This is a genomic window from Peptoniphilaceae bacterium AMB_02, assembly GCA_036321625.1.
GTDB classification, from domain to species: Bacteria; Bacillota; Clostridia; order Tissierellales; family Peptoniphilaceae; genus Microaceticoccus; species Microaceticoccus formicicus.
In genome coordinates, this window is the sequence record CP143259.1 from 519,044 (window position 1) to 576,714 (window position 57,671).

At 34.2% G+C, this 57,671-nt stretch carries 45 protein-coding genes (1 of these 45 cut by a window edge); 36 read left to right on the top strand and 9 right to left on the bottom strand.

Annotation, left to right across the window (positions count from 1 at the left end; translation table 11 throughout):
- The 21 genes from VZL98_02480 to VZL98_02580 all read left to right on the top strand — a co-directional run.
- A protein-coding gene (locus VZL98_02480; protein ID WVH63839.1) for a nucleotide sugar dehydrogenase crosses the window boundary here: on the top strand, nt 1-182 show its 3' portion. Its footprint begins 463 nt before the window's first position; the window shows 182 of its 645 coding nt (coding positions 464-645); its start codon lies off the left edge, out of view; it ends in the stop codon at nt 180-182.
- Nucleotides 183-192: 10 nt separating this feature from the next.
- Nucleotides 193-861 (top strand): nucleotide sugar dehydrogenase, encoded by a 669-nt coding sequence (locus VZL98_02485; protein ID WVH64533.1) that lies wholly within the window; start codon nt 193-195, stop codon nt 859-861.
- A gap of 141 nt (nt 862-1,002) precedes the next feature.
- A complete protein-coding gene (locus VZL98_02490; protein WVH63840.1) occupies nt 1,003-2,025 on the top strand; it encodes a Gfo/Idh/MocA family oxidoreductase in 1,023 nt (340 codons plus the stop codon).
- On the top strand, nt 2,025-2,906 hold the full coding sequence (galU, locus tag VZL98_02495) for a UTP--glucose-1-phosphate uridylyltransferase GalU (protein ID WVH63841.1): 882 nt from the start codon (nt 2,025-2,027) through the stop codon (nt 2,904-2,906). The genes VZL98_02490 and galU overlap by 1 nt, the downstream gene beginning before the upstream one ends.
- Nucleotides 2,907-2,916: 10 nt before the next feature.
- The gene (locus VZL98_02500) at nt 2,917-4,743 is read left to right on the top strand and encodes a nucleoside-diphosphate sugar epimerase/dehydratase (protein ID WVH63842.1); all 1,827 of its coding nucleotides are present in this window, start codon (nt 2,917-2,919) and stop codon (nt 4,741-4,743) included.
- 1,053 nt (nt 4,744-5,796) lie between these two features.
- On the top strand, nt 5,797-6,852 hold the full coding sequence (locus tag VZL98_02505; protein ID WVH63843.1) for a M15 family metallopeptidase: 1,056 nt from the start codon (nt 5,797-5,799) through the stop codon (nt 6,850-6,852).
- 266 nt (nt 6,853-7,118) lie between these two features.
- On the top strand, nt 7,119-9,479 hold the full coding sequence (locus tag VZL98_02510) for an ATP-dependent DNA helicase (GenBank protein WVH63844.1): 2,361 nt from the start codon (nt 7,119-7,121) through the stop codon (nt 9,477-9,479).
- A gap of 255 nt (nt 9,480-9,734) precedes the next feature.
- The gene (locus VZL98_02515; protein ID WVH63845.1) at nt 9,735-11,480 is read left to right on the top strand and encodes an ABC transporter ATP-binding protein; all 1,746 of its coding nucleotides are present in this window, start codon (nt 9,735-9,737) and stop codon (nt 11,478-11,480) included.
- Nucleotides 11,470-13,230 carry an ABC transporter ATP-binding protein gene (locus VZL98_02520; GenBank protein ID WVH63846.1) on the top strand — a complete coding sequence of 587 codons (1,761 nt, stop codon included), beginning with the start codon at nt 11,470-11,472 and terminating at the stop codon, nt 13,228-13,230. The genes VZL98_02515 and VZL98_02520 overlap by 11 nt, the downstream gene beginning before the upstream one ends.
- Nucleotides 13,231-14,329: 1,099 nt before the next feature.
- The gene (locus VZL98_02525) at nt 14,330-15,481 is read left to right on the top strand and encodes a class I SAM-dependent RNA methyltransferase (protein ID WVH63847.1); all 1,152 of its coding nucleotides are present in this window, start codon (nt 14,330-14,332) and stop codon (nt 15,479-15,481) included.
- Between the two features lie 53 nt (nt 15,482-15,534).
- Nucleotides 15,535-16,665, top strand: coding sequence for a SpoIIE family protein phosphatase (locus VZL98_02530; GenBank protein WVH63848.1), 1,131 nt, complete (start codon nt 15,535-15,537; stop codon nt 16,663-16,665).
- 11 nt (nt 16,666-16,676) lie between these two features.
- Nucleotides 16,677-17,963, top strand: a complete 1,287-nt coding sequence (locus VZL98_02535) for a glucose-6-phosphate isomerase (GenBank protein ID WVH63849.1) — start codon at nt 16,677-16,679, stop codon at nt 17,961-17,963.
- Between the two features lie 2 nt (nt 17,964-17,965).
- Nucleotides 17,966-18,559, top strand: a complete 594-nt coding sequence (locus tag VZL98_02540; GenBank protein ID WVH63850.1) for a nucleoside triphosphate pyrophosphatase — start codon at nt 17,966-17,968, stop codon at nt 18,557-18,559.
- Nucleotides 18,560-18,647: 88 nt separating this feature from the next.
- The gene (trkA, locus tag VZL98_02545; GenBank protein ID WVH63851.1) at nt 18,648-20,003 is read left to right on the top strand and encodes a Trk system potassium transporter TrkA; all 1,356 of its coding nucleotides are present in this window, start codon (nt 18,648-18,650) and stop codon (nt 20,001-20,003) included.
- A gap of 8 nt (nt 20,004-20,011) precedes the next feature.
- A complete protein-coding gene (locus VZL98_02550; protein ID WVH63852.1) occupies nt 20,012-21,460 on the top strand; it encodes a TrkH family potassium uptake protein in 1,449 nt (482 codons plus the stop codon).
- A gap of 28 nt (nt 21,461-21,488) precedes the next feature.
- Nucleotides 21,489-22,838, top strand: coding sequence for a 23S rRNA (uracil(1939)-C(5))-methyltransferase RlmD (gene rlmD, locus VZL98_02555; protein WVH63853.1), 1,350 nt, complete (start codon nt 21,489-21,491; stop codon nt 22,836-22,838).
- 301 nt (nt 22,839-23,139) lie between these two features.
- On the top strand, nt 23,140-23,502 hold the full coding sequence (locus VZL98_02560; protein ID WVH63854.1) for a hypothetical protein: 363 nt from the start codon (nt 23,140-23,142) through the stop codon (nt 23,500-23,502).
- Between the two features lie 485 nt (nt 23,503-23,987).
- Complete coding sequence (locus VZL98_02565) at nt 23,988-24,329, top strand: hypothetical protein (GenBank protein WVH63855.1); 342 nt, start codon at nt 23,988-23,990, stop codon at nt 24,327-24,329.
- Between the two features lie 635 nt (nt 24,330-24,964).
- Nucleotides 24,965-25,945 carry a hypothetical protein gene (locus VZL98_02570; protein WVH63856.1) on the top strand — a complete coding sequence of 327 codons (981 nt, stop codon included), beginning with the start codon at nt 24,965-24,967 and terminating at the stop codon, nt 25,943-25,945.
- Nucleotides 25,946-26,461: 516 nt separating this feature from the next.
- Nucleotides 26,462-27,685 carry a sodium/glutamate symporter gene (gltS, locus tag VZL98_02575; GenBank protein WVH63857.1) on the top strand — a complete coding sequence of 408 codons (1,224 nt, stop codon included), beginning with the start codon at nt 26,462-26,464 and terminating at the stop codon, nt 27,683-27,685.
- 206 nt (nt 27,686-27,891) lie between these two features.
- Entirely contained in the window at nt 27,892-29,112 is a 1,221-nt protein-coding gene (locus tag VZL98_02580; GenBank protein WVH63858.1) for an O-antigen ligase family protein, read from the top strand.
- Between the two features lie 32 nt (nt 29,113-29,144).
- On the opposite strand, the gene VZL98_02585 is transcribed toward VZL98_02580, so the two are convergent.
- From VZL98_02585 to VZL98_02595, 3 genes are all read right to left on the bottom strand, one after another.
- Nucleotides 29,145-30,095 (bottom strand): aromatic acid exporter family protein, encoded by a 951-nt coding sequence (locus VZL98_02585; GenBank protein WVH63859.1) that lies wholly within the window; start codon nt 30,093-30,095, stop codon nt 29,145-29,147.
- 75 nt (nt 30,096-30,170) lie between these two features.
- Complete coding sequence (locus VZL98_02590; protein ID WVH63860.1) at nt 30,171-31,211, bottom strand: ribonucleotide-diphosphate reductase subunit beta; 1,041 nt, start codon at nt 31,209-31,211, stop codon at nt 30,171-30,173.
- A 9-nt stretch (nt 31,212-31,220) separates the two neighbouring features.
- The gene (locus VZL98_02595) at nt 31,221-33,749 is read right to left on the bottom strand and encodes a ribonucleoside-diphosphate reductase subunit alpha (protein WVH63861.1); all 2,529 of its coding nucleotides are present in this window, start codon (nt 33,747-33,749) and stop codon (nt 31,221-31,223) included.
- 162 nt (nt 33,750-33,911) lie between these two features.
- On the opposite strand from VZL98_02595, the gene VZL98_02600 reads away from it, so the two are divergent.
- On the top strand, nt 33,912-34,112 hold the full coding sequence (locus tag VZL98_02600; GenBank protein ID WVH63862.1) for a CsbD family protein: 201 nt from the start codon (nt 33,912-33,914) through the stop codon (nt 34,110-34,112).
- A 137-nt stretch (nt 34,113-34,249) separates the two neighbouring features.
- Nucleotides 34,250-35,653, top strand: a complete 1,404-nt coding sequence (locus tag VZL98_02605; GenBank protein ID WVH63863.1) for a cell wall-binding repeat-containing protein — start codon at nt 34,250-34,252, stop codon at nt 35,651-35,653.
- Between the two features lie 59 nt (nt 35,654-35,712).
- Here the strand turns inward: VZL98_02605 and VZL98_02610 are convergent, their stop codons facing one another.
- From VZL98_02610 to VZL98_02620, 3 genes are all read right to left on the bottom strand, one after another.
- Complete coding sequence (locus VZL98_02610) at nt 35,713-36,453, bottom strand: HAD-IB family hydrolase (protein ID WVH63864.1); 741 nt, start codon at nt 36,451-36,453, stop codon at nt 35,713-35,715.
- Nucleotides 36,443-36,811: a hypothetical protein gene (locus tag VZL98_02615; GenBank protein WVH63865.1), complete on the bottom strand. Its 369-nt coding sequence runs from the start codon at nt 36,809-36,811 to the stop codon at nt 36,443-36,445. Before VZL98_02615 ends, VZL98_02610 begins: the two co-directional genes overlap by 11 nt.
- A gap of 427 nt (nt 36,812-37,238) precedes the next feature.
- A complete protein-coding gene (locus VZL98_02620) occupies nt 37,239-38,948 on the bottom strand; it encodes an IS1634 family transposase (protein ID WVH63866.1) in 1,710 nt (569 codons plus the stop codon).
- 435 nt (nt 38,949-39,383) lie between these two features.
- Between VZL98_02620 and thrS the strand changes: the two genes are divergently transcribed.
- On the top strand, nt 39,384-41,291 hold the full coding sequence (gene thrS, locus VZL98_02625) for a threonine--tRNA ligase (GenBank protein WVH63867.1): 1,908 nt from the start codon (nt 39,384-39,386) through the stop codon (nt 41,289-41,291).
- 48 nt (nt 41,292-41,339) lie between these two features.
- Here the strand turns inward: thrS and VZL98_02630 are convergent, their stop codons facing one another.
- Nucleotides 41,340-41,843, bottom strand: a complete 504-nt coding sequence (locus tag VZL98_02630; protein WVH63868.1) for a type 1 glutamine amidotransferase domain-containing protein — start codon at nt 41,841-41,843, stop codon at nt 41,340-41,342.
- 627 nt (nt 41,844-42,470) lie between these two features.
- Between VZL98_02630 and VZL98_02635 the strand changes: the two genes are divergently transcribed.
- From VZL98_02635 to VZL98_02655, 5 genes are all read left to right on the top strand, one after another.
- A complete protein-coding gene (locus tag VZL98_02635) occupies nt 42,471-42,764 on the top strand; it encodes a LysO family transporter (GenBank protein ID WVH63869.1) in 294 nt (97 codons plus the stop codon).
- Complete coding sequence (locus tag VZL98_02640) at nt 42,757-43,341, top strand: lysine exporter LysO family protein (GenBank protein ID WVH63870.1); 585 nt, start codon at nt 42,757-42,759, stop codon at nt 43,339-43,341. The genes VZL98_02635 and VZL98_02640 overlap by 8 nt, the downstream gene beginning before the upstream one ends.
- Nucleotides 43,342-43,498: 157 nt before the next feature.
- Nucleotides 43,499-44,278 (top strand): ABC transporter ATP-binding protein, encoded by a 780-nt coding sequence (locus VZL98_02645; GenBank protein ID WVH63871.1) that lies wholly within the window; start codon nt 43,499-43,501, stop codon nt 44,276-44,278.
- A gap of 73 nt (nt 44,279-44,351) precedes the next feature.
- Nucleotides 44,352-45,887 carry a hypothetical protein gene (locus VZL98_02650; GenBank protein ID WVH63872.1) on the top strand — a complete coding sequence of 512 codons (1,536 nt, stop codon included), beginning with the start codon at nt 44,352-44,354 and terminating at the stop codon, nt 45,885-45,887.
- Nucleotides 45,888-46,036: 149 nt separating this feature from the next.
- Nucleotides 46,037-47,479, top strand: coding sequence for an FAD/NAD(P)-binding protein (locus VZL98_02655; protein ID WVH63873.1), 1,443 nt, complete (start codon nt 46,037-46,039; stop codon nt 47,477-47,479).
- Between the two features lie 164 nt (nt 47,480-47,643).
- On the opposite strand, the gene asnA is transcribed toward VZL98_02655, so the two are convergent.
- Nucleotides 47,644-48,654, bottom strand: a complete 1,011-nt coding sequence (gene asnA, locus VZL98_02660; protein WVH63874.1) for an aspartate--ammonia ligase — start codon at nt 48,652-48,654, stop codon at nt 47,644-47,646.
- A gap of 269 nt (nt 48,655-48,923) precedes the next feature.
- Between asnA and VZL98_02665 the strand changes: the two genes are divergently transcribed.
- Complete coding sequence (locus VZL98_02665) at nt 48,924-49,397, top strand: methylated-DNA--[protein]-cysteine S-methyltransferase (GenBank protein ID WVH63875.1); 474 nt, start codon at nt 48,924-48,926, stop codon at nt 49,395-49,397.
- Entirely contained in the window at nt 49,397-50,149 is a 753-nt protein-coding gene (locus VZL98_02670; GenBank protein WVH63876.1) for a TSUP family transporter, read from the top strand. The genes VZL98_02665 and VZL98_02670 overlap by 1 nt, the downstream gene beginning before the upstream one ends.
- A 2-nt stretch (nt 50,150-50,151) precedes the next feature.
- Here the strand turns inward: VZL98_02670 and VZL98_02675 are convergent, their stop codons facing one another.
- On the bottom strand, nt 50,152-51,588 hold the full coding sequence (locus VZL98_02675; protein ID WVH63877.1) for a hypothetical protein: 1,437 nt from the start codon (nt 51,586-51,588) through the stop codon (nt 50,152-50,154).
- A gap of 535 nt (nt 51,589-52,123) precedes the next feature.
- On the opposite strand from VZL98_02675, the gene VZL98_02680 reads away from it, so the two are divergent.
- The 5 genes from VZL98_02680 to VZL98_02700 all read left to right on the top strand — a co-directional run bounded on the left by VZL98_02680 (nt 52,124) and on the right by VZL98_02700 (nt 57,567).
- Nucleotides 52,124-52,531 (top strand): ATP cone domain-containing protein, encoded by a 408-nt coding sequence (locus tag VZL98_02680; GenBank protein ID WVH63878.1) that lies wholly within the window; start codon nt 52,124-52,126, stop codon nt 52,529-52,531.
- 11 nt (nt 52,532-52,542) lie between these two features.
- Nucleotides 52,543-53,493, top strand: a complete 951-nt coding sequence (locus VZL98_02685) for an NAD(P)-dependent oxidoreductase (GenBank protein ID WVH63879.1) — start codon at nt 52,543-52,545, stop codon at nt 53,491-53,493.
- A 132-nt stretch (nt 53,494-53,625) separates the two neighbouring features.
- Nucleotides 53,626-54,738 carry an alanine dehydrogenase gene (gene ald / locus VZL98_02690; protein WVH63880.1) on the top strand — a complete coding sequence of 371 codons (1,113 nt, stop codon included), beginning with the start codon at nt 53,626-53,628 and terminating at the stop codon, nt 54,736-54,738.
- A 159-nt stretch (nt 54,739-54,897) separates the two neighbouring features.
- On the top strand, nt 54,898-56,298 hold the full coding sequence (locus tag VZL98_02695; GenBank protein WVH63881.1) for an IS1182 family transposase: 1,401 nt from the start codon (nt 54,898-54,900) through the stop codon (nt 56,296-56,298).
- Nucleotides 56,299-56,349: 51 nt separating this feature from the next.
- Entirely contained in the window at nt 56,350-57,567 is a 1,218-nt protein-coding gene (locus VZL98_02700) for an IS256 family transposase (GenBank protein ID WVH63882.1), read from the top strand.
- Nucleotides 57,568-57,671: the final 104 nt, after the last annotated feature.

Sequence of the window (57,671 nt, forward strand, 5' to 3'; positions counted from 1 at the left end):
AATGCGGTGAAGATTTCTTCCTTGCATTCTCACCTGAAAGAGTGGATCCGGGTAATAAAAAGTTTAAAACCAAGAATACACCAAAAGTAGTTGGTGGTGTTGGCCAAGATGCAACAGATGTAGCTGCAGCTCTTTATGAAAATGTTCTTGATGCAGATATATTTAAAGCTTCCAAGCCCTAAAGTGGCTGAAATGGAAAAAATCCTTGAAAACACATATAGAAATGTAAATATAGGTCTTGTCAATGAGTTTGCAATACTTGCTCACAAAATGGGAATTGATATTTGGGAAGTTGTAGACGCTGCTAAGACTAAACCTTATGGTTTCCAAGCTTTCTATCCGGGACCTGGTGTTGGCGGTCACTGTATACCCCTTGATCCTTTCTATTTAACATGGAAAGCCAGAGAGTTCGATATGCATATGCCAATGATAGAAGCATCCGGTACTATCAACGATAGAATGCCTAGCTATGTGGTTGACAGAAGTATGAGAATACTTTCAAGAAAATTCCAAAAAGCATTAAATGGTGCTAAGGTCCTTATACTGGGCATAGCGTATAAAAATGACATCGACGATCTTAGAGACAGTCCAGCATTGGTAGTTATTGAGGAGTTCTTAAGTGAGGGTGCAGAAGTAGATTATTATGATGCTTTAAATCCTAAGTACAAAGACGATAATGGCGAATTTGTTGAATCGTTAAAGGAAATCAATCCTGAAATAATAAGCAAATATGACTTAGTCGTTATTACAACAAACCATAGCAATGTAGATTATAGAATGGTTGTAGATAATGCAAAATATGTATTTGACACAAGATATGCTACTAAAGGTATTAAAGAAGATAATCTAGAATTATTATAAAATGTAGCCCGAGCATTTAATTGCCCGGGCTTTTTTTATAAAGATATGGTAATTATCTGGTATAATCTATATAATAGAGGATGGGCAATAATTAATTTTAGATATATGATTAAATACATAAATCATAAGGAGTGAATGAAAATGAGCAAATTGAAGTTTGCGATACTTGGATGTGGAAGAATTTCTTATAAACATATTGAAGCAATGATAAATAATGAGGCTGATTGTGTGCCTGTTGCATTATGCGATCTTAAAGAAGAAAGGGCAGAGGATAGAAAAAAGCAGTACTTAGAGTCTTTCCCTAATACTATAATAAATGTCTACACTGATTATAAAAAGATGCTTGAAGAGGAAGATATAGATGTTGTAGTTATTGCCACTGAAAGTGGGTATCATGGAAAGCACGCAATTGATGTATTAAATTCCGGTGCTCATGTAATGATTGAAAAGCCAATGGCCTTAAATTTAGATGAAATAGATGAAATCAACAAACTTGCAGATGAGAAAAATTTAAAGGTTTGCGTATCTCATCAAAACAGATTTAACAGACCAATTCAAAAGCTGAAAAGAGCTTTGGAAGAAGGTAGATTTGGAAAGTTAATCAACGGAACTGCAAGAATATTATGGACCAGAGATCAACATTACTATGAGCTTGCGCCATGGAGAGGCACTAAGGCACTTGATGGCGGTACTCTTATGAATCAATGTATCCACAATATAGATTTGCTTCAGTGGATGATGAATTCGAAAGTCGTAAGTGTAAAATCAGAACTTGGAACTTTCTTAAGGGATATTGAAATGGAAGACTTCGGTGCGATTTTACTAAGATTTGAAAATGGAGCTGTAGGCTTAATAGAAGGTTCTGCTTGTGTATATCCTAAAAATCTCGAAGAAACTTTGAGTATTTTCGGTGAAACCGGTACTGCGGTTATTGGTGGACTGGCAGTTAATGAGATTAAAACCTGGGATTTTGCAGATAAAAAATACTATGACAATCCAGAGACAAAAGATGATATCGACAATGTCTATGGAAATGGGCATACACCGCTTTATCATGATTTTATAGAGGCTATCAATAACGACGGTAAGCCGTTAATAGATGGATATGAAGGCAAGAAAGCCGTTGAGATAATACTTAGAGCATATGAGGAGAGTGGATTTTAATGACTGTAAAAAAAGTAAGAAAAGCTGTTATCCCTGCTGCCGGTATGGGGACGAGATTTCTTCCGGCAACTAAAGCTATACCAAAAGAGATGCTGCCAATTTTGGACATACCCACACTTCAATATATCGTTGAAGAAGCCTATAAATCAGGAATTACAGATATACTTATCATTATAGGTAGAGATAAGGAGAGCATAGTAGATCATTTTGATTATTCAATAGAACTTGAAAACCACCTTGAAAAGCAAGGAAAACTCGAAGAACTTGCAGAAATGAGAGCAATAGCTGAAAAAGTTAATATATTCTATGTAAGACAAAAAGAGGCAAAAGGTCTTGGTCATGCCGTGCTTTGTGCTGAATCATTCGTTGGAGATGAACCATTTGTAGTCTTATTGGGCGACGATGTAATTGAGGCAGAAAAGCCTGCAACAAAGCAGCTGATTGAAAAGTATTATGAATATGAAAATACTGTAGTTGCACTGATAAATGTTGACGATACCGATGTTTCAAAATACGGTATAATTACAGGCGATGAAGTAGAAAAGGGTGTTTTCAAGATAAACGATATGGTTGAAAAACCAAGCTTGGAAGAAGCTCCTTCCAGACAAGCTGTGATAGGAAGATATGTTATAAGTCCTAAGATTTTTGAAGTACTTAAAAACACACCACCGGGAAAAGGAAATGAAATACAATTAACAGATGCTCTTCTTGGGCTGACTAAAGAAGAATCTGTCTATGGTTATGAGTTTTCAGGGGATAGATACGATATTGGAAATAAAATGGGTTTTGTCCATGCTAATATTGAGTTTGGACTTAGAGATCCTGAAATAAAAAATGAATTGAAAGAATATCTAAAGGGACTTGATTTAGATAAGTTTTAGAGAGGTCTTTATGAGAGATAAAAAACTTTGGCTATTGTTACTTCTGGATGCCTTCATAATTAATGCGAATTATATTATAGCATTATTGCTTAGATTTGAGATGCAATTGCCGCAATTCTATGTTGAAGTGTATACGAAGGAAGTTTTGATAATAACGGCAATCAAGATAATAGCTTTTATTTTGTTTAAGTTATACAGTGCTATATGGAGATATGCCTCCGTTAACGAACTCCTAAATATATTGGGAGCAGTTTTGTTGTCCAATTTATTATCAACACTTTATCTATTAGGAACTGCATCCACACTTCCAAGAAGTATATATCCTATAGTTTTAATCCTTGATACGATACTCATAGGTGGTATAAGATTGGTGCCCAAGATTATAAGAGCTAAAGAGGTAGGCTCCAAACTCGATGCCAATCTTAAGAGAACTCTTATAGTCGGTGCAGGAGAATCCGGACTAATGGTTCTTAGGGAGTTAAAAAAACATCCTGAACTTGGAAATGTGACAATTGCCTTTGTAGATGATGATCCTGCTAAGTATAAGAGAACTATTGACGGAGTTCAGGTTGCAGGAAACAGAAATGATATTCCTGAACTTACTAAAAAACTAAAGATAGATGAAATAATAGTAGCAATGCCATCGGCGAAAAACGAAGATCAAAAAAAGATATTGGACATATGCTCTAGGACTTCCACAAAGGTCAGGATTGTTCCGGGAGTCTATGAGATGATTGACGATAAGATAGAGCTTAAAGATATTAGAGATATAGAGATAGACGACCTTTTAGGCAGAGATGAAATCAAGCTTAATACCTCGGAACTCAGTGAATTCATAAATGGCAAGGTAGTTCTGGTCACGGGTGGAGGAGGCTCAATCGGTTCTGAGTTATGCCGTCAGGTAGTAAAGTATAATCCTAAACAGTTATTAATCCTGGACATTTACGAAAATACGACTTATGATATCCAAAACGAAATACGCAGAGAGTATCCGGAACTGGATATGAGGGTATTTATTGAGTCTGTAAGGGACAGGCAGAGACTGGATGCAATATTTAGTGAGTATAGGCCACAAATAATCTTTCATGCCGCGGCTCACAAGCATGTCCCTCTAATGGAAGGCAGTCCTGAATCGGCTGTAAAGAATAATGTATTTGGTACTTTGAATGTCGTTTTGGAAGCGGACCATTATGATGTCGAGAAGTTTGTATTGATATCGACTGATAAGGCTGTAAATCCAACGAATATTATGGGAGCAACAAAGAGAATCTGTGAGATGATAATCCAGTCATTCAACAGGATTTCCAAAACCGATTATGTTGCTGTTAGATTTGGCAATGTTCTTGGTTCTCATGGATCGGTTATACCGCTGTTTTTAAATCAAATAAATAAGGGCGGTCCTGTAACTGTAACTGATGAGAGAATTATAAGGTATTTCATGTCTATTCCTGAAGCGACTCAGCTTGTTCTTCAAGCCGGGGCAATCGCAAAGGGTGGAGAGATTTTTGTCCTGGACATGGGAGAACCTGTCAAGATTATTGATTTAGCCGAAAAGCTTATTAGACTTCACGGTCATGAACCTTACAAAGAGATAGATATTGAGATTATTGGGCTTAGACCGGGGGAGAAGCTATTCGAAGAGCTGCTTCTAAATATGGATCTAGTAGACAAGACTGAATACGAAAGGATTTTTGTTGAGAAACCGACTATTATTGATTTCCATGAGTTGGAGGCGAAGCTAGTTCCTCTAATGGATTCAACTAAGACGAATGATAGGGATAAGATCGTTGAGGAACTGAGGAAGATAGTTCCGACATTTGATAATTATGTACCATAGATGCTCAAAGTTTTAAATTTTTCTTCCGTTCCTGGTTTTAAGAAAAAGCCGTTTATAGTTCTTCCGGAGATTACAATACCGCTTCGCTTAAAAGACTGTAATCTAAACCCTACAGAACAATAAACGGATTTTTCTACTAAAACCTTCCAAAGTCAGACAATTTCAAGAACATTTCGTTGGGGGTACTGGAGGTAGCGACGAAGAGATGTCGCTTTTTTTCTTTTAGAACCCTTCAACTCCTACAACGATTTTTCTTAGCCAAATCCTTCCAAGTCGAATAAATTTAAAATCTTTTCTTTGGATTTACTGAAGGTAGCGACGAAGAGATGTCGCTTTTTCCGGCTCCATCTTTTGGCAGTCGAATTCACGCCAATCACTACGTTCTTGGGAATTCTTTGCATGAAACCTACCTAAATTTCGAAGAGCATCTCAATTGGTTAGGTTGGTAAGGGAGCTGTCAACTCGGTTGACTGAGGGAGAGATATACAATAAAAAATTCGAAGAATTCTACTGCTATATTTTGAACTCACAACTGAACCCACACGACCATCCAACTCACCCACACGACCATCCAACTCACCCCACACGACTATCTGTAAATGATACAATTAAAATGTACATTAATGATTAAATAAAAATGTACAATTTAAACAAAGTTAGTAAATTGGAAAAAGAGAAGAAAAATATATGACATATACACAAATTTTTTAGAGCTAAGATTTTACAAACAGTTAATAATTGTTATGATAAGATTTAACATGAATAATCCAATTCATGATACTTTATAAACAATATTATGACGTATTACTATTAAAGTACAATATAATAAAATAAGTGGTGAATGTTAAAATTATAAGGTTTATTACATTATTGTGAAATATTTAAAACTCATATAAAATTTCAACAATTATCGAAAAAACTGTAACCTTTTTGTAAATAATTCGGTTTATGGTATTCAAATATACTGTTCTTTGTGGTAGAATATAGGTAGTCAACAAACATAACATTTAAAATTTACTTAATTATTACTTAATTATATAGAGGAGTTGTAAGATGAGCAGGAGAAGGGTTGTTAATAGGAGAAGACGTGCGGCTATTAGACGAAGAAACAGAAATAGGATAGTCGTATTTTCTTTGGTCATGGTTTTATCGGTTGTTGGGGTTTTTTCAATGGTCAAGAAGCTTCCATTTTTCAAGAAGGATGTAGCTGTTCTTGAACAGAGAAAAGATGTTGGTGGAGACGCAACTGTCAAGACGGAGAATCAAGAGACAGTCGAGAAAGTTTCTGAAGAAGATAAAACGGATATTACTAAAAAACTTAATAATAATAACTCTGAAGATTTAAAGCAAGTCGTTAAGATGACTGAGTCAACAAAGGATAGATTTACTGATAAGCTTCAAAAGATTTACAAGACAGTAGGGGCTACAGTTGTTTACAGCTCAACTAATGAAAGTAGTACTGTGGTTACCGAAATCCCGATGGGAGATTACTTAGAGTCTTATGGTAGTGAAAATGGTTGGGTAAAGGTAAATTATCAAAATCAAGACGGTTATGTAAAGCTTGAAAATGTAACAAAAATTGAAGATGAAAAGATGTTTAAAGTAGTAGACGGTGTTCTTATAGTTAATAGAGAATACAGAGTTCCAGAAGATTTTAATCCTGGTCTTAAGTTAGAGGCTAAGCAGTCTTATGAACTAATGAGAGATGAGATGAGAAGAGACGGTCTGGATATTAAGATTATCTCCGATTATAGAAGCTATGACGAGCAAAGAAGAGTCTATGATTCAAGCGTTGAAGGTTATGGAAAAGAGGCCGCTGATGAGATGACTTCTCTACCGGGACACAGTGAACATCAAACCGGTTATGCATTTGATTTTTGGACAAATGATGATACAGTTACTATAGATGATTCTTTTGACGATACTGCGGAGGCTGAATGGCTAGCTAAAAATGCTTACAAATATGGTTTCATTTTAAGATATCCAAGAGGTAAGGAAGCTATTACAGGATATAAGTATGAATCATGGCATTATAGATTTGTTGGACCTGAGCTTGCTAAAAAAGTTTTTGAGTCAGGTTTAACATTAGAAGAATATTTTGGTCTATAAGAATACAAAATCGTTGTGAAGTAATTCGCAGCGATTTTTTTTATTTAAGTCTCTTTTTTCATTTCCTAGATTTCTTTTTTAGTTCACAATCTCTTATTCAAGACAATAGAGTTAATTCTTTTGAATTAATTTAATAGATTAAGGATTTTTCTAATAAGGTCTCTAAAACTAAAGTCAAATTTTCAGATATGTGCAAAAGAATGAATACATGTGATATTACTTTTTTTATTTATGATATAATGGTATAGATTTTAAAAGGAGTTTTTATGGAGAATATTATTAGGATTTCCGTCAGAAACCTAATTGAGTTCGTAATGAGAAGTGGAGATATTGATACTTCATATGTTTCTCAAGATAGAGCTGTCCAAGGGATTATGGCGCATAAAAAGTTGCAAAGTGAATATGAAGGAAATTACGATAGTGAGTTCTTTTTAAGAAATGAGACAGAGATTGAGGGGATGAAGTTTATCGTCGAAGGTAGGGCTGATGGAGTAATAACAGAGGACGATTTTATAATTTTAGACGAGATAAAGAGTACTACCAGAGATCTTGAGACTTTGACAGAGGATTTCAGTCAGCTTCATTGGGCTCAGGTTATGTGCTACGCCTATTTTTATACAAAAGCTTATAATGTGGACATGCTTGGTGTTCAGTTGTCTTATTACAATATTGAAGATGAGGAAACTAAAAGGTTTAGAAAGACTTTCACTTCTATTGAGCTTTGGGATTTTTACAGTAGATTACTGCTCGAGTACTTGGATTTCAGTAAGAAGCTATTGGAATGGAGAAATGCAAGAAATGATTCGATAACTGATTTAGGGTTTCCCTTCGGTTCATATAGAAAAGGTCAAAGAGAGATGGCTGTTGCAGTTTATAAGACGATTATCGACTCCGAAAAACTCTTTATAGAAGCTCCTACGGGTATCGGCAAGACTATGTCTGCGGTGTTTCCATCAGTTAAAGCCATTGGAGAATCACTGGTGGATAAATTGTTTTATCTGACAGCGAGATCTACTACCAAGGCTGCTTGTAATAATGCACTCGATTTACTGATAGATGCCGGTTTGAAAATTAAAGCGGTAACTTTTACGGCTAAAGAAAAGTCCTGTATAAATGATGTGGTTAAGTGTAATCCTAAGGATTGTCCATATGCAAAGGGTCACTTTGATAGAGTTAATGATGCAATTATTGATATATTGGATAATGAACAGCTTATCGATTTTGAAATTATTAGAAAATATAGTTTAAAGCATGAAGTTTGCCCGTTTGAGACTCAGCTCGATTTGGGAATATACTCCGATGTGGTGGTTTGTGACTACAATTATGCTTTTGATCCAAGGGTCTATTTAAGGAGGTTTTTCGACAGTCCGACTGATAGAGTTCTATTTTTAGTAGATGAAGCGCATAATCTGATAGACAGAGGAAGAGAGATGTTTTCTCAGGAGTTACAATCTGCGAAACTGCTTGAGATAATTGAATCTTTTACAGGTGAGTACTTGCCAATAAGGAAAGCTATATCCAGATTATTAAATAAAATTGAGAGTTATAGGCCTTATTTGGATGATTTGGGAAATTATTGCAAGACGGAAGAGCCTGAGGATATCTATTTTAGTATAAAAACTTTAACTTCCAGAATGGATGCATTTTTAGCGGAGGAGAAGGATGCGGAGCATTATGAAACCATCCTAAATCTTTATTTTGAATTGCAGTCCTATCTTAGAATTTCGGAGTTATATGATGAGTCCTTCAGAGCGGTGTTCACATTGGATGATACTGAGATGATGGTTGTAAAATTACTATGCATCGATACTTCATCTCTTTTTAAGGAGATTTTAAAAAGGGCAAGGTCATCTGTTTTCTTTTCTGCTACACTTACTCCCATGGATTTTTATGCTGAGCTATTAGGTGGAGATGAAAATTCCTATAAGTATCATTTGGACTCTCCATTTGCTAAAGAAAATCTTTTTATTGGGGCCATGGCTACTATTTCGACCAAGTATAAAGACAGACAAAGATCAGTTGAACAGATCTCAGAAACTATTAGAAGATTTATAAGCAAAAAGAAAGGAAATTATTTAATCTTCTTTCCTTCTTATATCTATATGGATATGGTATATACTGATTTCGCAGGCAAGAATGAGGATTTGGATATTATAGCTCAAAACAGAAGCATGACTGAGGATGATCGAGATGAATTTATTGCAAGTTTCGACGATGCCGAAAATAGAATCGGGTTCGCAGTACTTGGCGGAGTTTTTACGGAGGGAATAGATTTAGCAGGTGACAGGTTAATAGGTTCAATTATAGTATCAGTAGGACTTCCCGGAATTGGATTTGAAAGGGATGTAATTAAAGAATATTTCAATGAGATAAAGGGTATGGGTTTTGAGTACGCGTACCAGTATCCGGGGATGAATAAAGTTCTACAGGCTGCCGGTAGGGTTATCAGGACGGAAGATGATAGAGGGGCTGTTCTACTGATAGATGACAGGTTTACCAAAAAGTATTATAGAAAATTAATGCCAAAACATTGGTCGCATATTATTAATTACTATGATTTGGATTCTGTCGATGAAAATTTAAGTGAGTTTTGGATCAAGAATTCAAAAATAAGTAAAGAAGTTTGAATTAGGGTGAATGAATGTTAGTTTTTTATACAGGTATGCTATTACTCTAATTGATAAATTGACAATTTAACTATAAACTGATATTATTATTTTAAAATTATAGAAAGGGGGTATAAAAATGATAGTACTAAATAAATATGAATCAATAAAATACCTCCTCAATTCAAATATATAATAGAGTTGAGGGAATCTATCCCTTTGTCAGCAACACACCCTGCATTGGGTGTGTTTTTTGGTGTGTAAAAGTGAGGTTATATGTTAAGTATATTTAAAAAAATAAAATGGTTTATTGAAACCTATAAGAAGGAGTACGCTATTGGGATGATACTCATTCTTATAAATTATGTCTTGATAATAATTCCCCCTTGGTTATTGGGAAGGGCTGCAGATTCTATAAGACAAGAGGCAATAGGCTTGACGGAACTATACAGGTATGTGCTTTTAATGGTTCTGGTAATCGCGTTACTATATGCAACTGCCTATGGTTGGGGTTATTTGCTGTTTAAAGGTTCAGATAGGATTGGTAGAGCTGCTAGGAGGAATGTTGTCAATAAACTTCTAGGTCAGACACCGGTTTTTTATGAGATAAACAGTACCGGATCTTTAATGGGCAAGGCTACAAATGATGTAAGATCACTACAAGATTTTGCCGGATTTGGAATGATGGCACTTTTAGATGCTACTATATACCCGATTGCACTGGTGATAATTATGAGCATAACTGTTTCTTGGAAGCTCACTGCATTAGCTGTTTTGCCACTTCCGCTGGTAGTGGTAACGAGTAAATTTATAGGGAATAAGCTCTATAAAGTCTATAATAAAGTGCAGAAGGCATTTGACGGGATGAACGAAGCTGTACTTGAAAATGTCTTGGGTGTCAGAGTTATCAGGGCTTTTGTTAGGGAACCAAGTGAGGAAAACAGGTTTTCGGAAAAAGCTAAAACTCTATATAAAAGCAATATGGAGCAAGTCAAATGGGTGGCATTTTTCCCGTTTATTAGTAGAATATTTCCCGGGATAAGCTATGTAATAACATTTCTTTATGGTGCTTATCTTATAAAAACCGGAGCAATAACGATAGGTGGTTTAATATCATTTACGGTATATCTAAATATGATTACTTGGCCGATGTTTGCTTTAGGTGATTTTATTAATGTATCGGAGCAAGCATCCGCATCCATGGATAGAATTCAGGAATTGCTGGATTATAAAGAGGACATGGTCGATGCCGCAGAAGCTGTGCCATACTCGGGGAATGGGGATATAGTATTTAAGAATTTTAATTTCAAATATCCCGGATCCACGGATTTGAATCTTTCTGATATTAATCTGGTTATCAAAAATGGAAAAACTCTGGGAGTGGTTGGGAAAATTGGAAGTGGTAAAACCACACTTTTAAAACAGATACTCAGATTTTATCCAATCGAAAAGGAAACTCTTTTTATCGATGATATCCCTGTAGAAAATTTAAAAACAGAGTCGATTAGAGAAAAAGTCGGATATGTTCCGCAGCAACATATATTATTCTCGAAATCTGTTAAAGAAAATATTGAACTCGGTAGGGATGACGATTCCGATAATGATGTGTTGACTGCAGTGGAAAGTGCAGACTTTAAAAAGGATTTGGAAATTCTTCCAAATGGTTTGGATACCATGGTCGGTGAAAAAGGTGTTGCTCTTTCGGGAGGTCAAAAACAGAGACTTTCAATCGCAAGAGCTCTTATCAGAGATCCGGAAATCTTGATAATGGATGACTCATTGTCTGCTGTAGATGCAAATACAGAGGAAAAAATAATCGAGAATATTAAAAGAGATAGAGTTGGGAGAACAACTATAATTGCTGCCCATAGGCTTTCAGGAATTATGCATGCTGATGAAATAATAGTTCTTGAAGAAGGCAAGATAGTAGAAAGAGGTACTCATGAAGAGTTAATTGCTCAAAATGGTTGGTACCATGAACAATTTACAATTCAGCAGCTGGAGGATCATAATGGAAAGTAGTACGTATCAAAAGAAATTCAGAACAGCTAAGCTGATGGAATACAGTAAAAAGACGTGGACGACATTGGCATTCGGTTTATTATTGTCTATGTTAGCGGTACTAACGGATCTTGCAGGTCCTTATATTATCTCTAAACTTCTGGACGGCGAATTAGTGGAAGGAATAGGTCCAAAGAATCCAAGTTTTTATTTTCTATTACTCGGAGTATTTCTTGTGACTATAATATTAGCTTCAATATTTAGATATCTAAATGTATATTATTTTAACAAGACCGCTAATAAGGTAGCAATGTTTATGCAGGAAGATGTATTTAGACATGTTCAGAAGATGCCTATTCCATTCTTTGACAAATTACCTGCAGGGAAAGTGGTCTCAAGGATTACAAATGACACAAAGGATGTTAGGGTACTATTCCAAGTCGTTTTATCACAGCTAATTACCGCTTTTGTCTATGCAACAGGAATTTTCATAAGCTTGGCATTGATAGATTATAAATTGGCGCTTATGGCTCTCGTACCAATGCCATTTGTAGCTATAATTTTCGTAGACTTTAAGAACAAATCAAAGAAATATAATTATGCCTATAGAAGGTATTTGAGTGACTTGAATGCCAATTTAAACGAAAATATACAAGGTATAGAAATCATTCATGCCTTTAATAGAGAAGACAGGATATACGAAGAGTTTGATGAGGTTAATAATAATGTCTATAAAGAGGGGCTAAACTTCACTAAACTATTTGCATATTCAGGTTTTAATGCAATGGGAACTCTTCAGTTTCTAAGCTTGGCAGGTGCATTGCTGTTTTTCGGATATGGTTCTATTATAAAAGCGTATCCGGTAACAGTTGGTATGCTCTACATTTTTATAGACTATATGACAAAGATATTTGACCATCTGACTAATGTGGTCTTAAGAGTTGGAGAGCTTGAAAAGGCAAGAGGGGCCGCAGATCACGTGTTTGAGCTCCTTCATATGGAAGCAATAGAATACGGTGGAGAGAAGTGCGATGAAATCAATGGTGTTGTAGATTATAATGATGTCAGTTTTGCATACAATGACGAAGATTATGTTCTCTCAAATGTCAGCTTTAAAGTAAATGAAGGTGAATCTGCTGCTTTTGTAGGGCATACCGGATCGGGCAAAAGTACGATAATGAATCTTTTATTAGGTTACTATAAACCTCAGTCGGGCAGCATCACAATTGATGGGGTGGATTTAAATAAAGTAGATTTAAGGGAACTGAGAAAGCATATGTCTATTGTTCTTCAGGATCCTTATCTATTCACAGGGGATTTAAAATCAAATATTACACTTTTTGATGACAGCATTTCAGATGAGGATGCCGAAAAAGCTCTAAGAGAGGTCGGAGGAGCCGGGCTTTTAAACAAACATTCTGATGGGATAAAGACAGAAGTTAAGGAAAAGGGCAGTACCTTCTCTGCCGGTGAAAGACAGCTTATCTCGTTTGCCAGAGCTCTTGTGAGGGATCCGAAGATTTTAGTTCTGGACGAGGCGACTTCTAATATAGATTCCGAGACAGAGGAGTTTATCCAGACCGGGATTGAGAGGCTGAAAAGAGGACGTACTACTTTTATAATTGCTCACAGATTGTCTACAATTAAGAATGTCGACACGATCTACGTTCTAGATAAGGGAAGGATTGTAGAGTCGGGAAGTCATGATGAGTTGATAGAAAAAGGCGGGATATATAGGAGGATGTATCTAGCACAGAGCTCAAAGTTTTAAATTTGTTTTCCGTTCGCAACTTGAATAAAATGCAGCTTTAGTTTTTCCGGAGATTTCAATACCGCTTCGCTTGAAAGAATGAAATCTAAGCCCTCCAAAACTAAAGCTGAATTTTATGGTCAAGAGCTCAAAGTCAAATAAATTTAAAATCTTTTCGCCTGGTGTACTAAAGGTAGCGACGTGAAGATGTCGCTTTTTTTAGTTTTTTTAGGCTCCATCTTTTGGCAGTCGAATTCACGCCAATCACTTCGTTCTTGGGAATTCTTTGCATGAAACCTACCTAAATTTCGAAGAGCATCTCAATTGGTTAGGTTGGTAAGGGAGCTGTCAACTGTGTTGACTGAGGGAGAGATATACAAAAGAGGAATTCGGAGAATTCTACTGCTATATTTAGAATTTCAACTAATCTCACATGATAATTTAACACATCTGATGAACTTTCAATTACGCTGAATGAGAGAATAACTTAAAGTTATTGAAATTCTCTTCTGTTCCAGGTTTTAAGAAAAACCGTTTATTATTCTTCCGGAGATTACAATACCGCTTTGCTTAAAGGGCGAAAAGTTTTAAATTTCTTCTCCGTTCATGATTTGGAGAAAAATTCGTTTCGGAGTTTCCGGTGATTCCAATACCGCTTCGCTTGAAAGAATAGAATCTAAACCCTACAGAACCATAAACGGATTTTTCTACTAAAACCTTCCAAAGTCAGATAATTTCAAGAACATTTCGTTGGGGTACTGGATGTAGCGACGAGGAGATGTCGCTTTTTTCTTTCTAAACCCTACAGAACATTAAACGGATTTTTCTACTAAAACCTTCCAAAGTCAGATAATTTCAAAAACATTTCGTTGGGTGTACTAGAGGTAGCGACGAAGAGATGTCGCTTTTTTAGTTAGAGCCTTACAGAACAATAAACGTGTTTTTCTAATAAAACTTCTAAAACAAGATAATTTCATAATCTTTTTGCCGTTGTAATGCAGGTAGAGAATAAGAGATATTGCATTTTTATTGTTTTTTCTTCTAGTATTTTTCCAGCCATTTTTATAAAATAATGATTGGGGACCTCACATTTTTTACAATTAAGTGTTATAATCAATATATGACAAAAAAATTTGATAATAATAATGTATACAATTTAATAGCTACTGTGAATTTTGGCCTTGAGGCTGTTGTTAAGAGGGAGCTTATTAAGCTTGGGTTTGAGGATTTGAAGGTTTCTGATCGGAAGATTGAGTTTTCAGGGACTGCGGAGGATATTGCGAGATGCAATATTTGGCTTAGGTCTGCTGAGAGGGTTTATATTAAGCTTGCTGAGTTTGAAGCGCTTACTTTTGAGGAGCTCTTTGATAAGACGAAGGCTTTGCCTTGGGCGGATTTACTGCCTGTAGATGCTGAGTTTCCGGTGCAGGGAAGGACGCATAAGTCAAAACTCTTTAGTATTTCGGATTCCCAGTCTATTGTGAAAAAGGCGATAGTGGAGAAACTTAAGGAGAGTTATGATGTCGAGTGGTTTTCTGAAAAGGGACCGAGGTACAAGCTTGAAATCCAGATGCTTAACGATATGGCGATAATTACCTTGGATACATCGGGAGATGGGCTTCACAAACGGGGATATAGGAATAGGGCAGGAGATGCTCCACTAAAGGAGACTATTGCTGCTGCTATGATTCAATTGTCGTACTGGAACCCGGACAGGATTTTGTATGATCCTTTCTGCGGCTCAGGGACTATTCCGATAGAGGCTGCGATGATTGGTAGAAATATTGCGCCGGGGCTTGATAGGGATTTTGATTCTGCGCATTGGAGTATTGTCGGCGAAGAAGTGTACAAGTCGGTCAAGCAGGATGCGATGTCCGTTATCGATAATGATATAAGGCTTGAAATCCTTGGCTCTGATATTGACAAGAGATCTATTCTCAGGGCGCGTGATAATGCGGCAAATATAGGATTGTCTGACGATATCCAGTTTTTTATGAAGGATATGAGGGATGTCGATCTGACCAATGATTATGGAGTTGTTATAACCAATCCGCCTTATGGAGAGAGAATGGGCGAGATTGAAGAGATAAAGAAATTATACAGGGATTTAGGTGCTAAGTTTAAGGAACTCGATACTTGGTCAATATATGTAATAACTGCTTTCGATCAGTTTGAGAAGTACTATGGCAAGAGAGCCGATAGAAAGAGGAAATTATATAATGCTAAGCTGAAGGTGGATTATTACCAGTTTTATGGACCTAGACCGGAGTAGATGAGTGTTGGATTTACGGATAATTATTTAATTATTAGCCAAAGGAGTACGAGATGAATATGGGGAAAACACCTGAAGAATTACTTACAATTGAATTATGTGAATTGAATGTTCAGGTTTTAGAATCTATGGACGACTGGGTTAGGGTTATAGACAGGAATGGTAGAATTCTATTCATTAACAAGTCGATGAAAACCAGTTGTAAGACGCATGATCCTAATATTGCATGCTCTTTTGAAGAGGATATTATCATGGGTGATTCGGTGGTGCCTAGATCTGTTTCACTCATTACTCTACTTACCAGGAAGACTTATAATAAAGAGATAATTTTTATGGGTAAGGAGTATTCTGTGAAGAGTTCTCCCGTCATCGGTGAAGATGGGGAGGTAGTCGCTGCCGTTGAAGTTTTTAGAGATATAAGCTCTGAAATACATATACGAAGAGAACTTTTCAATGCAAATAAGATGATGTCGGATGATATTAAATTCGCAAGGAGTATTCAGGCTCAATTATTGCCTGAAAAGGGAAGGGTTGGAGACTTGGATGTGGACTATTATTATCAGCCTTCAAAGCAATTATCCGGAGATTTATTTGATATAATAAAGATTGATGACGATAAAGTTGGAATCTATATTTGTGATGTAGTCGGACATGGGGTTGGAGCTTCTATGCTCACTATGTTTATAAAACAGACTACAAGAGCTATTGTTACTGAACTGGGCGGTGCCAGTCCGTCGACTACTCTTTACGAGCTAAGAGCGAGGTTTGGTGAGATGAATTTGGCAGAGAATCTCTACTTTACTATGTTCTATGGGGTTTATTCCAGAAAAGAAAGATCTTTCAGTTATTCGAATGCCGGACATAATTGTTGTCCGATTGTAAAACTTGATGACAGATACAAGGTTTTGGAAATAACCGGTGTGCCAATATGTGATTTATTTAGGGAAATGACCTATAAAGAGGATAAAATAAGGCTTGAAAAAGGTGATAAACTCATCTTTTATACCGATGGATTTACGGAATCCAAAAATTATGACAGAGAAGAGTTTGGGCATGAAAGGTTTACAGAGGCAATAATGAAACCCGGAGATATAATTGAGAATGTGGTAGGAGAGGTAACTAAGTTTAGTTGGGGCGAAGTTTTTGACGATATGGCTATTATGGTTGCTACTCTAATCGATTAAGGAGGATTACTATGGGCGAACTAAAATTGGATTTGAAATACTCAGGCGTTTTGGAGAATTTAACGGGTGTAGAAACTAAGGCTCTTGCAGCATTGAAATCTCTACAAACCGGTGATAGACCTGGAAATGATTTTCTTGGTTGGGTTGAGTTACCTACCAAGTATGACAAAGAAGAATTTGACAGAATAAAAAGAGTTACAGCTAAAATTAGAAATGACAGTGAAGTTCTTGTAGTAATAGGCATAGGTGGTTCTTATCTGGGAGCAAGGGCTGTTATTGAGGCATTATCTAAAAGATACAGAAAAGAAAAGGAATTAGAGGTATTGTTTGCAGGAAATCATTTAAGCTCAACAGAATTACTGGAATTATTGGAATATATACAAGATAAGCAGGTCAGTTTAAATGTTATCTCTAAATCAGGAACTACTACAGAACCTGCAATTGCTTTTAGATTCTTAAAGAAGTTCATGGAAGACAAGTATGGTAAGATTGAGGCTGCCGATAGAATCTACGTAACCACTGACAAGTCTAAAGGTGCTTTAAAACAGCTCGCCGAAGATGAAGGTTATGAGAGTTTTGTCGTGCCTGATGATGTTGGAGGAAGATACTCAGTGCTTACCGCAGTTGGACTTCTACCGATAGCTGCTGCGGGCATCGATATAGATGAACTTATGAAAGGTGCAAAAGTTGCTCAAACTGAGTACCTGGTTGAAGATCCTGATAATAATGCAGTTAGATATGCAATTGCAAGAAAGCTATTATATGATGGAGGCAAAGATATAGAGATACTGGTTAATTATGAACCGGGACTTCATTATATTGCAGAGTGGTGGAAACAGTTGTTTGGGGAATCAGAGGGTAAGGATGGGAAGGGAATTTACCCTGCGTCTGCCGGATTTACAACTGATTTACACTCTCTAGGTCAGCTGATTCAAGATGGTAAACGTAATTTGTTTGAAACAGTTATCAATATAGAAAAACCAAGATTTGATTTAAAGATTTTGGAAGATTCTGAAAATTTAGATGGTCTTAATTATCTTGCCGGAAAAACTGTTGATTATGTAAACAAAAAAGCCATTGAAGGAACTCTTATGGCTCATGTGGACGGTGGCGTGCCAAATTTAAGGATTACAATACCTGAACTCAATGAGTATAATCTAGGAAAATTACTATACTTCTTTATGGTTAGTTGCGGTATCTCAGGATACCTAAATGAAGTAAATCCTTTCGATCAACCGGGAGTTGAAGCATATAAGAAGAATATGTTTAAACTTTTAGGTAAACCGGGAGTTAATTAATAGTGAAGAGATTAATATTAGCAAGTAAATCACCCCGCAGAAAAGAGCTGTTAGCTCTCTGCGGGTTTGATTTTAGTACTGTACCGGCAGACATAGATGAAGAAAAAATAACCGATAGCATCTTAAGAGATATTAATAATGAAAACAGGTTTAGTGAACTGGTGATGGAGCTTTCGTATCAAAAAGCTAAACATGTGTTTAAAGAAAATGGGGATGCTATAGTCATAGGTTCGGATACTGTCGTCGTTTGCGATGGAAAGGTATTTGGTAAACCAAAATCGAAAGATGATGCTAAAAAGATGCTCACCGACTTATCGGGAGCTGAACATATTGTATACACAGGCGTTGCAATTCTATCGAATGGATTAAAGGATGTATTTTATGATGCGACTGTGGTTAAGTTTCATGAATATAATGATTACATGAAAAACTTAATAGACGAGTATATTGCTTCAGGCGACCCGTTCGACAAAGCCGGTTCATATGGAATACAAGGGGCTGGATCACTTTTAATCGAATCTATAAAGGGTGATTTTTATTCAGTCATGGGTCTACCTGTCAGTCGTGTCAGTAGAGCATTAGATGCATTTAAATAATTAATTTACCCTAAATAATCGGATACTCAATTGCTAAATTAGAGTATTTATTATAAAATTTAGGCATGAGCGTTAATACGGAGGTCTTATGAAAGTAGTAGTTGTAGGTGCAGGAAAAGTTGGGGAAACTATATGTCAGGAATTGTATGAAAATACCGATATAGTTTTAATAGATACAAATCCAAGAGTAATAGATAATATTTTTTCAATGTATGATATCCAAGCTGTCGTTGGCAATGGTGCAAATGTTAATGTTCAGAATGAGGCGATGGTTGGAGAGTCCGATATATTTTTAGCTGTGACAAATTCTGATGAGCTAAATATAGTTTCCTGTATCATTGCAAAAAAACTAGGAGCTAAATATACGATAGCCAGGGTTAGAAATCCTGAGTATCATGAGAGTGTCGATTTTATTATGAGTTCTCTCGGAATCACCGGACTTATCAATCCCGAAGAGGAGTCAGCTGCGGTACTTTCCGAGATACTAAAGTACCCTAATGCTTTAAGTATAGAGTCTTTTGCAAATGGGAAAGTTAATATGGTTGAGGTTGCGATAGATGAGGATAATTATCTAGTAGATATGACTCTAAAGGACTTCAGCTCTTCTTTTGATGGTAAGCTGCTAGTTTGTATAATAGAGCGTCATGACGAGGTTATAATTCCGACCGGAGATACCGTAATAAATTCAGGAGATAATATTCATGTAACCGGAAGCATGGAGGACTTGCACAAGTTTTACAATAGTTTGGGGAAAATAGATTCCCAAATTAAGTCAACTATGATTATCGGTGGAGGAAAACTGACTTATTATTTAATAACCAAGTTGTTAAAAAGAGGTATGGATATTAAATTGATTGAAGTTAATATGGATAGAGCTTTAGAGTTTGCTAATGATTTTCCTGAAATCATCGTTATAAATGCCGATGGTACCGATCAAGAGGTGCTTGAAGAAGAGGGGATATCTGAGTATGATTCCTGTATTGCACTAACGGGTATAGATGAAGAAAATATAATGATTTCATTATTTGCTAAGTACATGAATGTTAAAAAATGCGTTGCCAAGGTCAATAGGACGTCAATATTAAAACTGCTTCCTCAAGTCGGACTGGATACCATTATAACTCCAAAGAGGATAATAGCTGATAAGATTGTAAGATTTGCAAGAAGTAGATTGGCAGCAGGTGAATCTGAAATGGAAAGATTGTACAAACTTGCAGATAGAAAAGTAGAGGCAATGGAGTTTACTGCTAAAGAAAATTCGGAAGTAATTGGAATTCCTCTGATGGATTTAAATATTAAAGAGAATACACTGGTAACTATAATTCATAGAAATGGTGATTTGATATTTCCCGGAGGTCGCGATTCAGTTAATGTAGGAGATAGAGTTGCAATCGTCACTACACAGGAAAATATAGTTACACTGGATGACATTATAAAAAAGTAGGTATATAGATGAACATTCGATTGGTTAAAGTTACGCTTGGAAGAATATTAATGCTTGAGGCATTTTTTATGGTTCTTCCGCTAGCTGTAGCGATTTATTTTGGTGAGGATTTTCAGAATATCATGTCCTTTCTCTTGGTAATTGCGACTCTTTTGATACTGGGGAGCATTGCTAAAAGAGAAAATATTGAAGGACTTAGCTTCGGAGTTAAGGACGGTTTTGGCATAGTTGCACTGTCGTGGATTCTTATGTCTTTTTTTGGGAGCTTACCATTCATAATAAGTGGACAAATACCAAGCCTTATTAATGCAGTCTTTGAAACTGCATCGGGTTTTACGACAACAGGAGCAAGCATTCTGGTCGATGTAGAAGCATTGTCGCCTTCGATGCTATTTTGGAGGAGTTTTACGCACTTTATCGGTGGTATGGGGATACTGGTTTTTGCTTTGGCTGTACTGCCCAAGTCCTCGAAAGGTTCAGTGCATATTATGAGAGCTGAAGTTCCCGGACCTTCGTTTGGTAAACTCGTTTCTAAAATAGATATAACTGCAAAGATACTCTATAAGATTTATGTCGTAATGACGGCTGTACTCATAATTATATTGATAATAGCCGGAATGAAACCATTTGATGCAATGATTCATGCATTTGGAGCTGCAGGAACCGGCGGGTTCAGTAATAAAGCTGCCAGTGTAGGTCATTATAATAGTGCTGCAATAGATTATATCCTCGGAATAGCGATGTTATTGTTCGGTGTAAACTTCAATCTGTATTATTTAATACTCATAGGAAGATTAAAGGATGTATTTAGAAGTGAAGAGTTAAAAGTGTATTTAGCAATTTATTTTGGAGCAGTCATCGCCATATGTGTCAATATAAGCGGGTCTTATACTTCCTTAACTAAAATGTTCAGAGATGTATTCTTTACAGCATCTTCAATTATGTCAACCACAGGATACGCAACCGCAGACTTTGCCAAATGGCCATTATTTTCACACTATATACTCCTAATGCTAATGTTTATCGGATCATGCGCAGGGTCAACGGCAGGAGGATTAAAAATTTCCAGGGTTATAATACTCTTTAAATCCGGATTAAATGAGCTAAAAAGGGCACTGAACCCAAATAGGGTTATTGCAGTAGTAGAAGATGGAAGATCACTCCCTAATAGTATTGTTAAAGGTGCACATATGTATCTTATACTATATATTGGAATATTTGTAAGCATATTATTTATAATATCGATTAAAGAACATGACTTTGCAACTGCATTTAGTGCCGTTGCAGCCACACTTAATAATATAGGACCTGGACTTGCATCAGTCGGACCAACTGAAAGTTATGCTTATTTCGGTAAGTTTTCAAAAGTAGTGCTTACTTTTGCAATGATAATCGGAAGACTTGAGATATTCCCGGTACTGGTTTTATTTAGCCCAAATACTTGGAGTAAAAAGTAATAGATTTAAATAATAAATCGGAGAAATCATGAGAAAAAAGAAAGATATTGTTTTAAAAGTTGAAAAGTTAATATTTCCCAATCTAGCAGAGGGGATTTATAATGATAAAAAAGTCCGGGTAAAAAATGCAATACCCGGACAAACTTTGAGAGTGGTTCTAGGCAAGAATAGAAAGTCATATAGAGATGCTAAGCAGATTGAAATCATCGAAAGGTCGATTCTTGAAACCAATGAACCATGCAAGGCATATGAAAAGTGTGGAGGTTGTAATTATCAAACTCTACCACTGGATGTAGAATTAGAGATGAAGAAACAAGCCATCAGTGAATTATTCTATGACAATGCTGGAAATTATGAAATCAAAGTACATGAAAATCCTAAACCTATAGGTTATAGAAATAAAATGGAATACACCTTTGGTGATGAAGTGAAAGATGGCCCGCTAATCCTTGGATTGCACAGAAAAGGAAGATACTACGAGATTGTAGATACGAGCGGATGTAATATCGTCCATTCGGATTTTGAAATCATCAGAGCGGCTGTGATGGATTACTTCAGCAGAATAGGGAAAAAACACTATAGAAAAATGTCGGCACAAGGATTTTTAAGACATTTAGTAATCAGATGCGGTTTTAACACCAAGGAATTAATGGTAAACCTGGTGACAACGACTCAAGATTCATTAGACTATGAAGAGTTTAATGAAGTACTATTAAATTTAGAGCTGGAAAATGAGATAGTCAGTATTCTCCACACTAAAAATGACGATCCGGCAGATGCAGTAAAATCTGATGAAACTATAGTTTTACATGGAAGAGATTATATATATGAAGAGATACTTGGACTAAGATTTAAAATATCAGCTTTTTCTTTTTTTCAACCAAATGTATTCGGAATCGAAAAACTGTACTCCAGAGTTCTTGAAATGGCAGGAAACTTAGAAGAAATCACAGCTTATGATTTATATTCCGGTACCGGAACAATAAGCCAAATTCTAGCCAAAAAAGCAAAGAAGGTAATCGGAGTAGAAATAGTTGAAGAGGCTGTAGAAGCTGCAAAGAATAATGCAGAACTAAATGGCATCACAAATGTCGAATTCAGAGCAAATGATGTCCTAAAAGAACTTGAAAACCTAAAAGGTGCGCCTCAGTTAATAGTTCTAGATCCGCCAAGATCCGGGATTAATCCTAAGGCATTAGAAAAAATACTCGACTTTAATCCCTTAAAATTTATATACATTTCATGTAATCCAAAGACTCTGGCGGCAGATTTTAACAGCTTTATAGATAGAGGCTACAAGCTCGTAAATCTGGAATTATATGACCAGTTTACCAGAACTTATCATGTGGAGATGGTGGGGGTTTTTGAGAAAATTTGAGATTAAGGATTTTAAAATTTATGAGGAAGAGATAGATTTTTAAATTTCAAGTAAAGATTAAAAAACGTATACCATGTAGTCATGTAGCGATTGCATTTCTACTCTCATAGGATATTATTAATAGAATTAAAGAGTTCTAATCCATACATTTAAAATATAAGATGTATGGATTTTTATATTAAAGATTTCTGTTTTGTAATAAAACAAACACATTTCATACAAAAGTTCTCGGTAAAATGTAGTTGTAATAAGGAAACAGTATTACAATACAAACAAAACCAAAAGAGAGAAGGAAAATAGAATGTTAAAGAAAAAAATATTACCAATCGGAGCAGCAGCTCTAGTACTTATAGGAATGACAGCTTGTGGTCAAAAAACAGACAAGAAAAAAGCGGCAGCTACAGATGTAAACAAAAAGCCTGCCATCGTTCAAAATAAAAATCAAAAATCAGCTCCAAAGGCTGAAATTAAGAAAGCAGCTCCTGAAACTAAAAAAGTAGCTCCTGTTAAAAAAGCAGCACCAAAAGCTAAAAAAGCAGTTCCTGTAAAAAAGGCTGCACCGGCTAAAAAAGCACCGGAAGTAAAAAAAGATGAAAAGAAATCAGATCCTAAAGCCGGAGTAAAAACACCAGCTCCAAAAACTAAAAATAAGAAAAATAATTAATAATACTCAGAGATAATTAATTAAATAAGTAAATTAGTTTACGTATACACCGCACGTAAGTGAGGGCAGAGGTCTTCCTCTCGCGGGCGGACAATTAAAAGAATTAAACTTACATATAAGCAATCATACTTAAATTCATACTCCCTAAAAATTGCTCACCATTAGGGGCTTTTTTATTTGTGTGAATACTCTTAATAATATCTAAAATTAAAAACTACTACTAATATATTGGTCACGAAAGTTTAGGATATAGTGAATTATTTTGGGTGAAATAGATTTAGGATTTTCAACAGATGTAAAATAGCCTTCATAATATGAAATTCGAATTTGGTTACTATTAAGCAAAGATCAACTATAAATATTATAAGCTTACGACTTTGTAATAAAACAAACACATTTCATACAAAAGTTCTCGGTAAAATGTAGTTGTAATAAGGAAACAGTATTACAATACAAACAAAACCAAAAGAGAGAAGGAAAATAGAATGTTAAAGAAAAAAATATTACCAATCGGAGCAGCAGCTCTAGTACTTATAGGAATGACAGCTTGTGGTCAAAAAACAGACAAGAAAAAAGCGGCAGCTACAGATGTAAACAAAAAGCCTGCCATCGTTCAAAATAAAAATCAAAAATCAGCTCCAAAGGCTGAAATTAAGAAAGCAGCTCCTGAAACTAAAAAAGTAGCTTCTGCAAAAAAAGCGGCACCTACGAAAAAAGCTGCCCCTGCTAAAAAAGCACCGGAAGTAAAAAAAGAGGAAAAGAAAGCAGCTCCTAAAGCCGGAGTAAAAACACCAGCTCCAAAAACTGAAAACAAGAAAAACAACTAATACATACTTGTATTTTGGTATGTTTAAATAAACTTTAATAAATTCACCGCACGTAAGTAGGGAGAGCAGAAGCTTTCCCTTCGCGGGCGGACAATTAGCAAATGAGATAATAGCAATCATCACAATATAAATCATACTCTCCTTTAAAGGCATATGTAAACCATATGTCTTTTTGCTTTATAAGAGTATGGATTTATAGATAATTACAAAGATTTTGGTTTATATTGTAAGCTTTCGGGATTATTAATAGATTTTGCAGAGCATAAAAAATGAGGTTAAGAAATCGGAATCAAATCAAAGACTATTAACTTGCTGTCCAGGTTAAGTAATTGATAAGAATGGAGACATTTTGAAAAGCAAATAATGATTAAAGTGTAGGTGAACTCCTAGCAGTTTAATGTCGTGAATCTAATGATTTGTTATTTATTCAATCGCAGGAACGATACCGGATTTTATCTTACTAAACTGTAACTTGTATAATGAGGGCTTTTATAATACCATATACTTAAGATAAAGTATAAACAATGAATAGGTAAACTCGTAATTACGTAATGAATCTTACCATGATAGTCAAAAAAATAACGAAAAATCACACTTAGACTATCTATAAGTGTTGGTATCAAAAGGAGGAAGACATGAAAAAAATTATATTGTTAGTAGCTGCTGTTTTTATTTTAGTAGCTTGTAAGGGACCTATGAGCATGGTAAATCTGGGTAAGCGTACAGAATCTGTTGGATTAAATCCAGATGTACGTGCAAAAGAGCATGTTATGAAGCTCAAGGAATTTAAAATTGAAGATATCACTAAGAATTTAGAAGTTGGTGTACCGCATCATAAGGATGATATTCTTGAATACGGTATGAGATACGTATTTGATAATGGCGCAGAAGCAACCATTGGGGATGGGATGCTATATTATTATAATGCTAGTGCAAAATATCACGTTGATTACTTGAACTCACTAATAGACTATACTTCAGTAGTGGATGAGGAAGGTCTTAGAATTTGTAATGGCTTTTTTACTAAAATTGGAGTTTCAAATTTGAAACTCGTAGGTACTCACTTTGCAGATGTTGACACCATAATAGATAAGATCAATGGTGGTGAAGATATCATGATCGGTAAAGATGGTAGTGGAGTGAATATTAGAGAAAAACTTATGGATATAAAAATCTTTAAGTTCGCGAAATCTCTTGGAGGTTTAAACATTGCAGGAGATGGTGTGAATTTAGATAATGACAAAAGACTTTTAGAATCGGAAGTATATATTATCATAAATGGTGATTCTATAATCTTTGCTCGTATGGAGTTCTTACCTGAGGAAATAATAAAAAGTAGAGATGCCAATATTATCACTGAAGAAGTTGCCAGGGAAATATTGACGAAAGAATATGCAAAAACCGATGGAAATAATGACTTAAAGATAGAAAATACAGAACTTACATTAATAACTAAACCGGAAAAAATAATGAATCACTTAAAAAAATCAAATATAGAATATTCTCCGGCATATAAATTTGTAATAGATGATAGCTATGAAAAGGGCGGAGAAGTCTATAAATACTCTAAAACCATCTATATAGATGCTTTAAAAGGAAAAGTGCTAGGTCTTTAATTATGGAATAACTTGATTTAAGATAGCAGTATTTCTTGTATTTACTAAAAAATAAATAATAAGCAAATGAAACATATATAAAGAGCCGAGTTGGAAACCAATTAGGCTCTTTTATAGTGGAGTAATACTAAACAGAGTTTATGACGAATGAGTCAGGATAAAATTAAAACTGAAGGAATAATGTGAATCAAAATCAAATTTTTGTTAAGAAATTTTAATAATATCTTTTTAATTAAATTTTATATAGATTTTTAATTGAGTTTATATGCGTATATTTATTTGAGTTTTAATACATATGAAAAAGACTAGATTATACGTAATCCGTCGTTGTTAAAAAGTTAAATAAAAATCATTATATTACAAAAATTTGCGACATTTGATATAAATCTAACTGATAATATTTATCAAATGTGATAAAATGCGTATTTATAGAATAATTCAGTTCGTAAGTTGCATGAAATGATGGTATAATATATATCAAATAATGTTCTTTTTTAGAGCTGAGGAGGGAGATTTATGGAAATGGGTATTAGCTTAAATATTTACCAAACCACAGGATTTGCCATTATCATTCTGTTAATTGGTAGGTTTTTAAGAAAAAAAGTAAGCTTTTTTCAGAAGTTTGCAATTCCCGCTCCGGTTATTGGTGGTTTAATATTTGCTATTATTAATACAACTTTGAGAATGACCGGAACCTTGAATATTGAGTTTGACTCAACACTTCAAGAATTTTTTATGGTTCTCTTTTTTACCAGTATAGGATTTAATGCGAGTATAATGGTATTAAAGAAAGGTGGGAAGAAGGTAGTTATCTTTCTAGGAGTAGCAGTGCTGCTTTGTATTTTACAAAATGCTGTTGCAGTAGGTTTATCAGGTGTGGTTGGAATGGATCCAAAACTGGCTCTTATGACGGGTTCAACACCTATGACCGGTGGACATGGAACAGCTGCTGCAATGGCTAAAGAAGTCGAGGGTGCAGGAATACAAGGTGCTGAGGCTATGGCTATAGCTGCAGCCACTTTTGGACTAATTGCAGGTTCACTTATGGGAGGACCTGTTGGGAACTGGTTAATCACAAAAAATAATCTGTTGACCGAAAAGCTTAAAGAACAAAGGGGAGATCCGGATGTTGACGAATCCCTTATAAAGGAAGAAAAATTACCACTTGACGGTGGTAGGATTGCTATGGCGCTATTTATGTTACTTATAGCAATTGGTGTAGGTACTTATTTAACTAATTTATTAAATTATTTACTTAAATTGGTTATGCCATTAGGTAAATTCCCAATCTATATTGGACCGATAATCGTAGGTATAATACTTAGAAATGTCTCAGAAGGCAAGAAAAATTTTGTACCTATTGAAGAAGTCCAGGTAATAGGAGATGCAGCTCTTAATGTGTTCCTAGCTATGGCTCTAATGTCTGTTAGACTTTGGGAACTTGCTGCAGTTGCGGGACCTATGGTTGTTTTATTACTGGGACAAGCGCTTTTAATGGTATTATTTGCAATGCTTATAACTTACAATCTGATGGGAAGAAATTACGATGCGGCAGTTATGGCTGCAGGTCACTGTGGATTCGGTCTTGGAGCGACACCAAATGGAGTTGCGAATATGGACTCTGTATGTGATAAGTTCGTATATTCTAAATTGGCATTCTTTGTAATACCGATAGTTGGAGGAATGTTCATAGACTTATTTAATGTATTTATCATTACATTCTTTTTAAATATCGTATAATTAAAAGAATAAAGGCAGCCTCGAGGTTGTCTTTATTCTTTTGTTTTTTTAAATATTAAATAAAACATAAAAAGTTTCCATACAGTTTATTTTATGGTATAATTCTCTAATGTTATTTGTTTAATTATGGCTTATTATCAAGTCTTACAAATCTGTAAGACTATTTCAAGCCATATGGGATATAATAACTGATGGGAGTTGGTTATGTGTTAGATATTAAAAAGCTTAGCTTTGAAGAAAAACTTGTATTTATTACTTCAATTAGTTTAATGCTGCCTTATTATGTTGGAGCAACTGTATTAATACTAAACTTTATATATATTGTAAAATCTCAAAAACTGGATTCTTTAATTGTAAACAGTGAAGAAAATAAGTGGCTAATGGGGTTTATACTCTACAGTTTTGTCGTAAGTATTATTTTTCAGAATTACTTAGGCCTTTTGGCTACTTTTGGAATTTTGGTATTTTTTGTGTTTTTCATCTATAATACCAGATACCTCAGTCAAAAATTGGTAGAGTCAATATTGACGACCATGATACTGATTAGTTCAGTATGGTTTTTAAATACTATTTTCAAAGCTGCATTTGTGTTTTTCCTTTCAGGCGAAGGGATTGACGGATTTTTGAAATTCATATCTTTTAATAGAGCGGATTCAGTATTTTTTAATCCAAATTACTATGGTATGGTTGGGGATTTTATGTTCTTGATAGGACTTAAAAGGTATATAGACAATCATGAAAAGAGAATCAAATTCCTATATGGGACATATTTAGTAATAGCAGCTATGGCGGTCTACCTTTCAGGATCGAGAGGAGCACAAATCGCGTTGATTTTTGGTGCATTGGCTCTTTCTATTAATCTTAAGGATTACAAGACTACGAATCTTCTAATTCTTGGAATTACCGTCGGTTTAGGACTGGTGATTATAACAGGAAATATGGCAAATACAAGACTTGCAACAGTTACTCAGGATTATGGTTTGAGAAGAAGTATCTGGGGATCTTCTATTAGATTTATTAATAAGCATATGCTGATAGGGGCAGGTCCATTAGGCATACAGGCCGTGTATGATTTAATCAGGTCCAGAGAAGTAATACACTCTCACAATATTTTACTGGATTTTTTAGTAAATTATGGATTGACAGGAATGGTCTTGATTTATCCATTTGCTCAAGCTATTATAGACAGGATAAACAAGATAAAAAATAGTGAGCAGTTTGGATTGATATTTGCTTTAACAGTGACAATATTGATTCATGGGATTGTAGATGTAACAATTTTTTGGCATCAAACGGCTTTTATCTATTTCCTTCTCGTTTTTTCTGCAGCAGGAAGTCCGGTGGCTGAGTTCAGCACAATTAAGGTATCGGAACTAAAGCCTGTAGTTAGGGCAAGTGCATCGGGAAATTTTAGAAATATAGGATAAAAAAAGCGAACCTGCTTGGGTTCGCTTATTCTTTACATTAGGGTTTGTTCAAAATCATATACATATTCTCTTAAGACGAACATCATTTTGATTAAATCATTTAAGTAGTAGTTAAAAGCCGATTCAAAATCGGGATTCGTGATATCAACCAATACTTCAATCGGTTCTTGAAAATATTTTTCCAGCTCAATCATATTCTCATTATCTATCTTAGGAACATGTCCATTTTCTCTAAGTTGGGTTATTAGTCCAAAAGCGGAGAAAAACTGTGTGTTAATTCTCGAAATGTGAGAGATTTTGTATTTCTGATCTGCTCCCATCTTTAGATCATTTTTTATGGATTTTAATTCGGTGTTGATTTCATTTATGTCATCAATTAATTTCCCTATTTCAACTTCCTTTTCTGTTGTCAATACTGACTTAAAAGCATCTTCAAATTCTCTTAGAGTCTTCTTGTATGTTTTAAGCAGAAACATCGATCTATTAGGCGGAAATACAAGATAATTAACAGTAAATCCAACAAATAATCCTACAAAAGTATCCAGGGTTCTGTTTATACCATATTTCCAGTAAGGTACTTGATTAGGTATATTCTTGTCGTATAACATAATTATTATAAATACAACACAGGCAAGGGTTATTGATTTTTTCCATTTGAAGTAATTACAAATATTTATAACAAGAACAACGCCTATTCCTATAGGGATATAGCCTGTGAAACCAATAAACTGGAAAAATGACGCTATAAGCGCACCTAAGACGGTAGATAGTAATCTGTTTAAGCTTACTGTGTATGAATCAAATACAGATGAGGTCATAGACACTATTGCAGATATACCTGCCATTAAAGGTGTTTTTAAATTAAAGAGCTCAGCTATTGCAATTGCTAAGCTCGTTGCAATTGCTGTTTTTAAAATTCTCAAACCAAAGATTCTACGAAAGTATCTCTTATAGTTTAAACTATTATGTTTCGGATTATTCATATTTTGCTCCATTTCAATTTAAATGTAGTTAGATGAATAATGGGATGGAAGATGAAAAAAATCATCTTCCACTTTTTATAAGTCGTCTTCTATAACGGTTGACTTGGCATATGCCGAAACTTTTGCTTCGAAAAAGTCTGTCTTTATTGCATTGGGATCCGAATATTCAGCAACCCATGCCATTGACTCAGGTTCCTTTTCAAAACCCGGGAATATTATATCCAGACCTAAACCTTTAGATCTTAGATTACCCAAGTATTTAAGATAAGCATCGACATTGGTCTTGGATAATCCGGAAATCCTGTCGCCTAAGACATAATCAGCCCATTTTATTTCTTCTTCTACACCTTGAATAATCATGTTTCTGTAAAATTGAATATTTTCTTCATTAAATAATTCAGGTTCTTCTTTTTTTAGATCCAATAAAATCGATCTAAATAACCAAAGGTGAGTATTTTCGTCTCTATTAATATATCTTATTTCCTGTACTGTTCCAGGCATCTTACCATTTCTACCCAGTGCATAGAAGAACATAAAGCCTGAATAAAAATAAATACCCTCCAAGATATAGTTAGCTATAAGTGTTTTTGCAAGGTTTAACTTAGTTCTTTCATAATAAAAGTCGTTGTATTTATCGCCAATGAACTTGTTTCTAGCCAAAAGGAAAGGATCGTCTTTCCACTGATATAGTATTTCAGATCTTTCTTCAGGAGAACATATGGTATCCAGTATATAGCCGTAACTTTGTGAGTGGATGGCTTCCTGATACGCTTGTATCGTCAAACAGAGATTGACTTCATTTGCAGTTATAAATTCGCTTAAGTTGGGTAGATTTGCCATTTGCAAACTATCTAAAAATATAAGAAATGAAAGTATTTTGTCATAAGCAGTCTTTTCATCTTCAGATAGATTTCTATAATCTTTTATATCCTGATTTAAGTTTATTTCTTCAGGAATCCAGAAGTTATTCATGGCTTGTCTGTACCAGTCACTAACCCAAGTGTATTTTAAATTGTTAAAATCGTTAAGATTGGTTGTATTACCATTCATCAACTTTCTCTTATTAAGTTCAATATCGCCATGTTCATTAAACAGTGCTTTTCTTTCTAATTTCATTTTTCCTCCTTATGCGGAACAACTGTCACATTCTTCTATTTCCAAGGCTTGACTTCTAACATAGTAAATGGTTTTAACCTCTTCCTCCCATGCTTTTATATAAAGTCCAAGGATTCTACTCATGGTATAGTCTGTGGTTACATAAAGATTTAGGGACTGTCCTTGATCTATATGTCTTTGTCTTATGCCTGCAGCTTTGATTACCCAGTTTTGGTCTATTTCATGAGCATTTTCATATAACCAGAATGTCCTAGGTGTTAGGGAAGGAGCAACTCTCGGAACTATAGATCCTTTCTTTTCTTCCAAGTAGTATCTCTTCATAACAGGGTCTATGGCTGCTGTAGTTCCGGCAATTATTGAGGTTGAACCGGTTGGTGCAACTGCCATCAAATATCCGTTTCTTATACCATTGTTTTGTACTTCGTTTTTTAAGTCAATCCATCTACTACTATTATATGCTCTTTTCTCAAAATAGTCACCATTTTGCCAGTCGGAACCTTCAAAGAAGTGGTAAGATCCTTTTTCTTTTGCAATCTCCATACTTGCTTTTATGGCATAGTAGTTGATATCTTCATATAGTTTGTCGGCAAAATCCAAGTGTTCATCGCTTTGGAAGTTTAAATCATTTTTTACAAGGACATGATGGTATCCGCTTGTACCAAGTCCGATAGATCTATATTTTTTATTTGTGATTTTTGCGTAGGGGATAGGATAATAGTTTAATTCGATAACATTATCAAGTGCCCTAACGACTGTTGTAACCACTCTTTTCAGTTCTTCACTATCATTAACTTCGATATTTCCCAAGACCAGGGAAGCCAGGTTGCAAACTACAAAATCACCAGCTTTGGTTTTAGTTGTTACAATATCACCATCATCATTTGACTCCACATCGATAGATACAGATTCTATACCGCTCATGTTTTGAGCAATTTCAGTACATAAGTTAGATGAATAAATCATCCCCTTATGGTTATTTGGATTGTATTTATTAACTATATCTCTATTGAAAACAAAAGGCGTTCCAGTTTCTACTGCAGACTTTAAGAATAGTCTTACTATATCCTTTATAGACATGGCTCTTTTATCAAGTTTTGGATTGTTTACGCACTCCTCGTATCTTTTTTTCCATTCATCGCCATAGTAATCTTCCAGACTGTATCCCATTGTGGTCTTTATTTCGTGAGGGCACATCAAGTACCAATTATTATCGAGGCTTTCTTTTGCCAATTCCCAGAAATAGTTTGGGAAGCATATCCCAGGAAAGACATCATGTGCCTTCATTCTATCATCACCACTATTGGTTTTCAGTTGTAAAAATTCAGGCAGATCTTTATGCCATGCATCCAGATATACTGCTACAGCGCCTTGTCTAACTCCGAGCTGATCTACGGCAACGGCAGTGTCATTTGCCAGTTTTATCCATCTGTTTACCCCACCGGCTACGCCTTTAAATCCTCTTATATCAGAACCCATGGCTCTTACCTTACCGAAGTATAATCCCATACCCCCACCATGCTTTGATACTTGTGCAAAATTATCAATACTCCTATAGATTCCATCCAGTGAGTCCGGTACTGTATCGATAAAGCATGACGATAATTGATGGAACGGCTTTCTGGCATTTGACATCGTAGGTGTTGCCATGGTTACTTTTAAAGTACTTAAAATATCGTAGATTTTTTTAGCCCATTCGACTTTTTTATCAGCTTCCGGGATGGCAAGGTGCATAGAGATACCCATAAACATCTCTTGGGGACTTTCAAGGATTCTTCCGTTAGGGTCCTTAATGAGATATCTCTTATATACCAGGTCAAGCCCACTAAAATTGAAAAGATGATCTCTGGAATTATCAATGTAAGCTTCGAGTTCGTCTATATCTTCTCTTGAATAATTGTCTAAAATATACTTGCCGTATAGTGAATTGTCTGTTAAGAATACAATCTTACTATAAAAATCACTTATATCATATTTTACGATTTCATTTCTAATCAGTCTTGTTATATTGAGAGATAAGAATCTAGCAGCAATAAATTCCCAATTTGGAGCTTCTTTAGATGTCAGTTCAGAGGCGGATCTGGTTAATAGTTCCAGAAGCTGATCTTCATTCATATTTTCGGTCACGAAAGAAGAGAATTTAGTTCTTAGGAAACTTAAATTGTACATATCTTCGGTAAATTCACGTTGAACACTCTTTAATTCTTCTATTATTTCTTCATCTGTGAAATATTTAGAAAAATCTTCTATGGTCTTTCTCATGGTATGATGAGAAGCTCTGTATAAAATATAGGATTTGACTACTGCATAGTAGGAATTCTCTATAAGTGTAATTTCAACCAGGTCTTGAACTTCTTCAACTGTAATCATATGGGATTTTGGAAAATTACTTTCAATTTTAGATACAATCTCACCCGACATCTTCTCTAAAATCTCTTGAGTTACGGGCTGACATACACTATTGAAAGCTTTTTGGATTGCAAGTTCAATCTTTTTTCTGTCGAATTCTACGATGGAACCATTTCTCTTTATTATATTCATAATACCTCCTATGGTATAAAAACTTGTTTAATACATTATGAATATACCATATATAGTGTTTAATGTATATATAAAAACAACGATATATTGTAAAAATTGAATAAATAGAAAGTTTAATACTCCTTTACTCGGGTATAATTAGCTTAGAAAGGTGGGATTTACATGGATAAATTTAAAAAAGATTTAAAAGACTTAAAGGAAAATGTAGAAGAAAAATTTGATAAAGTAAAAGACCAGGCTGAAAAGAAAGCTGAAGATGTAAAAAAAGACGCTGAAAAGGGAGCCGATAAGGTAAAAGACAAAGCTAAAGAAATTGTAGACGACATAAAAGATAAAGCTGAAGAGATTAAGAAAAAACTTTAATTTATGAGAAAGACTTCTAAATGCAGAAGTCTTTTTTATTTTTGTGTAAAATAGGTTATAATTATATATATGCTTTTTTTAAAACATTAACGATAATATAAATATTGTTAATGATATTAATGAGTGGAGGAAGTTAAATGAACAGAAAAATATTAAAAACTACATTTATAGTGGTATTGGCACTATTTTTGATGCTGCCGCTCACTGCAGTCGCAGATGATAATGTGAAATTTGAAATTGTAAGAATTGCTGATAAAGGTAGGATTGAGACATCTATTCAAGTTAGTAGCAATGCTTTCGAAACTTCCGATTATGTAATCATTACCAATGGTTTCAATTTTCCCGATGCACTAGCCGGTGGACCTTTGGCATCAGCGCTTAATGCACCGATATTACTAACTGAAAAAGAGAGTCTGTCTGATGCAGTCCTCAAAGAGATAATAGAATTAGGAGCTTCAAAAGCTATAATTTTAGGCAGTGAAGGATCTGTTTCTAAAAGAGTGGCAGAGCAATTAAATGTCGTAGCGGATGTTGAAAGAATCGGAGGAGATGACAGGTATGAAACCGCAGCTCTAATCGCTGAAAGGGTTATGAATATTACCGGAACTACATCAGTAGCAGTAACCAATGGACATAAGTATCCCGATGCATTATCAGCGAGTGCTTATCTAGGTGCTAACGGAATACCGATAGTTCTAGTTGCAGAGAATAATATCCCGATTGCTACACAAAGATTTTTAGACCACATGGACATCAATAAAACAATTGTAGTCGGAGGAGTAAAAACTGTTTCTAGCGATGTAATGAATAATCTTAAAAATCCTGAAAGAATTGCAGGAAGTAATAGGTTTGAAACTTCTATAGCGCTGTCAAAAAAGGCTTATAAAAATCCAAGCAATGTAATACTTGTAAATGCTTATAATTTTCCTGATGCCCTGTCAGCAGTTGGATTGACGTCAAAATATAAAGCTCCTGTACTACTTACTGCTCAGGAAGCATTACCTAGAAATATTAAGAATTATTTAGAACAAATTAAGCCTAGAAGAGTATTGATGGTTGGGGGCAAGGGGTCTATATCAACTGAAATTGCGGGTGAATTACTAGATAGTTTTGGTGAGTTGAATGGAAAGCCTGAGGTTCCTGAGTTTGCACCTCTGGAATATAATGAAGAATTTGCAAAAGAAATGGCTGAGATTATCAATAGATTGAGAACAGAACAAGGACTTGAGCCATTTGCTTGGGATGATGGACTTGAAGCAGCAGCTAAGATTAGGGCAAAAGAAATAGTAGAAAATCTATCTCATACCAGACCAAATGGTGAAAATTTCTCAACTGTTAACAAAGAACAGGTTAGAGGAGAAAACCTTGCAATCTTAAATGCATATCCTAAAGATGTAATAGATATTATGATGTCGGCTTCAGGACAAAGTAGTAATCTTTTGAGAAAAGAACCATATTTTAAATCAATAGGTATAGCTTGTTGGGCTGATTCAGAAGGTAAGGCTCACTGGGTACAAATGTTTGGGGTTCCAAAACAATAGAAGAAAATCCGGATTCAGCTCAGCGGCTAATCCGGATTTTTTATGTTTTTTTTATAGATTTACACCAGTTTATGTGTTTCAACATCCGGTGTGATTTTATATATTACATCTTTCCTTTCTACAATTATCGTTACTTTCTTTTTTAAACTGTCATTATTTTTAATATACTCAAGAAGAGTATTTGTAGGGTTAATCGCCACTGCCGTACCGACCCTTTCAAGCATTGAGATATCACCATTGGTGTCTCCATAAGCATAGGATTTTCCAAAGTCTATTCCATACATCTTATCGAATTGAGTCATCATGCTGAGTTTACTCTTACTGTCCCACATCTTTATGAAATTGCCGGTGAAAACATCGTCTTCATCCAAACAATAAATGGTTCCCCTATAATCAGTAACTCCATATTTCTTTGCAATATGTTTTACCAGAAAGTTTGGACTTCCCGAAATGAAAAAAACTAGATGACCTTGCTCGAGATGCCATTTTATTTGAGATCTTGTATAAGTATATACTATATCTGCATTATGTTTTATAACTTGCTGCGCTATAAAGTCTATAAAGTCATATTTAATACCCTTTAGCGTATCCATATATACACTGGCTACTACGTCCAGATAATTATCATAATCAACATATCTTCTATTATAGTCGTCATAAAGTGGTTTTATTTCATTAATCCATGTATGTTCTTCTATGACATCATTTTTTACCAATCGCAAAAAATGATCTATCATAAGTGAAGTTCTGGTCAATGTACCGTCGATGTCGAAAAAAGCTGCTATATGTTTATTTTTCATGGTTTTTTCTCTTAAAGATAGATTTGAAAGGATTATTTCTATTAGGTGAATTCACTCTTGATTTATTAATAATTCCGAGTATAAGTGCATAACATAGAGCTACAAAACCTGAGACAAAGAAAATTCCAAATCGTAAAATCATATTTAATCCGGTTTCATCGGTTATTTTAGGCAAACCCTCTACTAGATTATAAATCCCTATAGAGATTAGAATTAAACCCGGCACATACTTAATGTATTTATTCCTATTTGAAATCCAATAGATGAGATAAACACCTAAGATTGCAAACAAGGAAGCCAGAGGAAAAATAGTAGTCTTACTTTGATGGTCCAAAACCAAATTTAAAATACTTCTCATATATACTCCTTAGTAATTAATATAATTAATTCTTATTTTACATTAAAATAATTGCAATTAAATTACAAAAAACGATGGTTTTATATGTATTCTAACCTTTATTATAGCACAAAAGACTAGTGCATGCTAATATATAGCCATTGTTTTAGCAAGTAGTAAATGGATAATATAATTAAATATAGGAATTATTTAGGTTAAAGGACAGATGGGAAAAATCTTTTCTTAACAATATAGTATGATAATTTTACAAGGTCTATTTACTGATTCTGTAAATACTTGATTTTTTAAAATAAAATTGATAGAATATGTTTAATGTTAGTTGTTTAGGGTATATCTTATCTTTGACACCTAAAACAGCAAAAAACCTCTGTAAACATTAACAAATCAATGCTTTCAGGGGTTTTGATTTTGACTTTTTCCTGTAGTTCTACAAACCCTTTTTTACACCCGAAATAAGGGAATCTATTTCTGCGACGGTTATAAATCTTTTCGAAAAATCAACTCCAACTGTTTGACCTAGTTTCTCAATTATCTCATTAAAACAATCGAACATATAGTAGTTTTCGTCTAAATGAGTTCCTGTAATTTCACGCATTTCTTCTATAGCCTTCTCAATGCTGATATTTGATCCATCTAAATCTTTTTCTAAAAGTCTTAGTAAAACCAAAGTCACAAAACATATTAGAAAATGAGATTCTATTCTGTCTTTTCTCGATAAATATACCGGTCTTGCTTCTAATTGAGACTTTGTAATTTTAAACGACTCTTCTATCTTCCACAATCCGTGATATGCTTGGACTATATCCATATCCTTCATATCTAGTTCACTGGTATTTATGATGTAGTATCCATCATACTTTTCTTCTTCTTTAATTTTTTGAATGTCTAAAAAATCATTCTTCTTAGTCTTTAATATTTCACCGGTTTCTAGATCAATGAACTCCTTCTTAATATACTTGTAAGCGCTGGAATTTGGTCTATCAATACCTTTCTCAATTAACTTTAATGTCTTAAGAATAGTTCTTTCTCTATCCATCCTAGACTTCTTAGCATATTTTTCTGAATAAAATACAACTTGTTTCTGATCTATAGGAACCTTTTTTCTTTTGTTATGAATATCTGTAACCCAAATATCTTGAGGCACAATCCTTGATTTAATTTTGAACTCATCTGAATTATCAGAATAACCAGTTTGATCTAAAACAAAATCTTTCAGTTCTCTTGACGCACCTCTAACAGACCCGGAAAATATATAGCCATTCCCTTTAATGATATTGTAAGCCATGTTTTCACCACTATTCATAGCCTTATCCGCAACAACAATGACCTTACCAAGATTAAAATGTTTTTTCAACTTATTCAATGAAGGCATGAGAGTGATACTATCATTTGTATTACCTTCAAAAAGTTCATAGGAGATAGGAATCCCTGAATTATCCATTAAAAGACCCATTTGAATAATAGGATTAGGTCTATGCTCTTTAGAAACACCTCTTTTTCTAAAATCATCCTCATAAGGAATCTCAAAATAGTAATTAGTAACATCATAGTAGACTTTAGAAAGATCTCTACCATAGTATTGAATAATATTTTGATGAATCCATAGAATTAAATCATCCTTGTAAGGATAAAACTTAGATAAAGCTCTATAGACATCGTGAAGACTAAAATCGAATTTAGTAAAAAAGGAATTGATATAGTCAAAAGAAGCCTTTTTAGATGATGGATATAGAGATCTAGTAAAAACAAGTAATTGGAATACATGGTTAAGCAAAAAATCAGTACCGGAAGTTTTTTGTCTATTATTCCAAAACTCATGAATTTTAAGATTGTGGTAGAAATGAGATAATACAACATATCCTAAGTTTTTTCGATTAACCACATTAGACTTAATTACCTCTTTAGAATCAAAAGTGAAACTAAGCGGCAGATTAGCTAATCTCTCTTCTTCCGTTAGTCTAGCAGCAACTTCTTCAAAATGAGCAATAGGATCTTCATATTGGTCTAATAAATCCTCTAAATACCCAACTTTCATAACAGATTTATTTCTAGATTTTTTAGTAACAGGGTCACGATAGCCTTTAATAATGGTGAGATAAGTCTTACCATTGGCTCTTTTATCCTTTTTAAGAAACATCCAAATCACCACGCTTTTTTATTTAATTATACCACAAATCCCAACATATAACAACCCCAAAAAGTATTAAATTTGACATAAAAAAATCGCTGCACACATTGCAACGTCTAAGATATATAGGTTTAAAATTTTAAATTAGGTGTCAAACAACAGAATACTTGATTTTTTAAAATAAAATTGATAGAATATGTTTAATGTTAGTTGTTTAGGGTATATAGAATTCATAAATTTAATATCGAGCTATGAAGGATCGAGTAATAAAAAAGGTACATACAGAGAGGATATGTTGGCTGAGATTTATCCATGAAAACCGTTTATGAAAACTAATCCGGAGCTGTTATTTTAATTAAGAAGCAACTAGGGTGGAACCACGAGCCTCTCGTCCCTACTAATTATAGTAGGATGGGGGGATTTTTTATTTTATAAGGAGGAAAAATGATAAAAGTTAAATTTCCGGATAATTCGGTAAAAGAATACGATGAAGGCGTACTATTAAGTGAGGTAGCTTCAGGTATTTCTGAGGGGCTTTTAAGAAACTCACTTGGAGCTGTAGTTAATGGAGAAATCAAAGGACTACAAGAACCTCTGAAGGAGGATTCAGAGGTAAGATTCGTGAATTTTGATGATGAAGAGGGTAGAGAGGTATTTAGGCATACTTCAGCGCACCTTATGGCACTGGCTGTAAAAAGACTATATCCTGATACTAAGTTTGCAATAGGACCTGCTATTAAAGATGGTTTTTACTATGATTTCGATACTGAGCACAGATTTGCACCTGAAGATCTTGAAAAAATAGAAGCGGAAATGAAAAATATAGTAAAAGAAAATCCTATTATGGAAAGATTTGAAATGTCAAGAGATGAAGCATTAAGATACTTCCAAGAAAAAGGAGAAGAATTCAAAGTAGATTTGATTGAAAATCTACCCGATGATGAAGATATATCTTTCTATAAACTTGGAGATTTTACTGACCTATGTAGAGGACCGCATCTATATGATTTGAAAAAAATCAAAGCTTTTAAACTTCTAAATATTGCCGGAGCATATTGGAGAGGCGACGAAAACAACAAGATGCTTCAAAGGATCTATGGAACTTCTTTTGAAAAGAAAAAACAATTGGATGAACATCTTGAAAGACTTGAAGAAGCTAAGAAAAGAGACCATAGGAAAATTGGTAAAGAAATGGATCTTTTCAGTTTCCATGATGAAGGACCGGGATTCCCGTTTTATCATCCGAATGGAATGGTGCTTAGGAATACACTGATTGATTGGTGGAGAAAAGTCTTAGAGAAAAATGGATATGGAGAAATTTTAACTCCATATATACTAAATGAAGCTCTATGGCATAGATCAGGTCACTGGGATCACTATCAGGACAATATGTATTTTACTCAAATAGATGGAGAAGACTATGCGGTAAAACCGATGAACTGTCCGGGTTCTATTATAGTATACAGTTCTAAACTCCATTCATATAGAGACCTACCTATTAGATTCTCAGAGTTTGGATTAGTTCATCGTCACGAACTCTCAGGAGCTCTTCATGGTTTGTTTAGAGTTAGAGCATTTACTCAAGATGATGCCCATGTATATTGTCTACCTGAACAGGTAAAAGATGAAGTATTCAAGATGATCGATTTAGCCGATTATCTATATTCTACTTTTGGATTTAAGTACGATGTAGAATTATCAACTAGACCGGATGATTTCATGGGAGATCCAAAGTCTTGGGATTATGCTGAGGAAAGTCTGGAAGCTGCATTAAAAGAAAGAGGAATTGAATACAGAATAAATGAAGGAGACGGAGCTTTCTATGGACCGAAGATAGACTTCCATCTTGAGGATGCCATAGGAAGAACCTGGCAATGTGGAACTATACAATTAGATTTCCAAATGCCTGAGAGATTTGAACTATACTATATCGATGAAAACAATGAGAAACAAAGACCGGTTATGCTTCACAGAGCTCTACTCGGATCACTTGAGAGATTTATCGGTAGTTTGGTAGAACACTATGCAGGCAAGTTCCCGGCTTGGTTAGCGCCAGTTCAAGTAAAAATTCTTCCTATATCAGACAAGTATAACGAGTATGCACTTAAAGTAAAAGATATGCTCATGGATGAGGATATTAGGGTAGAAGTTGATACCAGAGCTGAGAAGATAGGATTTAAGATTAGAGCAGCTCAAATGGAAAAGGTACCATATAGCTTGATTATAGGAGAGAAAGAGGCCGAATCAAATACAGTATCCGTTCGTAAACGTGATATTGGAGATGAAGGATCGCTGGGTACTGAAGAATTCATCGTGAAGATTAAAGAAGAGATAAAAAATAAAATAAACTAATAATTAAGAGCCTTATTTGGTCCAAATAAGGCTCTTTTAAAATGTAAATTAATCGATTTTCTCAATAAAAGCTTTTACGACGGCAGGTAAATCGGCAGGGGTTCTACCGGTTATTAAGTGATCTGAAACTACTACTTCTCTGTCCACATAGTTTGCACCTGCATTTATTAAATCATCCTTTATGCTATAGAAGGATGTGATTTCTTTTCCCTTTATATCACAAGCGCTTGCCATTAACCAAGGTCCATGACAGATTGCGGCGATGGGCTTCTTAGCTTTGTCAAACTCTCTAACAAGGTTTACCGTTTGTTCACATCTTCTCATAAAGTCGGGTGAAAATCCACCAGGTATGAAGATTCCGTCATAATCTTCAACTTTGACCTCTGCAGATGATAGTGTAGATTTGAAACTTACACCAGACTTTGATTTGTAAACCTCATCTCTATTTGATCCCACCAGCTCTACTTCATAGTTCTCTCTAAATCTATGGTAGGGATAGATAAGTTCCTGTTCGTCAAATTGATTTTCTATCAGTATTATGATTTTTTTCAAGTCTGTTCTCCTTTCAGATAATTGTTGACATAAAAAAAGGTTCTAATTGAACCAATCTAGTAAAATAGTGGTTATGACAACTAAAACGGTTTAATGTTATTTTTAATAATGTTTTTTCTCCTTAAACTTGATTTTATTTTGAAACTTTTTCTTAAATCTTTTTATTAAGCTATTTTACTTCTATTAAACTTCTTTGAAGTTTTAAATCAAGAAACTATTTTATTCTTCTTAACTGTCTATATTAAATATATTAAATATAAAATATATATATAAAGGGTTTTAACCTCTTTTTCTTTATCCGCTTTAGTTGTCAAGGTCCACTTAACACGATTTCTCGTGGTATTATATATATACCACAGAAATCATTGTTCAAACATAAAATTTACAAAAATTATAAAATAACTTGGATAATATTATAAAATTACATAAACGCTGTAAAATCAATAAGCTCTTTGATATTATAAGTTTAAATATTGTCAGTGTTTAACATTGTATGAAAATGACATCTCATGATATAATGATTTAAATTAGAGAATTTATAATGATTAAATCATAAGTTTGGTTCAAATGGACTTTATTCAATTCATAAAAAGTGAATCGTTTTATTAATGGCAAGGAGGCGAAATCATGTTAAAATACTTAATATTTTTTTTGATAGGTGGAATAGTTGGACGTGTTTTTAAGCTGAAAGATGCAAAAATGAAAAAAGTCCAGATTCTGCAGTCGTTGTCAGTATTGTTAATCCTTTTTATTATGGGAATTAATCTTGGTAAAAACAAAGAACTATTTTCCAATATAGGAAAAATTGGCTTTAGATCTGCCGCCTTTGCTATTTCTTCAATACTTATAAGCATATTATTTGTTTACATATATGAGAAATACGTCTATAAAAGAAGAAAGGGGGAAGGAGCAAATGATTAGTATTATTATCTCCATAGTTCTAGGAATTCTATTAGGTAGATATTCAGGTTTACCGTTTACATATACCAGTGAGTTTATACAAATCGGTCTATACTTATTATTGTTTTTCGTAGGTCTAGATATCGGACGAAGTGATGATTTGTTAAGAATATTTAGAAGGATGGGATCCGAAGCTGTTATAGTGCCATTGTTGATAATAGTAGGAAGTATATTTGGTGGTATATTGGCGGGTTTTGTCTTTGGATATAATTGGAATGAAGGTGCAGCGCTTGGTTCAGGAATGGGATGGTATTCACTTTCAGGAGTGATAATTGAACCATATTCGACTGAATTATCAGCAATTGCATTTTTAAGTAATATATTCAGAGAGGTTATAGCAATTGCTACGGTACCAATCATTGCTTCAAAAATAGGCTTTCTTCCATCTATTGCAGCACCAGCAGCAGGTGCAATGGACACGGTATTGCCGATAATATCAAAAGCCACTGATCAAACTACGACGATTATTGCATTTTTTACGGGGACCATACTTTCATTTTCAATCCCAATTTTAGTAAAATTTTTTATAGCATTATAGATTATTTTTTAGTGAGAACCAGAACAATTTCGTTTTGGTTTTTTTATTTGAATTATTTTGAGAGAATAAGAAAATAATAAAGTTTCAAAAAAATTCGTTCTAATGTGATATATTTAGTACATTATAAATTGAATTTTATATATAAGGAGGAATAGTAATGAATCCTATTATTAATATTGAAAACCTAAGAAAATCTTACGATGATGTTGAGGTCCTTAAGGGAATTAATCTTAAGGTCTATCCGGGGGAAATAATAGGCTATATCGGGCCAAATGGAGCAGGGAAATCAACTACTATTAAAATACTCTTGGGTTTGATAGATGATTATAGTGGAAATATAGAGATATGCGGAAGTAAAATAGGTTCAGATGAATTTGTATATAAAAAACATCTTGGATATGTTCCGGAGAAGGCAATGCTTTATGAAAATCTGACATGTAGTGAATACTTCAGTTTTATTGGAGCTATGTATGGTATCGATGAAGAATTAATTGAAGCAAAGGCCAGAAAAATGGCAGAAGTATTCGGAATAAAAGAGAGTTTTGATAATAGAATCAATATTTTCTCAAAGGGCTCAAAGCAAAAAATTATGATTATTTCTGCACTGATGCACAACCCAGATATTTATTTTTTGGATGAGCCATTAAGTGGCATGGATGCAAACTCTGCTTTGATAGTCAAAGAGTTACTTAATGAATTAACCAAGATGGGAAAGACCATATTTTATTCTTCTCATATTATGGAAGTCGTAGAAAAGCTAAGCTCAAGAATTGTACTTATTAATGATGGAGAAATAGTTATTGACGCCAATGCAGAAGAGGTTAGAAAAAACAAGGATGTGGGTCTGGAAGGTATATTTGCTGAAGTCACCGGTTTTGAAAACTCGAAAGAAATAGCTAAAAATCTCGTAAAGGTGATGGAATATGTTCACTATTAGATTATTTTTTTTAGATTTATTTAGTTGGATATATAAAGCAATTGGAGTTGATTATAAATTATTCAGACGAATTATGGAGCTAAAGTTCAGACTGGACGAGCGAGTTGATTATAGGGCATTTGATGGCAATAAGAATAGATTTGCATCATATACAGGCTATCTGTTTACTAATTTAATGACAGGAATTTTAATGTCTATATTCTTATGGTATAAACCACTCGTAGAAGCCTTGATGCTTTGTTTCACTATAATAATTACAATAATAGTTGCTCAAACCTTAACTGATTTTGAAAGGGCATTTTTCGATACGAAGGATACAATGATGCTAAAAGCACTTCCGGTAGACTCCAAGACTCTAAATGCAGCTAAAATAACCCATATTATAAACTATACATTCTTTATATCAATTTCATTAGCGATTCCTATTATGGTGACAGGATATTTGAAATACGGTATAGAATTTGTGTTCTTAATGCTTGGATGCTCAATACTTGCAGCCATTTTTTCAGTATGTATTGCACTATTGATTTACCTAGTTCTTTTCAAGTTTATAAATGCCGATGTTTTGAAATACTTAATAACTTATATCCAAGCTGTCATAGTTGCTGTTTTACCATCATTATCTCAAATTTTGATAAGGTTAGAGAGTTTAAATATAGGGATGAGTAAAGATTTTAAGCTCATTCACTTATTTCTTCCTCAGATTTGGTTTACAGCGCCCTTTGGGATTTTTTATAATGAATTTACAGATTATATGTTTTACTTGCCGGCTTTAATGGGGATAGTTTTACCATTAGTTCTTTTTGTTATAACTATAATAAATTATGCCAATATTGAGAATGTGATTTTAAAACTAAATAGATCCCAGATTGCCAATACGAGAGTAGGATTATTCAGTAAATTAGGGAACTTTGTTTCTAAACCGGGGCTTGAGAGAGCTTCTTATAGATTTACACTGGATATGATAAGAACTGACAGGATTGCTATAAATGAGGTATTGCCCAATACACTTACAACTATAGCACTCTGCATGGTATTATTAATTGGGATAGAGGCAGGTACAGGAGATTTCAATAATTACTTCTATTTCATATACTGGTTTACCCTTGCAAATCTTTTACAAGGCTTTTATAATATTTCTTATTCAGAAAACTATGAGGCATCGTGGATATTCGATATGCTTGGATATCGTGATAAGGTAAATGTAGCTAAAGGTGTAACCAAGGCATTTATGATAAAATATATTGCCGTCCCGCATATCGTCATCACAATTATTTTAATGGCTTATTTTAAGGTGAATTTAGTAAAACTTTTTTTGATACAGTTTCTTTTTATGTTGATATTATCACCTTTAATATACACTGCCTCAGTTATTAAACCATTTTCATGTGACAAATCCAAACCAGCTGCCACTTCATTAGGAAGTTTGGGGACTCTAATTTTGGTAGTTACAGTACTGGGTTTTTCAGGTTACTTTATTCATAGGTATATTGATTTTAATGACAATTATTATTACTTTATAGGAATATTGATCGTATTAACCATATTTTTATGGAAATACGGAATAAGTTTAATGCTTAAAAGCAAAGAGAAAAAACCGTCTAATTAGATGGTTTTTTTCTTGTCAATGATTTAGTAAAAACTCAGTAATATAATTCTATTTAATAAATAATGTTAATCCATAAGTATTATCTATTGGATAATTAAAGTGGGTTAAAATATAATTGTATATGAAGTATAAATTAAGGATGTGATAATTTGGAAAGAATAGCAATAATTGGAATGGGGACTAGCGGAATGGCAGTTGCAGCAGCATATGCCAAGGAAACAAATCCTGGTGATTATACAATTGATTGTTATGACAGTAAAGACAGTTTCGGTAAGGGTTACCCGTATAGAGATGATTCACAAGAAATCATATTGAATTTAAAATCAGGTAAAATAAGTTATGATTATCAAGATAATGAGGATCTGATTAATTGGCATAAAGAAAAGGGACTTACCGTTAATGAATATACGTCGAGATCGACTTTTGGTGAATATACTTTAGATAGACTTAATGAGACAATTGATAAGATTAAAGCCAATAAAATATATGAGAGAATCAGTTCTGTTCAGTATCTACCTGAAACTAAAACATGGGAGATAAGAACAGAATCGGGAAGCAATATTGAGTACGATAGAGTTCATTTGTGTTGTGGTGAATTAGGTCAGCATGATGTTTATAAACTGGGTGGCAGTCCGGGATACTATAATGAAGTTTATCCTTGCGAGCTAAAACTGGCTGATATAGAATCAGATCAGTCTGTATGCATTATAGGGGCAGGACTGACCGCTGTGGATGTGGCAATTTATCTGCTTACAAAAAGGAATGTTCAGAAGCTGTATATGTTCTCCAGGACTAATATGGTGCCGACGGTTAGAGTTGATCCCGTTCAAATAAATATTAAGCATATCAATTTGGATATAGTAGAATCAATAATTAAAAAAGGCAATGGAATAATAAAATTTGAAGAATTTGATGAATTGTTTGAAAAGGAATTAGTATACCAAAATATAAATTATACCGAGTTCTTAAAAAATCATATGCAAGGAGGAATAGAGGGATTAAAAAGGAATATAGCTGAGCCAGATGATTTGGCTGTCGTCCAAGCACTACTCCCTCCGTTAAATATGGTGTTTAATAGAGTTTGGGATTCCATGACCAATGAGGATAGATTTAATTTTAGAAGCAAATATCATCCTTTCATGTGTTTAAATAGAAGCCCGCTTCCTCAGCCATCAGCTGAAATTCTCATTGATGCAGTGGAAGTAGGAAGACTTAAGTTCATTGAAGGTGTTGATTTTGTAGAGTATGGATGTGGAGTATTCGATATTATTAAAAAAAGTACAGACACTGATGAAGTATTGGCTCAATCAGACTTAGTTGTAAATGCAACAGGTTTGGATATGTACATGACAGATATAGAGAAACAAAATCCATTACTTGCTCAAATGCTAAATAAAAGGTATATTGCTATTGATAAATATGGAGGATTAATTTTAAGACCTGAAGATCAAACTTCGATATCACCAAGGTATGGTAGTTTGGAAAATCTTCATATACATGGAGTACTTGCTTCTGGAGTTCAATACAGAAATAACTCGACCATGATGATTCAGACCATGGCTCATAAGTTGATAAAAAAACTATATGCATGAAAAAAGTAATTATATAATTGTTTGAACCAATTCCCGGGTATGTCGACCCTAACCTGTTTTTGTGACCTCTACTTAGTTACAGGGTCGACTTACCAACAAGTATTAAAAAATATTTAGGATTCAAAAAGTAAAGGTAACTCAAAATTTAGAGTTACCATGTTTTTTTATAGTAAGTGAATTCCGGCATTTTCACATGCACGCATCATAGTCTCAGGCCAAATACTAGCTTGAACTTCACCGATATGTGCTTTTTGCATAAATAACATACACATTCTGGATTGTCCGATTCCTCCACCAATTGTAAGAGGGAGTTTACCGTCTGCGAGCATAGAATGATATTCCAGTTCCAGTCTTCTCATCTCATTTTTTTCTTTTAATTGCCTTATAAGAGAACTTGGATCTACTCTAATTCCCATTGAACTCATTTCTAAACCTGAATCCAGTATAGGGTTATATATTATTATGTCTCCGTTTAGATTCCAGTCATCGTAGTCGGGAGCCCTTCCGTCATGCGGTTTACCACTAGATAACTTATGACCTATCTGAGATACGAAGATTGCTCCTTTTTCTTTCACGTATGCATTTTCTCTTTCTTCAGATGTAAGGTTCGGGTATAAATCATACAATTCCTGGGATGTAATAAAGGATATTTCAGGTGGTAAAAAGTGACTGTATTGCGGATAGTGGTATGCAATGAAATCATCGGTTTGAACGAAAACCCCATAGATTTTCTTTACGACCATTTCCAAATATTCCATTGTTCTCATATCTTTGGTGATTACTTTTTCCCAATCCCATTGGTCTACATAGTATGAGTGAGTATTATCGCATATTTCATCACGTCTTATGGCATTCATATCTGCATATAGTCCCGTATTCGGCTTAAAGTCATATTTTAATAGAGCCATTCTCTTCCATTTAGCTAGTGATTGCACAATTTCCAGTTCAGAATCCTGTTCTTCCAATGTATTAAATGAAACAGGTCTTTCAACTCCACTAAGATTATCGTTTAAACCTGAAGACCTTTTTACAAAAAGAGGTGCAGAAACCCTACTAAGGTTTAGTGCATAAGCTAAATTTGTTTGAAAAAAGTCCTTTATTTCTTTTATTGCCTTTTGTGTTTTTACTACGTCCAGACTACTTTTATAGCCATCCGGTATTATTAATCTTTCCATCATAACTCCTTTCCCGGGTAAAGCTCAATAAAAACTATCTATAAAAATGTTAATAAAATTAATTTTTTTCATCATAAAAAATAATATAATTGCATTTTTTATCAGCTTTAAGACCGTAGCTTAATTATACACAATTCAATCAATAAAAGTAAAGCAGTAATATAATGTGTTATTCAAATTAATGTTATATAATAGTGAATAAGAAGATAAAATATATTGAATTATTATATTGTATACTTGAGTATTTAAACAAAGGTAAAGGAGTAAGTATGAATTACTATATATATGAAAATTATTTAGGGAAGTTTTATATTTTAGAAATGGATGGTTTTATCACCGGACTGTCTACAGATGAGAAAGATATTCCGAGTGACTCTAAAGAGTATCTATCGGAACCGATTAAAGACTGCATAGCAGAATTAGAAATGTACTTTAAAGGAGAGTTAAAGCGTTTTACTGTACCGATTGTTTATAATGGAACTAAATTTCAGGAGAGTGTTTGGAATGCATTATTAAATATTCCTTATGGTGAGACTAGGTCTTATCAAGAGGTCGCGGAAGAGGTTGGCTCTGAAAAAGCTGTGCGTGCAGTAGGCGGAGCTAATAATAAAAACCCATTGATGATTTTAATACCATGTCATAGGGTAATCGGCAAAGATGGTAGTCTTGTCGGATTTGGTGGGGGCTTAGAATTAAAGAGTGAACTACTCAATCTTGAATCGTTAAATAAAGGAGAAAAATGATGAATATTAATTGGATGATACTATTTCCCGGTGCATTTATGGCAGCTTTTGTTGACGCTATTGCCGGCGGTGGAGGAATAATAAGCATACCGGCATTTATAATGTCTGGTTTTCCTATGCATTATGCTCTAGGGACAAATAAATTCGGTATGAGCACAGGTACTTTTATTAGTACATGGAGGTTTTATAAAAATGGTAAGGTTGATTTTGATTTTTTAAAGTATTTGATTCCATGTTCATTGATAGGTTCAGTTTTAGGGGTTTTATTAGTACTAAGACTGGATGCTGAGTTTTTAAAACCGATGATTATGGTCTTATTGATAGTAGTAGGAATATATTCGTTTTTTTCAAAATCGCAAGGTCTGGTCAATGAATATGAAAAAATAGATAGACAAGGAATATTCAAAGGAATGTTATTTGCACTTTGTCTGGGTTTTTATGACGGATTTTTTGGACCGGGCACCGGATCTTTTATTATTTTTGGCTTGGTAAAACTGTTTAAATTCGATTATGTAAGTGCCAGTGGAAATTCCAAAGTGCTAAATTTAACGAGCAATTTTGCAGCACTCGTCACATTTGCCATCAATGGAAAGATTGCTTATCTTTGGGCAATACCAACTGCTCTGATTATGATGCTCGGAGGGTATTTAGGCTCAGGGATTGCGATAAAAGGGGGAGCAAAATTCATCAAGCCTGTATTTGTAACAATGGCATTAATCGCAGCAATAAAAATGCTGATTGAGAGTTTCTAATCTCAATCAGCATCTTTTTGTAATAACTTAAAATTCATAAATTCGTACATCTCTTTAGGAGTCAAAGTTTTATTTATACAACCCGAAACACTATTCACAAAATCGTCTCTTGCTTTATCAATAAGTACAGAGTTTTCAGAGTACATGATATCCCCATAACTGCTTCTACTCTTCGAACCAAAATATGCAAGTCTTACAAATCTATCACATATGAGAGAATTCATATTAAAGGTACTTAGTATATTTGAACCACTGTAAATATGGAACTTCACATCGTCATTACCTTCGATAGTAAAGAACAAATCAGATGCCAGCTTGATAACGTCTTCCGGAAGCACATCATATTCTTTTTCATAGATACAACTATTTTCCAGAATTTCAAAATTAGTAAGTGCATCTTCACTGATGTAAAAATCAATACGTTTTTCTCTTAATAGGGTTCTAAAGGTACTTCTGAGTGCAAATACAAGCTCATCTTCAAGCTTACATTTAAAACCATAGGTACCATCTTTAGACATCAAAGTAAGAAGCAATAAAAAATCATCTCCAGAGAAGACGTAATTGTCTGATTCGGTCAGAACTTTTACAAAATCTTTAGTTTCTGTAAGCTTCTTAGAGTTTATATTGCCGGCATTTTCTGAAGACTCTATTAAAGATTCCAGATAGATCTCATACTTTTGAATCAAATGTGGATTATCGATTAAATAATATAAGTCTTTATTTCCAAATGTCATTCTAAATAGGAAATAACAACCTTGTGTATAAACAAACTGAGTCGTATATTGAATATCGCTATACCTAAGTTTGATATTGGATTCCGGATTTAAAGTTTTAAGTACATGAGCAATTACAGTCATCTGTACTAGACTTTCAAGAGTTGACGCATCATAGGGTATGAAGTAATTAAGTTCAACTTGTTTAGCTCTGAACAACATACAATATGAGTCGTTATGAGATGCAATAACTTCAGTTAATAAACTTGTAGGCATGGTAGAAAAAATTTGTAGTACTTTCTTGGTATGTACCATGTACTTACAATGAGAGTGTAATAGGCCCAAAATTTCATCTAAACTATCTGATACATAAGCGTTAAGATGAGGTAGGTTTGGTACCGACTTCATATACTCTCTATTTATTGGATGAGCAGACTCGATATAAGACGAACTGAAAAGTCTTACAAGGAATTCCTGTAAATCATTTTTGCTATTAATAGATTCAGGGAAATTTATCTCTGTTTTGCTAAAAGCTGATTTTAACTTTTCAAGACTACCGTTTTCCCATAAGACATTTGCAAAAAATTCAGCACTTACGCTATTGATTTTATCAGCATTTTTTCTGACAGGTAAGTTTACATCATGCATCCATTTCGAGATATAACTAGGGTCATAGCTCAATGCATTGGAGTACTCTTTAATGAACACTCCACTTGTTTCAATCATCACCTTTAATAAATCACTATATTTTATTGTCCTCCCCCCGCTTCCTAAAACAGATAAGTAGTTTATAATACTCTACTCTATCGGTATTTATAGTATCATAATTTAACAAGTTATGCAATCGTTAACTAGCGATAAAGCAATAAATGAACGAGTTAATCAGGAATTATAATATAGAATGGACTCTTCTACAAACAGGCACCAAATGTTAAAATTTCTTAACCTATTATATCAAAAAAGTTGAAAAATAACAATTATCGCAATGTCATAAAAATATAAGATACAAAAAAATCAAACTTCTATTAAACAAAGTAAGATATAATTATAATAGGAAAAATATGAGTGAATTCTGTTAGATGAATTAATAAATTCAACAATATTGATTAGTATACTATGTGTAGAAAAATACGATTAACAAAATACTTTTTAATCTTAAATAAACTGTACCGGATTACTATTTTTATATAATTTAGTTAGATCAAGATTTTTAAGTTTAATAATCTATTATGAGGGTAAATGAATTCTAGGAGGTGTAGAGATGAAGGACGAAAAAATAAATATAATGGTTGACGAAATAGCTAAATATATCTTGGACAACAAATACTCAAATATCGAGTTAACAAGTTTTCTTGATCAGCTTAAGCTTGAGATATTGAACAGAGTTTTTATCGGTAATGATGAAGTGCTTGTCATGAAAAGAAGAGGCGGGATTGAACCTTTTGATCTAGAGAAATTAAAGAAAAATATTGCCGGTTCATCTGACGATGTTAAACAGTCATTAAGTGAAGGTGAACTCAATATGATCGCAAAACATGTTAAGTCAAAGATAAAGGGGTTAAACTATAGAGTCATTTCTTCGAAGGATATTATAGGGATAACTAAAGCTGCTCTTGAAGAACTCGACTATGACGGTGTTTTGGTAGGATATAGTGCATTCAATAAATAATGGGAGGTTTTATGAAAGTAAATTTGATTGAGCCACTCGGAATAGAGGAAGATTTAATTCACCGGTATGGTCAAAAGATATCTGAACTAGGGCATGAGTTTGAATATTACAATAATAAAACAGATTCAGAAGAGGAGATGATTGCAAGAGCTGAAGATGCGGACATATTAATGATAGCCAATAATCCACTGCCTTATAATGTAATCAAATCACTGGATAAATTAAAGCTTATAAATGTAGCTTTTACCGGAATAGACCATGTTGCAACCGATATAGCAAGTGAAAAAGGCATAGATATCTGCAATGCTTCAGGGTATTCTGATATTTCTGTAGCTGAGCTTGTAATCGGTTTGGTAATAGATTTGTATAGACAGATTAAAACCGGCGATGAGGTGGTTAGAACCGGCGGAATCGGTAGGGCCGGCAGGGAGATAAGAGGCAAGGTGGTAGGAATCATTGGTACTGGAAATATCGGTATCGAAACTGCAAAACTATTTAGTGCTTTCGGTGCAGAAATCATAGGATTTAGCAAGTCAGAAAAAAGTGAATTCATAGATATCGGTGGAAGGTATGTGACTCTGGATGAGCTTCTTGAAAAATCTGATATTGTATCTCTGCATATTCCGTCCAATGATGAAACAGCGGGATTTATAGGAGAAAGTGAACTCTCTAAAATGAAGAAGGATTCAATTCTCATAAATTGTGCAAGAGGAAGAGTTGTAGATAATGAGGCATTGGCAAATGCATTGAACAATGGAATGATAGCAGGGGCAGGCATTGATGTATTTGATATGGAGCCTCCAATTCCATCTGATTATTCGCTTTTAGCACCAAAGAATACTATTCTGACTCCGCATATTGCCTATCTGACGGAGGAGGCAATGCTGCGAAGAGCAGAGATCGCATTTAATAATACCATTGCTTACTTAAATGGAAAACCTCAAAATATAGTTAAATTGTGAGGGGATTAAAAGGTGTGTTGAAAAATCAATATGCCTTTTTAAATTTTAAACCGTAGATTTAAAAAATATAAATTTCTCTTTGACATATGAGCCTATACTGTGATAAAGTATTTTTGTTAAGGAGGATTAATTATGATAATAGGAATACCAAAAGAAGTTAGAGATCAAGAATATAGAGTAAGTGCATCACCAAATAGTGTTGAGGAATTTATTAAAGCCGGACATGAAGTAATAGTACAGAAGGATGCCGGTATTGGAATAGGAAGAGATGATGCATCTTATAGAAGAGCCGGAGCGGTAGTAGTGGATACTGCGGAAGAAGTATGGACAAATGCAGATTTTATATATAAGGTTAAAGACCCGGTTGAATCAGAGTTTAAATATTTAAATGAAAAACTTACAGTATTTGCATATCTTCACCTAGCTGCAAATAAAGCTTTAGTAGATGCTTTTCTTAACAGTGGCGCTACAGGAATAGGTTTTGAGACAATAGAAGTAAATGGTAAATTGCCATTGTTAAAACCCATGAGTGAGATTGGTGGATGCATGGCCATCCAAGAAGGTGCTTTCTTATTAACTAAAGCAGGCGGCGGAAAAGGAAAGTTATTACAAGGACTACCCGGAGTTGAGCCTTCACATGTAGTTATAGTAGGAGGCGGTGTTGCCGGAACAGGTGCAATAAGAACTGCTGTAGGTATCGGAGCGAGAGTTTCTGTACTGGACATAGATGTCGAAAGACTTGCTCAATTGGCAGATATATACGGATCCAGATTAGAGACTGTATACTCAAATGAATATAATGTAAGAAAGGCTGTAAAATCAGCAGATTTATTGGTCGGGGCGGTACTGGTTCCCGGAGGAAGAACTCCAAAAGTCGTAAGCGAAGAAATGGTTAAGTCCATGGAGCCGGGTTCGGTAATTATAGATATAGCCATAGACCAGGGAGGCTGCGTGGAAACAATAGATAAACCTACTACACATACCAAACCTACCTATTTAAAACATGGAATCATTCATTATGCTGTTTCAAATATACCAGGTACAATCTCAAGATCAGCAACTTATGCTCTTTCGAATGTAACGACCAGATTTGCACTTGAGATAGCAAATAAAGGCTGGAGACAGGCAGCTATTGATAACCCATCTATTGCAAAAGGTATTAACCTTGCAGAAGGGAAATATGTGCATCCGGCAGTAGCAAGTGCTTTTGGTCAAGAAGCCGTAGACTTAAATTCAATACTATAATAAAAAAATCGCAAATAGTTTTACTATTTGCGATCCAGACTGTTGACAAAGCATAGCTAGAAAAAATTTCTAGCTGTGCTTTTTTTGTTCTAAAAATGCCATATTATGTGTAGTTTAAGCCGTTTTGGGTATATATAACACTAAGAGAGAGGTGTTAATATGCTATTTAAAAATTCTAAAAACAAAGTTGATCAAGTTCAAATGATTTCAATAGATCAAATGGTTCCCGAAGATCATATACTTAGAAAAATAGATAAATACATTAAATTTGATTTCATATATGAATTAGTTGAAGATTTGTACTGTCTTGATAACGGACGACCTAGTATAGATCCCGTTGTTTTGCTTAAGATTACCTTAATCCAATACCTTTTCAACATAAAAAGCATGAGACAAACAATTAAAGATATTGAAGTAAATCTTGCTTACAGATGGTTTTTAGGTTTTGATTTTTACGATAAAATACCTCATTTCACAACTTTTAGTCAAAACTACAGAAGAAGATTTAAAGATACAAACATATTTGAAGATATTTTTCAAAACATACTACTACAAGCCATTGAAGAAGGCTTAGTTGATACAAATATCCAATTTGTTGACTCAACACATGTTAAAGCACATGCCAATAGGTATAAGGTTGTTAAAGTAAAAGTGAAAAAAGAGATAAAATACTATCAAAAAAAGCTAGAAAAAGAAATAAACGAAGATAGAAAAAAACATGATAAAAAGCCATTTGATCCTAAAGATAAAGATGAAGAACTAAAAGAAGTAACAAAAAGCACAACAGATCCTGAAGCAGGACTATTCCATAAAGGTGAACATAAAGAAGTATTTGCATACAGCGTACAGACATCATGTGATAAAAATGGATGGATATTAGGTTTTAAATCATATCCTGGAAACTTACACGATGGAACAACATTTAAAGATTTCTTTGATGAAAAGTTAAAACGATTGAACCCTAAAAAACTAGTTATGGATGCAGGCTATAAATTCCCGGCAATAGCGAAAGAACTGTTTGATGATGGAGTATTTCCAGTATTTCCATACACCAGGCAAAAAACAAAAGCAAAACTAGAAAACCCATTCTACAAAAGAGATTTTGTGTATGACGAATACTACAACTGTTACCTTTGTCCAGCAAATGAAGTATTAGAATACTCAACCACAAATAGAGAAGGATATAGGCAGTACAAGAGCAACCCAAAGATCTGTGTAAACTGTGGGTACCTAGGAAGGTGTACAAGTAGTAAAAAACACCAAAAGATAATAACTAGACATATCTGGCAAGATTATCTTGATATCTCAGAAGAATACCGGTATACATATAAAGGGAAAGCAGAGTATAAAAAGAGAAAAGAAACAATAGAAAGGCAATTTGGGAGTGCAAAGGAATATCATGGATTTAGATATACCAATATGGTAGGTATAAAGAAAATGGATATGAAAGCAGCACTTACTTTTGCGACCCTAAATATGAAAAAGTTAGCAATAATCTTAAGTAAAAGAGATAAAAAGCCACCCAAAAAGAGACTGCGAAAAAAAGTCTGTAAATATTGAATAGCTACCTATGATTAGTTAAAATAAAAATAACATAGGAGGCTTTTTAAAATGGCAAGAAGAAAAAAATTAAGTGAAGGAAAAAAAGAAATCATATCTTATCTAATCAATGAGTATGAAATTGAGTCAGCAAAGGACATACATGATGCTATTAAGGATTTACTAGGAGATACTATAGAAAGCATGTTAGAAGCCGAAATGGAGCACCATTTAGGATATGAAACAAACCAAAGAAGTGACAATGAAAACTCTAGAAATGGATACAAAACTAAAAGAATACGATCAAGTATGGGTGAATCTGAAATATCAGTACCTCAAGATAGAGACTCAAGCTTTGAACCTCAAATTGTAAAAAAGAGACAAAAAGACATATCTGAGATAGAAAATAAGGTAATAGGAATGTATGCAAGAGGTTTGAGTACTAGACAAATATCTGAACAAATCTATGATATCTATGGATTTGAAGTTAGTGATGGACTGGTTTCAGACATAACCGACAAAATTCTGCCGGAAATAGAAGACTGGCAAAAAAGACCACTGTCAGAGACTTATCCTGTAGTGTTCATTGATGCTATTCACTTTTCTGTTAAAGAAGAGGGTTTAATATCAAAGAAAGCAGCATATATAATACTCGGAATAAACGAAGATGGGCTTAAAGAAGTATTAGGAATATATGTAGGACAAAACGAAAGTAGTAAATACTGGTTAGGAGTCCTAAATAGCCTAAAAAACAGAGGAGTAAAAGATATCTACATTATCTGTTCAGATGGACTAATAGGTATAGAAGAGTCCATATCAGCGGCATATCCAAAAGCTGAGTGGCAAACCTGTATAGTTCACATGGTAAGAAACACATTAAAATACGTATCGTACAAAGATAGAAAACAATTTGCAAATGATTTAAAAACAATATATCACGCACCTGACGAAGAAGTAGCAAATAAGAATCGTTTGAAAGTAGCTGAAGCATGGGATAAAAAATATCCAGGATCAATGGATAGATGGGAAAGGGAGTGGAATTCAATAACGCCAATCTTTAAGTATTCTAAGGAAGTTAGAAAAATAATATATACTACGAATGCTATAGAGAGTTTAAATAGCTCATACAGACGGTTAAACCGTAATAGATCAGTATTCCCAAGTGCTACGTCACTGATGAAAGCACTATACTTAGCTACAAATATAATTGCAAAGAAATGGAATATTCCATTAAGAAGTTGGGGATCAATAGTAGGAGAATTGAGAATAATGCATGATTTAGAGAACTAACACACTCCGCCACCATTGACAAAGAACCTAAAAAATGGTGCAAGGTAAATACCGAAGGCGAAGCAAAGACTGATAAGTATGTATTTTGCCTTCGTCGGCTTAGT

Bases quoted from the DNA above. Each gene is read 5' to 3' on its own strand.
- VZL98_02485 (WVH64533.1), top strand. From the start codon at position 193: ATGGAAAAAATCCTTGAAAACACATATAGAAATGTAAATATAGGTCTT.
- VZL98_02490 (WVH63840.1), top strand. From the start codon at position 1,003: ATGAGCAAATTGAAGTTTGCGATACTTGGATGTGGAAGAATTTCTTAT.
- galU (WVH63841.1), top strand. From the start codon at position 2,025: ATGACTGTAAAAAAAGTAAGAAAAGCTGTTATCCCTGCTGCCGGTATG.
- VZL98_02500 (WVH63842.1), top strand. From the start codon at position 2,917: ATGAGAGATAAAAAACTTTGGCTATTGTTACTTCTGGATGCCTTCATA.
- VZL98_02505 (WVH63843.1), top strand. From the start codon at position 5,797: ATGAGCAGGAGAAGGGTTGTTAATAGGAGAAGACGTGCGGCTATTAGA.
- VZL98_02510 (WVH63844.1), top strand. From the start codon at position 7,119: ATGGAGAATATTATTAGGATTTCCGTCAGAAACCTAATTGAGTTCGTA.
- VZL98_02515 (WVH63845.1), top strand. From the start codon at position 9,735: ATGTTAAGTATATTTAAAAAAATAAAATGGTTTATTGAAACCTATAAG.
- VZL98_02520 (WVH63846.1), top strand. From the start codon at position 11,470: ATGGAAAGTAGTACGTATCAAAAGAAATTCAGAACAGCTAAGCTGATG.
- VZL98_02525 (WVH63847.1), top strand. From the start codon at position 14,330: ATGACAAAAAAATTTGATAATAATAATGTATACAATTTAATAGCTACT.
- VZL98_02530 (WVH63848.1), top strand. From the start codon at position 15,535: ATGAATATGGGGAAAACACCTGAAGAATTACTTACAATTGAATTATGT.
- VZL98_02535 (WVH63849.1), top strand. From the start codon at position 16,677: ATGGGCGAACTAAAATTGGATTTGAAATACTCAGGCGTTTTGGAGAAT.
- trkA (WVH63851.1), top strand. From the start codon at position 18,648: ATGAAAGTAGTAGTTGTAGGTGCAGGAAAAGTTGGGGAAACTATATGT.
- VZL98_02550 (WVH63852.1), top strand. From the start codon at position 20,012: ATGAACATTCGATTGGTTAAAGTTACGCTTGGAAGAATATTAATGCTT.
- rlmD (WVH63853.1), top strand. From the start codon at position 21,489: ATGAGAAAAAAGAAAGATATTGTTTTAAAAGTTGAAAAGTTAATATTT.
- VZL98_02560 (WVH63854.1), top strand. From the start codon at position 23,140: ATGTTAAAGAAAAAAATATTACCAATCGGAGCAGCAGCTCTAGTACTT.
- VZL98_02565 (WVH63855.1), top strand. From the start codon at position 23,988: ATGTTAAAGAAAAAAATATTACCAATCGGAGCAGCAGCTCTAGTACTT.
- VZL98_02570 (WVH63856.1), top strand. From the start codon at position 24,965: ATGAAAAAAATTATATTGTTAGTAGCTGCTGTTTTTATTTTAGTAGCT.
- gltS (WVH63857.1), top strand. From the start codon at position 26,462: ATGGAAATGGGTATTAGCTTAAATATTTACCAAACCACAGGATTTGCC.
- VZL98_02585 (WVH63859.1), bottom strand. From the start codon at position 30,095: ATGAATAATCCGAAACATAATAGTTTAAACTATAAGAGATACTTTCGT.
- VZL98_02590 (WVH63860.1), bottom strand. From the start codon at position 31,211: ATGAAATTAGAAAGAAAAGCACTGTTTAATGAACATGGCGATATTGAA.
- VZL98_02595 (WVH63861.1), bottom strand. From the start codon at position 33,749: ATGAATATAATAAAGAGAAATGGTTCCATCGTAGAATTCGACAGAAAA.
- VZL98_02600 (WVH63862.1), top strand. From the start codon at position 33,912: ATGGATAAATTTAAAAAAGATTTAAAAGACTTAAAGGAAAATGTAGAA.
- VZL98_02605 (WVH63863.1), top strand. From the start codon at position 34,250: ATGAACAGAAAAATATTAAAAACTACATTTATAGTGGTATTGGCACTA.
- VZL98_02610 (WVH63864.1), bottom strand. From the start codon at position 36,453: ATGAAAAATAAACATATAGCAGCTTTTTTCGACATCGACGGTACATTG.
- VZL98_02615 (WVH63865.1), bottom strand. From the start codon at position 36,811: ATGAGAAGTATTTTAAATTTGGTTTTGGACCATCAAAGTAAGACTACT.
- VZL98_02620 (WVH63866.1), bottom strand. From the start codon at position 38,948: ATGTTTCTTAAAAAGGATAAAAGAGCCAATGGTAAGACTTATCTCACC.
- thrS (WVH63867.1), top strand. From the start codon at position 39,384: ATGATAAAAGTTAAATTTCCGGATAATTCGGTAAAAGAATACGATGAA.
- VZL98_02635 (WVH63869.1), top strand. From the start codon at position 42,471: ATGTTAAAATACTTAATATTTTTTTTGATAGGTGGAATAGTTGGACGT.
- VZL98_02640 (WVH63870.1), top strand. From the start codon at position 42,757: ATGATTAGTATTATTATCTCCATAGTTCTAGGAATTCTATTAGGTAGA.
- VZL98_02645 (WVH63871.1), top strand. From the start codon at position 43,499: ATGAATCCTATTATTAATATTGAAAACCTAAGAAAATCTTACGATGAT.
- VZL98_02650 (WVH63872.1), top strand. From the start codon at position 44,352: ATGGAGCTAAAGTTCAGACTGGACGAGCGAGTTGATTATAGGGCATTT.
- asnA (WVH63874.1), bottom strand. From the start codon at position 48,654: ATGGAAAGATTAATAATACCGGATGGCTATAAAAGTAGTCTGGACGTA.
- VZL98_02665 (WVH63875.1), top strand. From the start codon at position 48,924: ATGAATTACTATATATATGAAAATTATTTAGGGAAGTTTTATATTTTA.
- VZL98_02670 (WVH63876.1), top strand. From the start codon at position 49,397: ATGAATATTAATTGGATGATACTATTTCCCGGTGCATTTATGGCAGCT.
- VZL98_02675 (WVH63877.1), bottom strand. From the start codon at position 51,588: ATGATTGAAACAAGTGGAGTGTTCATTAAAGAGTACTCCAATGCATTG.
- VZL98_02680 (WVH63878.1), top strand. From the start codon at position 52,124: ATGAAGGACGAAAAAATAAATATAATGGTTGACGAAATAGCTAAATAT.
- VZL98_02685 (WVH63879.1), top strand. From the start codon at position 52,543: ATGAAAGTAAATTTGATTGAGCCACTCGGAATAGAGGAAGATTTAATT.
- ald (WVH63880.1), top strand. From the start codon at position 53,626: ATGATAATAGGAATACCAAAAGAAGTTAGAGATCAAGAATATAGAGTA.
- VZL98_02695 (WVH63881.1), top strand. From the start codon at position 54,898: ATGCTATTTAAAAATTCTAAAAACAAAGTTGATCAAGTTCAAATGATT.
- VZL98_02700 (WVH63882.1), top strand. From the start codon at position 56,350: ATGGCAAGAAGAAAAAAATTAAGTGAAGGAAAAAAAGAAATCATATCT.